The organism is Luteibacter sp. GL_149 (assembly GCF_057834065.1).
In genome coordinates this window covers 3,894,882-3,952,552 of the sequence record NZ_CM174395.1, presented here as the reverse complement: position 1 = coordinate 3,952,552, position 57,671 = coordinate 3,894,882, and the positions used below count along the sequence as shown (strand labels likewise).

Here is a 57,671-nt window from a genome sequence, read left to right as displayed (position 1 = left end):
AGCAACTTCAGCTACGGCGCGGGCGGTGCGATCGGGGTCAGCGAAGACTTCGCCTACGACGCCAATGCCAACGTCAACCGGATCACCGATCTGACCAATGGCGGTCAGCGCACGAAGGTGATGGGCTACGACGGCCTTAACCGTCTGACCAGTGCGACCGCGAGCAATCTGTGGGGCACGGAAAGCTACACCTACGACACGCTCAACAACATTCGCACGCTGAGCAACAGCGGCGGCACCAATGTCTACAACTACGACGGCAATAACCTGCTGGCGTCGGTGACCAACGGGGCAGCCACGGTCCACAGCTTCCAGTACGACTCGCGCGGCAACACGGTCAACAAGAACAACGTCGCGCTGACCTTTGATCAGGCCAACCGGCTGACGGCGATTCAAGGCAAGGGCGCGTATCTGTACGACGCGGCCGGGCGGCGGGTGAAGAAGCAGTCGACGGTGGATGGCACCACGACGTATTACGCGTACAACAGTGCCGGGCAGTTGATGTTCGAGTACGACCCGGTCGGCGTCATGGGGAAGGACTACATCTACCTCGGCAAGAAGTTGGTCGCGTCGGCGAAGATCGATATGGCGATACTGAAGCCGTCCCAGGTCAACGTCACGTTGACGTTGGTGGGTGTTCCCACGTTGTCCGCCGACGGCAGCACGGTCAGTGTGACGGTGGACATCGCCAACAACGGGACGGTCAAGTTGTCGTCGGCCGGTCGCATCCCCGTGCATCTTGGGGCAAGGATGTTCAATCTTGCGGGGGCTGACATGGACCTGGGTCTTCCCCGGGCGAATATTCCCGACATTGTGCCGGGAAGCCACGCCACAGCGACCATTGTTCTTCCTGCAAGCAAGGTGATCGGCTCGGGTTATTTGCTCCACGTCGAGCCGGTCCAGGAAGGCGTGTCCTGGTTCGATAATTGGGGGACGCGTCCGATAGTCGTCGGCCCCTTCTCGCCGTGCGCCTTTACGACCATCTATCTGTGCAACACGGAGTACTCGCTCCAACCCAATGAGTACGCATCGACATTGACGTTGTTGTCCGGCCCCACGCTTTCGGCGGACGGGCAAAATCTCACGGCTGTCATCGACGTGGCCAACAGAGGCACGGTCATACTCACGGCCCGCGGGTCGAAGCCGGTCAATCTGGGGACCCACTTTGCCGATGCCGCTGGCAACGTTACCGCGCAGGATGTGACCCGCGCGGGACTGCCGGATGTGTTGCCCGGAACGCATGTGGCGATGACGATCTCGGTGCCTGCCGCGGGCGGCATGGGAGCCAACCGGACGATACAGTACGAGCTTGTGCAGGAGGGCATCGCCTGGTTCCAGAGTGCGGGCTATCCGCCTCTTAGAACGACGCCGATTGGCGTACTGACGGCGCCTGCGCAATCGAGCAGTTCAAGCTATACGGTGCAGTGGACGGCGGTACCCGGTGCCAATAACTACGTATTGCAGGAGCAGGTCAACGGCGGTGCCTGGGCGGCGGTCCAAACGAGCGCTGCGACCTCATGGGGTGCCAGCGGGCGCGGTACCGGTACCTATGGCTATCGCGTTCAAGCGTGCAACGGTACAAATTGTTCGCCGCCGGGTCAGGCCGTAACGACCGCCGTACTTCTGCCGCCACCGGCGCCGGGATCCATCAGCGTGCCCGGCACCGCTTCCACCAATGTGTCCATCTCCTGGTCCGCTGCGCCGACCGCTACCTCCTATGTGGTCGAACGCACGACCGATGGCAACTGGGCTCAGGTGTATGCGGGTAACGCAACATCGGCGACCATCGGGTATGGTGGCAATGGCGTGGACTACACGTACAACTTCTACTATCGGGTAAAGGCGTGCAACACGGGTGGCTGCAGTGGATACACCCAGTCGAGTCTTGTCTTCACCACTATCCCGCCAGTTGCTGCGCCGGGCATCTCCGGTGGCGGTATCAGCAATAACGGTGCGTACACCATAGGTTGGAATGGGGTGCCGGGTGGTGCGTACTACACGTTACTTGAAAGTGCCAACGGTGGCGGTTGGACCACTGTGCAGCAGAATGGTGCGGGCAATTGGTCGGCCAGCGGTCGCAGCAACGGTAGCTATGTTTATCAGGTGCAGGCATGTAACGCCGGCGGATGTGGGCCGTGGAGTGGGCAGGTCGGCGTAACGGTGGCGCTTATTCCCATCCCCCCTCCGAACGCGATCATTCACGACGTCATCGTCAATCCGAAGCGCGAGAACCGCACCCTGACCTGGGACCCATCACCGGGTACGACGCACTACCAGGTAATGAACTTGACGACCCAGCGCATGATCTCCGACAACACGACGCTACAACGATCCATCAATCTCGAGTCCGGCGCGCCGGGCACGCTTCCCTATCACAGCTTCCAGGTCCGCGCGTGCAACGACGTGGGCTGCTCGGCATGGGTGATTCCTTTCGATGACTAATGATTCGATGGAAAAGGGGATGCACTTGGCGCGTTTGGGGCAGGGTGTGATCGAGAGCGTATGCGGTGGCGTGCTTGGAAGGAATGTGCGATGAAGGCGTTGAATTTCGTAGTTGGTTTGCTTGCCTTTGTCTCGTTAGCATCAGCAGCGCGTGGCGAAGAGGTCACGTACTACCTGACTAATCCGCAAGGCACTCCGTTGGCAACAACGGACGCGCAGAACAACATCACGCGTCGGTTGGATCAAAAGCCCTATGGGCAGGGCGTGATCGATGAGGAAGCGGGGATAGGATATACGGGCCATGTGATCGACGGCGAAACAGAGTTGGTCTACATGCAACAGCGGTACTACGATCCGACCGTGGGGATTTTCCTTTCGATTGATCCCGTTGGTGTGGACGTTGCCTCCGGTGCGCACTTTAATCGCTACAACTATGCATACAACAATCCATATAGATATACCGATCCAGACGGGCGATGCCCGATGTGCATCGGCTTCCTGATCGGTGCGGGCATAGAGGTGGCCATGCAGCTGGTGACGCAAGGTAAGGTTGATAACTGGACGGCCGTAGGCGTATCGGGTGCTGTGGGCGCGATTACGGGCGGGGTCGGCAGCTTCGCCGGCAAGGCCGCAATCAGTGGAACTATCACCGCTACGCGGGCCGTGACAACGACCGCATTGGCGGGCGGCGCCGCTGCTGCTACAGGTAAGATTGTCGAAGGTGAGTTGACTGGAAAGCCCGCTAGTTCAAAAGAAGTTGCTGTGGCGGCCGCAGCGGGTGCTGTAGGCAGTGGGGCTGGTGCTAAAGCCAGTCTGGCTGGTGTGGCAAGACTTGAGACAATGGCTGCGCGTAGTGATATCGCGGGGCAGATCGGTAGGACTACTCAAGCCGCTGTCCAGCAGGGTGGGAAGATCGTAGAGCAAACGAGCGGTGCTGAAAAAGCTGCACAGACCACCGTAGACGCGGTAGCAAACTACGCGGAAAAGAAAGCGAATCAATAGGTATCATCGAGGAGTGAACTTATGAGGCCATGGCTTGCTGCCTACTTGCACGTCGCGTTGCGCATGGGGTTGTTTAGCATCCCTCCGGCACTTGCATATTGGTTGATATCCGATCTGAAAACCGCATTGAAAGTATTTCTGATTTTCTTTGTGGCTAGTCAGCTCCCTCTCGCGTGGACTTATCGAAAAGAACTACTAGCTATCTACAGACAAAGAAGATAGGCAGGAGCGAGGTACTTGCTCGCCATGAGTATCAAGATATAAATCCAGGTTTGATGAGAGTAACGATAGTACTGGTCAGCCGTCTGTCGATAGCGGCGTGCGGCGATGACTATGAGCGCGTTACGGCGGAAGAGATGGCTGGAGCGCTATGTGTTCCCAACGCCAATGTGGTCACGGCACCACTCTGGGTAACGACCAGGGTCGCACCAGATGCCGGAGGAGTTGTATTCCGGGGATGCGAGTCAACTGATCCTGATAATTGTTCCATTCCGGACGAGGTGTCTTCGGGCGTGGTCATGTCTAAGACGAAGTTCACCTGTTGGGCATGAAAGGACTTTGGAGAGAAGGCCTTCTACAAGGCGGCTTCGAATGCCGAGCTGGAAGCAGGTTCGTACCGAGTCGTTACCGGCAGTGCGGAAAAGGGTGGGAGCATTCTGGCGATTACCATAGCCCCGTCGGGTCAGAAGTTGCTGTACTGGAAAACCAACGTTCGTCATCCGAGAAGGCCTCACTTTCGGACGGCGACCTTCTGCTGGCTAGCTGTGAGTGGAGCGTGTTAGAAACCAGTCCCGCTGTTGTCGAGACGGGGTACATGTGCCGTCGAATGATGAATGCTCCGGATTACGCGTTGAGCTATTCGTTTTCGCGAACACAAATCAGCAGCGAAGGAATCGCCGATCTGGATCGCCGGCTCGTAGTAGCCATCGGCGCATGGCGCTGTAAGGGCGGTCGATAGGCCTGTATTTGCCTTCAGCCAATTTGGATTTTTCAGTGGACGAAGGGAAGTACTGCGCCCAGGTTTTTCCGTATTCTCTGTCGGTACAAGCATAAAAGAGGACCAATGATGCACATTGTTCTAATGATCATCGCGTGGTTGTTTTTTTTCAGTCTCGTAGCTTATCTATTTTCTCTGAGTCGACTATCGATCCGATTTCGGTTGGATCCAAATGTTATGACTGACGCGCAAAAGCAACCGGGCATGTTGAGCGCGCCTGCTCAAATTCGTTTGTTGAAAATGATTTTCTGGCCTGGGGCTTTGCCAGAAATTTCTTTTCACGTACATAGGGTTCTGATCGTTTCTGTGCGAGTATCTGGAGCCGTTTCCTTTATTCTCTTTTTCACGATTATTTCCGCGATATTTCTTGGGGCATACGAGTAGCGGAATGAGATGCGGGTGGACCTTGAAACCGCCTAGCCATATGGAGATTGATCGTGAAGATTTTTCTTATGCTTCTTATTTCGCTCTCGATCACATTTTCTGAAACTGTGTTTGCGGCAGACCTTAGTCTTCAAATCATAGTCGAGCCACATACGGGAAAGTTGCATGTTCTTCTTGTGAATTCATCTGGCGATACTATTAGGGTAAATCGCGGGTTCTCGATTGCTCCCCTTATCGGAACGCTTGAATTCGATATAACGCACCAGGGGAAAGCCATGGCACTTCAGGCGTTGGTGAATCCTCGAACTGTCGATCAGTCGTTCTATGTCGATCTGTCCCCAGGGGAGATTTCGGGTCATGTATTCGGTATCAACCATGTTTCGCAGCTATATGGCTTGCGTGCGGGGTATTACGAGCTTTCCGTTAAGTATGAAGACAATAGTGCTTCGAAATACCGAGCCATTGCTGGTGTTTTTTTGTCGAAGCCCATCCGGCTATGTGTTGACGATAAGGGTGAGGTTGGCGGCGATCCGTCAGGCATCTCTGACGGAAAGCAGGCCCCGGATCAGAGTAATTAATGCTTCGTTGACCGACTGCGCGAAAGAAGAAAGAAGAGAAGGTGAATGATGTATCAGCGAATCATTTTGTCCGTGGTTTTTGCGTCCATATTTACGACGCAGCTGGCTGTGGCTGCCACTGACGAGATTCGGACAACATGCTGGGTCCGCGACCATGCAGATAGTCTGCGTGGCAAGGTTGTGACCGTATATGGTGATTTGGTGGGCGGTGGGGTCCATGGAACTGTAATAATTTCACCACGCTGTGAAGGCAAGGGTGTTTCCTTGGTCATAAGTAACACCAAAGGAGATATGGGGTTGGCAATGCTGGATGATTCGCTGATGCGACTTGGCGCAGTGGGTACGGCGTTCAAAGACATTAACGTTAATATTTCCGGACATATAGGGCTGTCTAAAGGCGAAAATCCTCACTTTTTGTTTTATGTTGATACTGTGAATTCCATGACAATCAAATATCCATCGAAGGATATCGAGGTAGCCCATTAGCCTGGTAAAGTGAATTTCCAGCCATTCATATCGCCGACCTTGGCGGTTGTGATGACGACGGATACTCCGCTGATGAGGCGCCTGGACGTGAGGATGGGCAATGAAATGCATAGGCTGGTATTCTTTCTGTCGCTTTTAGTTGCAGTGTTGCGGCGGATGCCGTGGCTAGTGAATATTTTCATCGTAACGGCGTTGGTCATTATCTATGTTTGCTTATGGTGGGCGCGGTTTCTGCGGGCATTTTTCAAAAATGGTGCATTAATGGGCATCGTTTGTGGTTGCGTCGGACATTAGTATTTATAATTGCGGAAGTGATTGTGGCCACGCTGCTGCTATGGCGAGATTGATGCGGCTTTCGCAAGATTCGAAAGCCTCGGGATCAGAGTAATTAATTCATCATTGACCGACTGAGCAACGGAAGGCTAGGGGCGAGCTCGTGCTTCATGCCAATCGTAACCTGAAAGATGGCTTGATCTAGGTGGTTATTACTGGCTGGCTATGGCGGAAAATTACTTCGTTTTTGAGCTGGCTACTCCGGGGCATAAGGCATTGACACATCATGCCTTGTATCCGTAAATTCTTTCGATGCCGGCGTGGGCCGGTACTTCCGGGGGAAGGGGAATGTTCTGCCGCCTCATGGTCACGAGGGCGCATTCATAGTGCGGACTTCGCCGGTTACGTGCGCCGTGCTTTCGGCGTTGACGATCTGTCTTGTCTCCTGCGCCACGGTGAAAGCTCCGGTGGCGGCTGCGTCCGTGCCGGTAGCGAGTGCTCCCGTCGAATGTAATGTTTACCTGCGGAATGCGTGTTTCCGGTTTGAGGAGGGACAGTCTGTCGTCGCCTCGTCGCCCGTGGATTTCTATCTTTACAGGGTTCAGCTTGCCGACAATGTTCGGGCGACGATCTACTATGGCCGGCATCCGAACACTAAGCTGACTGATCGGAGTATCGAGAGCAATTGCAGCAAAGTGAGCGCCGCCAGATGCATTATCCAGGTGGATGCTCAGCGCATCGAAGCTCTCTATCAGGTTGCATCGCAGGATGAGTCCATGCATCTGACGATACTCGTTGCTGATGGCTCCGATGAAAAACTAGCTAAAGATTTCATCAGCACGTTCAGGGCATGCGAAACGAATGATCGCGGCGTCGAGTGCTCTCCTGGGGAACTGTTCGATACGACGAAATATCATCCGGCCATCCCGCGTCGGTTGCGATAGCGAACACAAAGGCAAGCTGCTCGTATGCCGTTTTACAACATCCTCATGGTGGCGGATGGTCTATCCGTACCATCGCCTTCCGGCGGAGATCCCATCATCGGTTTCTTTGCTACGCGCCGAGTCTTTGGCCGCGACGAACGCAGTGTGCGCGAGAAGGCATTGATACTTATCGCTGCAGAGTGGTTCGGCGGCTCTTATGCTGGTCAGGGGAATTCCGACAATGCGTCATTTCAGATCGAACGGTGCAGCAAGTTGCCTCTCCACCGTGCACCGTTCTTCAATCCAAAAGGGTACACCTTTTTTTCGCAGGACTAAATGTTCCGGTTCTTTCTCTGTTGTATTCATTGCCGACGATCGAGATTGTTCCAAAGTCGTGTTCAGGCGTCGGTGAATCCGGGAGCGATCGACCGGTCGTTCTTTGTGGATCTGGCACCGGGCCTGATTTTGGGCAGATATGAAGATATTTATGCCTCAACGTACGGATCCATACCGATGCGTTTTCGTCATCTCCTATCCATTTGCGTGTTGATGGTGAAGGAGGAATGAAGCGGTAAGGGTTTGCCTTGTGGAGGGCCTCATGTTTTGGAAAAGAATCGGACGATATGAAGCGGGACTACACTCTTCTGTATGCGTGCATGTCCTCTCTTTGCGGACTCGCGGTCGTGACGTCGTGTCCGCAGTTCTGGCAGCCGATGCTGGTTCTTATGGTGACGACTGTTCTTTCCTGCCGGCTGTTTCTTCAGCCGAAAAACCGAAGAAGGTACGTCTATGTTGCCGCGAGTCTGGGAGCGGGCGGTTTACTAGTGGGTCTTTGCTTTAGAACAGGAACGCATCTGACGGCAATGGGATCTTTCATATCGTTCTTCCTGGGTGTTACTGCCCTTATCGTCAGTTGGCAGCTTTTCAAGGCGGAAGAACCGTCCCCGGAGGGTGGTGAAAGCTCTGGCAATGAAGGCTGACGTGACTGTGGCTGCTTGCCATGCCCGCGATGAAGGTGTCGTGGTCGGTGCGTCGAGCGCCGATTCAATTCTTTGGGGAATGACGGTGCTCCCGCTTCTCGGGGTCATCGCGCTACTGGACCTTGCATGGATGATCGCATTGGTCTGCACGGCGAGAGGACGCATTTTCTGGCAAGGATGGTTGATGGTGGTTTTGTCGCTATCGATCTTGATCGTAGCGGTCGCATACGACAATCACAGGTATCGATCGGTGACTCATCTGTCGAGCGACGCCAGATGACCGGAACGATATTGCGTGGACGCGGTCGACGGGGTTGACGCCAGCTGTCAAAGCTATGCCTTCCGGAGAACATGCCCTGTGAGATTGTTTTTCTTCGTATGGGTGATGCTCGCCTTCCTTTGGGCGGGATTGGCGTATGTGTTTTTCCGCAGAACTGCCACGATCCTGGGCGACAAGGAGCCACGCGATTTTTTTGGTTTCAACGACTCGTCTTACTTCATGAAGTTTTTCCTTGGCCTTCGTTCCGTCCCATCCGGTGGATATCTAAGTACGTTCATCGCGTTGCTTCGGGTGGGCTATGTACTAAGTATTTTCGCACTATGTGTCTTCATGTATTCAGGGTTCACCTTTACCTTCCAGATGCATGGATGCGACGAGTGTATTGTGGCGCCTGCTGACCAACCAGTTATGTTCTGGTTGGTCTATCCAACCGTACTGATGGCTCTCGTGTACTGCCACCTGGCGTACGCTTTTGTTGAAACGATGGATTTCATTTGCGACGACATCGATGATCAGCAGGTATCCGGTCTGGCGGGAACGTTGTATACCCTGCGTTTTGTCGTGGGCAATCGGACGCTTCCGGAAGGCGGTCCTCGCGCTATGCTTCTCGGGCTGCGTATCGTCCTTGGGCTCACGGTCGCGGGAGTCATAGCAGCAATCTGGTACGCGAACTTGCCGAGATGATCTTCAGGTGTCCTGGAGGCTGGAAAGCTCGTATACAGAAAGTCTACGTTGTGCACCACGAGCACGAAACGCAAAGCCTCGAAGATGAGTCGAAGCTCATCGGCATCTATGCAAGCTGCGACGATGCCGAGTGCGCGTTCGATCGCGCAAAGTTACCTCCGGTTGCGGTTATCCCAAGGTCTTCGTCGTCAGTGAATACGTTCCTGGTGAAGACCACTGGGTCGAAGGCTACTTCACCTGGACTCCTGAAGCCCCCTGAACGGGCTTTCAAAAATGCAGCTCGTTCTCACTCGGGCCGTGGACCCATGACCCTGATCCTTGGGACGCGGCCTGGCATCCATGTTGCGATGCAAGATAAGCATCCGCAATTTGCTACACATGACTTCCGGCAATGTCGCCCCGACGCCCGGTCGGCTCACTATCGGCCATTCACCATCGTTCAGGGGATGTCATGCGTACTGTTCTCGTTTCGGCCATCGCGCTCGCGCTGTCCGGTGTATCGATGGCCGGTTTTGCCGCCGATCTTGCCACCACGCAGCTGCCGCGCGAAGTGCGGCCCAGTCATTACGACGTTTCCATCGTGCCGCATGCCGAAAAGCTCGGTTTCGACGGCAAGGTCAGCGTCGCGGTTGAGGTGCTGAAGCCCACCACGAGCATTACGTTGAATGCGATGGACATGACGTTCTCGTCCGTGTCGCTGACCCCGGCGGGCAAGATGGCGCTCGCCGCGCCGAAGGTGGCCGTGGACAAGGACGCCCAGACGGCGACCTTCACGTTCGCCAAGCCCCTGCCGGCTGGTACCTATACGCTGGCGATGGTTTATACCGGCAAGATCGGCACGCAGGCCAATGGTCTGTTCGCCATCGACTACGACACGAAGGACGGCAAGAAGCGCGCCCTTTACACGCAGTTCGAGAATTCCGATGCCCGCCGCTTCATTCCTTCGTGGGATGAGCCGGCATATAAGGCGACCTTCACGCTCGACGTGACGATTCCGACCGGCGAGATGGCGGTGAGCAACATGCCTGCCGCGACGACGGACAAGCTGGGCAACGGCACGACGCATGTCGTGTTCGTGCCGTCGCCGAAGATGTCGACCTACCTGCTGTTCTTCGGTACGGGCGAGTTCGATCGTGCGACCACCAGCGTCGACGGCACCGAAATCGGCGTCATCGCGCAGAAGGGCAAGGCGTCGCAGGCGAATTTCGCGCTGGAATCGTCCAAGGCCGTGCTGCAGGAATACAACAGCTATTTCGGCGTGAAGTATCCGCTGCCGAAGCTGGACAATATCGCTTCGCCCGGTAGCAGCCAGTTCTTCAGTGCCATGGAAAACTGGGGCGCGATCTTCACGTTCGAGTATGCATTGCTGCTCGATCCGACGATCTCCACCGCCGCCGACAAGCAAGGTGTCTTCAGCATCGCCGCGCATGAAATGGCGCACCAGTGGTTCGGCGATCTGGTCACGATGCGCTGGTGGGACGACCTGTGGTTGAACGAAGGTTTCGCTTCGTGGATGGCCGCACGCACCACCGAAAAGCTGCATCCGGAATGGAATGCGCAGCTGTCTGCCGTGGATGTGCGCGAAGGTGCGATGTCGCGCGACGCTATCGTCACCACGCATCCCATCGTGCAGCGCATCGATACGGTGGAGCAGGCGAGCCAGGCATTCGACACCATTACCTATTCGAAGGGCGAGGCGGTTATCCGCATGCTCGAAGGCTATGTCGGCGCGGACAAGTGGCGCGAAGGCGTGCAGCGTTATATCAAGGCGCACGCGTACGGCAACACGGTATCGGACGACCTGTGGAAGGAAATGGATGCCGTCGCCGGTCCGGGCGTCACGACGATCGCGCATGACTTCACGTTGCAGGCAGGCGTGCCGTTGATCAGCGTGGAAGCGGGTAAGTGCGAAGGCGGCAACACGGCTGTCACGCTGACCCAGGGTGAGTTCACCAAGGATCGTCCGGGCAAGGCCGCGCTGCGCTGGCACGTGCCGGTCATCGCGCAGACGATCGGTGGCAAGCCTGTTACGACGCTGGTCGATGGGAAGGCATCCGTTTCACTGCCGGGTTGCGGCCCGGTGCTGGTCAACGCGGGTCAGTCGGGTTACTACCGCACGCAGTACACGCAGCCGCAGTTCACCGCGTTGCGCGACGCTTACGCCAAGCTGCCCGCCATCGACCAGATGGGTCTGATCGGCGACGCGTGGGCGCTGGGCATGGCCGGACTCGAACCGACGACCAACTTCCTCGATCTGGCCAAGCAGGTCCCCGTCGATGCCGCACCGGAAATGTGGGGCACCGTCGCGGGCGATCTGCGCAGTCTGGATATGTATTACCTCGGCGACACCGCGCGTCAGGCCACCTTCCGCAAGTACGCCATTTCCCGCCTGCATCCGGTGTTCGAGCGGATCGGCTGGAAGGCGAAGGCCAGCGAGACGGCATCGGTGGCGATCCTGCGTTCGGAACTGATCGGCACGCTTGCCCAGTTCGGCGACAAGAGCGTTATCGACGAAGCGCGTCGCCGCTTCGCCGCGCAGGGGACCGATCCGTCGGCCGTACCGGCCGAGCTGCGCAAGATCATCACTGGCGTAGTCGCCAGTCGTGCGGATGCGGCCGCTTGGGACAAGCTGCATGCCGATGCGAAGGCCGAGAAGACACCGCTGATCAAGGATCAGTTGTACACGATGCTATCGATCGCCGAAGACGACGCACTGGCGAAGAAGGCGCTGGATCTTGCGCTGACCGACGAGCCGGGCGCGACGAACAGTGCGGGCATGATCCGCTCGGTGTCGCGCAATCATCCCGATATGGCGTTCGACTTCGCCGTGGCGCATAAGGCTCAGGTCGACAAGCTGGTCGATTCCACGTCCAGCAGCCGTTATTACCCGGGGCTTGGCGGTTCGTCGCTGGATCCGGCGATGATCGGCAAGATCGAAGCATTCGCCAAGGCGAATATCGCCGAAGGTTCGCGTCGCGATGCCGAGACGTCGATCGCGAACATCAAGTACCGGACCATGGTGGTGCGCGAGCGTCTGCCGTCCGTGGATGCATGGCTTAAAACGCAGAAGTAATCGAAGCGTGGCGCGTCCGGCAACGGACGCGCCACCGGTTGCAGGCAATCAGCGGGTAAGGCGAATCTCGAACAGGCGCGGCCAGCGCTTGCCGGTCACGAATAGCCGGTCGTGTGCCTCGTCGTAAGCGATGCCATTGAGGACATCGTTTACCGGATCGTTCACCTGTGTTGTACCCAGTAGTCCCTTGAGGTCGATCCAGCCCAGGACATGGCCGGTCTTCGGGTCGATCCGCGCAATGCGGTCTGTCTGCCAGATGTTGGCGTAGATTTCGCCCTTCACCCATTCCAGTTCGTTGACCTTCCAGACGGGCACGCCATTGGCGGTCACGTCGATGGTGCCTACGGCTTTGAGCGTCTCCGGATCGAGGATGCGTATCCTGGGCGTGCCGTCGCTCATATAGATATGAGTGGCATCGCGGGTCATGGCCCAGCCTTCGCCCGGATAGCTGAATCGCCCTGTCGGCGCGAATGTCGTCTTGTCCATGATGAATCCGACTCCCTCCCGCCACGACAGCTGGATCAGCTTCGGTCCCCACGCGATGATGCCTTCGCCGAAGTAACCCTTCGGGGTGGCGACACGCTGAAGGACTTCGCCCGATTCTAGGTCCACCTTGCGGACGGAGGACATGTTGGGTTCGCCGGTGCTCTCGTACAGATAGCCGTTGTCGTAGAACAGCCCTTCGGTAAACGCCTTTGGGTCATGCGGGTAGCTGTGGACCACCTTGTAGCCGTATACGGGCAGCCCGGAGCCAAGCGCAACGTCGGACTGCACGGTCAGCGCCGTGCCAAGGGCGACGGCTAGCCATTGAAACGCGGAAGTACGGTGCATCCGGACACCTGAGGTTTGGTTGCAGGAAAACACGACGTCGTCGGTTGGCAGAACCTACTGAGACGCTGGCGTCAATGCAAGCAGCCCAGGCGCTACGGTTTGCGCAAGCGTATCTCGTAAACGTTCGGCCAGTTTTTCCCCGTGACCAGTAGTGTGTCGTGTCCCTTGTCATAGGCAATGCCGTTCGGCACGCTGTCAGCGTCACTGGCGCCGACCAGGGACGTGAGCTGCGAGATGTCCACCCAGCCCTTCACCTTGCCGCTTTGGCCGTCGATCCACGCGATGCGATTGGTGGGCCACACATTGGCGAACAGGTCGCCATGCACCCATTCCAGCTCGTTCAGCCATTCGACCGGATGTTCGCCATCGGTCACGATCATCGCGTCTGTTTCGCGCATGCGCTCGTCGAAAAAACGGAGGCGTGGGCTGCCGTCGCTCATAATCAGGCGTGTGCCGTCGGACGTCATGCCCCAGCCGCCGCCGGGTAGCGACAGGGTCTCTATTTTCGCGAGCGATCCCGCGTCGTAGACGAAGACCGGCGAATCCTTGTAACTGACCTGATACAGCCGGCGATGGAGCAGGGCCATGCCTTCGCCGAAGGCGTCGGCGGGAATGGCGACAGACGAAATGGGCATGCCACTCGCCGGATCGATTTTCTTTACGGCCGACCGGCCGAGCAATCCGGTGGATTCGTAGAACACGCCATCGGCCAGAAAGAAGCCTTCGGTGAACGAACTGACGTCGTGGCGATAGCTGGCGACTACGTCGTAGTCGAGCAGAGGGGTCTGATATGGCGCGCGCTCGACCGTTGACTGGCATCCGGCAACGAAGGCAGCAAGTCCTATCGATAACCTGCGCACGCTATTAGTCTCCAGCAATGGCATGAGCTGCTACCGCTTTACCGTCGTTGACATACGTGACACTGGGATGCGTGCCAGGTCCGGCAACGACCGAATCAGCCACGCGCAGGCAGCTGCGTCCTTCCAGTGATGTATAGAATGCTGCCAGCGATGGAAAGACGCGATGGGCATCGGTAGTGATTTGACGACAGACCAGTAGGGAACACATAGCAGCCAGCAGGTGCATGCTGGGGCAGTCTTCTTCGAGGAACAGGAAGGAGCCGGCGGGATTGAGTTCGAGGAATCGCCAGCGGCCTTCGGTATCGATGACGAAATCCGACGCGCAGTAACCCAGCTTCAGTTCGCCCATCATGCGTAGCAGCGACGATGCGACATGGGCGGGCGGCTGGATCGGTTCCATACGAAGCTTGTCGCGATGGATCTGCCGGAAATCGATATCGCCCGGTTCGCGGTGGTGCATGGCCAGCGCATGGACGGTGTCGCCGATGACGACGACACGTACGTCGGCCACGATGGGAACGTACGGCTGATAGATGGCGGGAGACATCGCCAGTTCGGCGTCGCTGGCTTCCATTAGCCGGCGCGCGTCGACAGCCCGCGCGTATGCGGTCCATAGCTTGCCCTCGCTATTGTCCCGCCATGTATGCGGTTGGAAGGGTTTCACCACGACCTGCGGGTGCAGACGGAGGAAGTTTCGTATGCGTTCGGGAGAAGCGCTCATCAGCGTGGGTGGAACATCGAGACCGCAGCGCCGGGCGGCGTACAACTGCCACGATTTGTTCTCGGCTTCCAGCAGGCGCGAGTAAGGATTGATCGAATAGACGTTCTCGCTGCGATCCAGCCACCAGTGCAGGTTTTTCTCGTACTCCAGCGCTTCGACTTGCGCGTATCCGCGGTACATGTCGGGCACGTCGTCCATGCACTTCTGTCGACGGAAACGCCGGTTGAGCACACTGATGCGCCGGCTACCCCGTGTCACGTCGCGACGGAATGGCTCATTGTCGGGATCGTCGGGAAACAGAGCGATGTTCCCGAGCTGCGCATGTACCGGCAGGGCGGTATCGATCAGTTCGCAGGGAAAGCCGCCGGCGCGGATCGCCCAGCGGATCGCCTGTGCATGCAGGTCGTCCTGCGTGGAGAAAATCAGTGAATTCATTGTGCCTTCCATGGATGGATCGCGAGTGGGGACCGCGGCTTGCGCCGCGATCCCGGGGCATGGCCAGTGCCGCTTAGTCCATCGCGGTTTCGTACTGGGAGCCGGTTTCGCCGTGGTTCGTGCGGGCGATGGTCTGCATCCGCATGCCGCCGGCGACCTGTGCGGCCTCGTCGATCGTGATCTCGCGAGCCAGCGTGCGGATGATCGGGGCGACGTCGGTGTTCGGGTTCTTGTCGTTCATGTACATACTCCATTGATGGGATTGGCGAGGCGGACGCTCTCCCTTGCGCCGCGTTCGTCGTCGTGACCGCCGTCTATCGGCGGCCACGTATCCGCGCCTCCCTGCGCGGGTTGTTCGGTGTTTTCGCCAGTGCGAAGATCGATGATGCGATCGGCGCTTCGAAGCGTTTCGGGGCGGTGCGCGATGACGATGCGTGTCATCGCGGCGGAGCGGATGTGGGCGTTGACGCGTTGCTCGGTGGTCACGTCGAGGTGGCTGGTGGCTTCGTCGAGAAGAAGGATCGATGGCTGGCGATAAAGCGCTCGCGCAATCACCACGCGCTGCTTCTGTCCGCCGGAAAGCGACGAGCCCATATCGCCGGCCAGCGATTCGTAGCCCATCGGCATGGCGACGATGTCGTCGTGGATGGCGGCGGCGCGTGCGGCGGATTCGATGCGCTGCATCATCGCGTCGCCGCCTTCGTCGAAGAACGAGATGTTGTCGGCGATCGATCCGGCGAAGAGTTCGTCGTCCTGCAGGACGGCACCCAGGAGGCGCCGGTAGTTGTCCAGTCCGTAGTCGCGTATGTCCACGCCGCCGATCAGTACGGCACCTTCGGTCGGTTCGACGAGGCCGAGCAGCAGGCGTGCCAGCGTGCTCTTACCGCAGCCGGACGGTCCGGCGATGGCGACGGACTCGCCCGCCGCGACCGTGAAATTGAGATGGCGAAGTACCCAGGGTTCGTGCATGCCGTAGCGATAGCCAAGATCGCGTACGGTGATGTCGGTCGACGGCAGGGCCATGCCGCGCCGACCTTCGGTATGGGCTTCGGGTTCCGTGTGCGCGATGTCGGCGACGCGGCGCAGGTGGACGCCAAGCAATCGCAGTTCCACCAGTTTGTCGATCAGGCTGCCGGTTTTCGTCACCAGTTGGTCCGCGTAACCGGCGAAGGCCACCAGCATGCCGGCCGAAAGACGTCCGTTCATGACGAACCACGCACCAAACGCGAACAGGGCAAGGCGCTGCGCGCCGAACAGGCCCTGGGCCAGAGCACCGAAGGCGAGGTTAAGCCGCTGGATGCGCATGTCGCGCTCGCCGGCATCGTGCGTGACGTTCTCGAAACGGACACGTCGCCGGGTCGCCTGGTTCGCGAGTCGTATCGTCTGTGCGCCGCGGATCGATTCCATCAGCTCGGTCTGCTGACGGGCGGCATATACCAGCTGTTCTTCGCTGGCATGCCATAGCCTCCGCGAAAACAACCAGCGCAGTAGTCCGTAACCGCTGAGGACGGCAATCACAAGGCCGGTCATTGGCAGGCTGTAGAAACAGAGGACCGCCAGTGCGGTGACGCCGACCAGTCCATCGAGCAGCGCTTCGACGAACGCGCCGGTCAGTGTCGACTGCATCATGCGTAGCGACGTGAATCGGGAGAGGATGTCCGCTGTATGACGTCGTCCGAAATAGTCCAGTGGCAGCCGCAACAGATGCGAAAAGAGATTGACCGACCACTGGGCATTCAGCGTCGCACCCAGCCAGCTGAGCAGCCAGCCGCGAGCCACGGTGAGTGTGGATTGTGCAAGTAGCACGGCCAGGAATCCGGCGGTTATCGCCAGCAGGAAGCGCCGGTCGCCGGTGACCAGTGCGCGGTCGAGAACGATCTGTGTGAAGTATGGGAGTACCAAAGCAAGCGCTTCGATGGCGAAAGCGAGCCCCAGTACCTGGGTGACGCTGCCTGCCATACCGCGCAATCGACCGGTCACGGATCGCAGCGAGAGCCGCGGTTGTTCGTCCGCCGCGCGGAAATCGGGCGTCGGCGTTACTTCCAGAAGAATGCCGGTGAAGTGGGTACCGACGTCCTTCATGGTCATCCATCCGGCGCCGCGGGCGGGATCGTGGATGTGCATGCCACGTCTGCCGCGCGCGGTGAGTACGACGAAATGATTCAGGTCCCAGTGCAGCATGCACGGCAGCGGCGCATCCCTCAGATGCGCCAGTTCGGCTCGTAGCGGCCGGGCACGCAGCGCAAGGGTCGACAGCATGTCGATCAGCGCGGGCAGGGCGGCACCTTTCAGCGATGTGGGGAACCGGCGGCGCAAGGTGGCCAGATCGATACGGTGCCCATGCCATGCGGCAAGCATCGCGACGCATGCAAGGCCGCATTCGGCTGCTTCGGCCTGCATCACCAGCGGGACGCGCCGCGTGCCGGAGAATCGCATTACGGTCGCGCTCCGAACAGTACGTCGGCGAGGCGAACCCGCGACACCGCGATATCGGCAGTCACCGCCATGCCGAGCTTGAGCTCCGCATCGCCCGGCTCGAAGTCGATCAGCGTGCGGTAACCTGAAACATCCGACTGCATCGAAGGGAGTGCGGCGACATCGACGACGCGACCGCGTATGGCGATGCGGGCACGGGTCAGAGTGCTTTCGTAGCGTATGAGTGCGGACTGTCCGGCGCGTACCGCATCGGCGGCGCGTGTCGGTAGCCACACTTCGGCGGCGAGCCGGGTGCCTTCGGGAAGTACGGTGGCGAGCCGTTCGTCCACCGTGACCCGCTGGCCTGTGCGGGTCACGATATCGACGAGGGTGCCGTCGACGGGAGATCGCAACGTTTCGTCGCGATGCAGCTCCGCCTGCGCCAGTTCCTGCGTCGTCGCGGCAATCTTCTGGCCCAGTTCCGTGCCGAGCGTGCGTTCGCCGGCGCGGTTTTCGTCAATGGCGGCATTCAGTGCTTTTGCTTCGCGCGCAAGTTCGAGTTCGTGCTGGCGTAACTGTTTCGACCGTGTGGCATGTTCCAGTGCGACGTCCTTCTGCCGCAGCAGGTCGACATCGCTGACGAGGCCCTTGCGCGAAAGCGTAGACCATCGGCTATGCAGCCCATCGGCGAGTTGCGCCCGCTGACGGGTTAACGCGGTTTCTTCGCGAACTTCGGCGAGTTCGGCGTGGAGCAGGGCGAGTCGCCTGTCGATGCCATCGCGTTGTCGTTGCGCTTCGGTCGTCAGTGCGGCTTTCTGATTTCGCAGTACGTCGATGCGTTCGCGAAGACTGCGCGCGAGAGCGGCGAAGGTATCGCCGAATGCGGTGCTGGCGTGTTCGGCGGAGATGTCCACCAGCGCGTCGTTCTTCTGTACATGCGCTCCATTCGGGAAGCGAATGCGTGAAATAACGCCGCTGGCTGGCGCGGTAACGGCGACGACGCCACCCGACGCGACGAGTTTTCCTGTCGCATGCGCATGATTCGTATACATGCCGGTGAAGAGCAGGACGGCGAGTGCGGCGGGCAACAGGAACGCGACGGCGAGCAGATACCAGCCGAGGGCGGGCGGTCGCATGCGGACCGTTCCCATCCATTCCTTCGCGCGGGCAGTCCGCGCCTCCGTTCTAAACAGCGACATCCTTCGCTTCCATGTCCTTGGGCGGCGCGATTGATAGTTGGGGCGGAATTTTCGGTCAATAGGAAAATTTCTGTAACGATGTACTGATTGCGTTCTTGCGAGACAAATTCTATTGATTGGTAGTGGGTTATGTATTCGTAATTTATTTGGATGTCCAATTGGAAGGATGTTCGTTTCTTGTTGTATGTGTCGTGTTGTCTTGAGAGTCTTCGTAGAGTTCGTGCCGCTTTGGGGCGACGACCGATGGGTTCGCCGTGGGCCCCTGCCTGCGCAGGGGCGACGGTGAGGGTTAGGGAAACGTTTCTATAACCCTCACCGTCGTTCCTGCGCAGGTGTATGGACCGGAGAGATGGTTAACAGATGTGCCAGGACATGGTTTACACCTCGACCGCCAAGTTGTGGCGACTCGAGGCCCAGCCCATGCCCTGGAAGGAAACCTCATCCATGTCACTTCGTACTGAGCTTGTCGCGGTGGCCAAGCAGCCCGGTCAGTCGATCACTGAGCTGGCCCGCCGGTTCGGCGTCAGCCGAACCACCGCGTACAAATGGCTAGGCCGCGATCAGGCGCACGAGCCCCTGGCCGACCGCTCGCGGCGTCCCCATCGCACCCCAACGCGCACGGCTCAGTCGCTCGAAGAGCGCGTGGTCGCCCTGCGCCGACAGTTCCCCCACTGGGGTGGCCGCAAGCTGTTTGTGTTGCTTCAGCGCGAGGGCCTGGCGCCTCCGGCACCGAGCACGATCACCCACATCCTTCGGCGCCATGGCCTGCTGTGGTCGCCCACCGAGCCGGCCGTGCATCCCTGGCAGCGCTTCGAGCATGCCGAGCCGAACGACCTGTGGCAGATGGACTTCAAAGGCCCCCTCCGTGTCGGCCGCGGTCGGTGCGATCCGTTGACCGTGCTCGACGATCATTCCCGCTTTAACCTGATCCTGGGCCATAACGCCGACATGACCGGCGCCACCGTGCAGCACTGGCTCACCGAGGCCTTCCGCCGCTACGGCCTGCCGCGGCGCATGAACATGGATAACGGCACCCCGTGGGGCATGGGCAACGGCCTCTCCCGGCACTTGTCCACGCTCGGCGTATGGTTGGTCCGCCTTGGCATCCACCTGAGCTTCAGCCGTCCGTTTCATCCGCAAACCAACGGCAAGGACGAACGCTTCCATCGAAGCTTGGACATCGAGCTGCTGCGTGGCCGCCACTTCCTGAATCTGACCGAGGTGGAGCGGGCCTTCGCGCACTGGCGCGAGATTTACAACCACGTGCGCCCGCATCAGGCCATCGGCATGGTACCGCCGGTGACACGCTATCGCCTCAGCCCACGCCCCTTCCCCGAACGGCTCGATCAGATTACCGAGTACGGCCCCGACGACATCGTCATCGGGGTCGATCAACGCGGCCGGATCAAACTACTCACGCGGCCGCTCGTGGTCTCGACAGCGCTCAAAGGTCAGCTCATCGCCGCCCGGCCCCGGCCCGATCAGGACGGTGTGTATGACCTCTATTTTGCTCACCACTGGCTCGATGTCGTCGACCTGCGACGACCGCGATAAAGTGTCCACCATGTCCTGGCACATCTGTTAACCATGTCTCCGGTCCATACACGCAGGCAGGAATCCAGCGCGTGGTGCCGGATTTTCGCGGTGAGGCGATTCGGTCTTTCCCCCGCCCGAAGTCGGGAGCAATAGCCCCCTGGCCATCCGTTCTATTTACTCGCCACCCCATCCCGTCTTACCGTCCCCAAGGACAATCCGGAGGAGCGACGCTATGCGCTTTGGACCATGGTTCGTGCTGGCGACAGCCGCAGTAATGGCCGCTCCCGGGATGGCGCCCGATACCCCCCTATCTCCGCCCCGCGACGGGCGCCCGTCCGTCGGCCAGCGGTTGGCGCCGGCGTCGAAGGACATGGCTTTCTACGATACGGATCCCTGCCGCCATCACCGGCGTACCGGCGTCTGCCGGCTACTGCTGCCGGTTCGTGGTTAGGCCTCCCTTTTCCGACCGGCCAAGTGATGTAGGCTTACCTCCGAACTCGGGGGATACTCATGTGCTGGCGCCAAATTATCGGGACGGGGCTGCCTGCTCCGGCTTTCGCGGTGCGCGTCGCCATCATGGCCGTGAATACGGAAGGGCGGCCGGTACAACGCGTTTTACGCTGTCGCTGCTGCCCGATCCTCGCGGCATGAGCGACCGCGAGCACACCGGTTACTGATCCCCGATGAGACCCCTCGGTTTTCGCGCGCGCCTCGGCCTGTTCTTCGTCGCCACGCTGTTGATCGTGCAACTGCTGACGGCCGGGCTTGCGTCGGGTATTGCGCGGGCGCAACTGATAGCCGAGGGTGGGCGGCAGCTTACCGCCAACGCGGATGCCTTCGTTGCGCAGATGGACGACCTTTCGGCCAGCGTCGCCAACAGCGTGCAGGTCATGTCGCTGGACGATGGCCTGCGTTCCGCGATCGGCGCGCATGATCGCGAAACTATCCTTTCCGTGTTGCGCAATCACGGTCGCCGGGTGGATGCGTCGCGCATGCAATTGATCGGTATGGATGGCATCGTGCGGCAGGACACTGTCGGCGATGTCGCCCCGCAACCCTTTCTCTTTCCGGATTTGCTGAAAGACACCGATGACGGCCACGCCGCAGCCGTGGCTGTGGTGGATGGCAAGGCGTACTGGGTCGTGACGGTACCCATTCGTGCGCCGCGGCCCCTGGGGCGGGTAGCGGCCAGTATTCCCGTCGACGATGCGTTGCTCGATCACATGCAGCGATTATCCGCATTGCCACGCGACGTGGAACTGGTCACACGCGAAGATGGCGGCGAATGGACTGTGGTTGCGAGCGGGAGCAGCAGTGCGGGGATGGCTTCGCACTATCGCGGCAATATGCCGCTTCCCACGCAGCCCGCGCGCGTAACGATCGGCGACCATCAGTATCTCGAGCTTGCGCAGCCATTGCACACACCAAAGGGCAGCCCGGCGGTTTACGTGCTGATGGCGTATTCGCTGGACCATGCGTTGCGTCCTTATCGCGCCGTGTGGGGTGCATGGGCTGGCCTGCTTGCCCTGGCTCTGGGCGCCGGCCTGGTCGTGGCGTGGCTGGTGGCGCGTAGTGTCTCTCGCCCGGTCGAAGCGCTGGCCGAAGCTGCGCGGCGTATCGAAGAGGGCGATTATCGGCCGCCACCTCAGCTCAATCGTCGGGACGAGATCGGCCAGCTTGCGACGGCCTTCAGCACCATGAGCGACGCGGTGCGCGAGCGCGAGAAACACATTCGCTATCAGGCGCTGCACGATACGGTTACCGACCTGCCGAACCGCGCGGCGGCGGAAGACGAGATCGACGAAGAACTGAACCGGCATCCGGAAGTCGAGGGCGCGCTGCTGATGGTTGGCCTGACGCGGTTGCCCGATATCGTGAAAACGGTGGGCCACGCACTGGCGGATCGGCTGATGCGCGACGCGGGCAAGCGGATTCGCCAGGCGGCGGGGAATCATCTCGTGGGGCGGGCGACGGATACCCAGTTCGTTCTCTGGATGGGCCGGGCCGACCGCGCCACCGCCATCGGCCTTGCATTTCGCATTCTCGACGCACTGGGACACCCCTATACGGAGGCCGACGTCAGCATCGATATGGGACCGGCCATCGGGATCGCGCTATCGCCGGAACATGGCGTGCTGGCGGCATCGTTGCTGCGCCGGGCCGAGGTGGCCCAGTTCGCGGCCGTGGGTTCCACGCGCGGCGTGGATGTTTACGACCCGCATATCGATCCCCATCGACCCGAGCGGCTGTCCCTGATGAGCGAGCTGCGCGCCGCTATCGACACCGGTGGCCTGGAACTGCACTACCAGCCGAAGTTACGACTGGCCGACGGCCGCATCGATGCCGCCGAGGCGCTGATCCGCTGGCGGCATCCCACGCGCGGCGAGATTCCGCCGGAAGATTTCATCGGTGCAGCGGAGGAAACCGGCAATATCGGACGTCTTACGCGCTGGGTGCTGGCCACCGCTATCGCCCATGTGCACGCACTGGGCGAGCGCGGCCACGTGCTGAAAATATCGATCAATCTGTCGGCGCGCGACCTCGACGACACCGAGTTACCCGATCGCGTGGGCCAGCTTCTGCGCATGCATGGCGTGCCGGGCAGCGTCATCGCTCTGGAAGTAACCGAGAGTGCCGTTATCGGCGAGCCCGCCGCCGCGCTTCAAGTCCTGCGCCGGCTAGCCGATATGGGTATCGACATCGCCATCGACGATTTCGGCATTGGCCAGTCGTCGTTCGGTTATCTGCGTCACCTCCCCGTTCATGAGCTGAAGATCGACAAGATGTTCGTCCAGCAACTCGCCACCGACGAGACCGACCGCACCATCGTGCGTTCGTTGGTTGAGCTTGGCCATGGACTGGGCTACGAGGTGACGGCCGAAGGCGTGGAGGACGCGGATGCGCTCGACTTCCTCCGCGACATCGGCTGCGATCATGCCCAGGGCTTTTTCGTCGCGCGCGCCATGGATTTCGATGCACTGACCGAACTGTGCGACACCGAGGGGTCGCGTCTCGCGTGAACTATCCGTGGCGGCGATACCCAGGTGCGGCCGATGGCGTGTCTTATCTACTGAACCCCATCGCGGCAAGATGGCCGTGCTCAATCACTGTGTCCCGGCTGGCGTAAGATCGCATCACGGGACGCCAGTTCAGGAAGATCGACTCGGGAGATCGCGTGGAGCAGGAACACTGGGAGCGTAAGTACCATCTCGCGCTGGAGCGCATGGAACGCGACGAGCGCGATTTCCGCGTGCTGGAGGAAGGTCTGCGCCGGCTGGTGCTGCGGTTGGCGGCGCTTGCGCGAGGCCAGGGCGACGAAGCCGACCGCCTGCTCGACCGGCTTGGCGACGGCCTGCGTCAGGCGTCTTCGCCCGAGGCACTCGATCCGCTGCTGGACGAACTGGCCGATGCGGTAGCGCATCTGGACCGCTCCACCCGGTCTGTTCCCGACGATGCCCTCGACCATCCCGACCCACCGGGTGTGGAAGCACTGCGTCTGCTTTTGCAGCGCGTCGTATTGCTTCCTGCGCTTACCGAACGTGGCGACCGGTTGCGCGCCGCGCTCGCGGAGGTTCGCGATGCGCAGGGTACCGCGGTACTGGCGGGCCAGCTGGCGGACCTGGTCAATCATCAGCGCGAAGCGTTACGCACGGATATCGTCAAATTGCAGGACCTGCTCGGTGAGGTCAGCGGGCGGCTGGGCGAAATGACACGTTATCTGGATGGCGAGCTGGAAGGCCGGAACACGGGTGCCGTCGAGGGCAGGGGGCTGGATTCGAGCGTGCGCGAGGAAATCCGCCTGCTGGGCGAGCATACGCGCGACGCGGTCGACCTGGGTACCTTGCAGCGGCAGGTGGAGTCGAGGCTGGAAATGATCGACCGGCACTTCAAGGCCTATCGCAGTCGCGAGGATGCCCGTCTGGCGGCGTATCGCGACCGGGCCGAACGGATGCGAGACCGTGTCGAGGAACTGGAAACCCAGGCCACGACGCTGCAGGATTCGTTGCGCCGCGAGCACGAACTGGCGCTTACCGATCCCCTGACCGGCTTGCCCAATCGCCTTGCCTACGAACGCCATATTGCGCAAAGCGAGCAGGCATTGCGCGATGTGGGCACGCCGTTCTGCGTCGGTGCATTCGATATCGATCACTTCAAGACGATCAACGACAGCTTCGGTCATGCGGCGGGCGATGCGGTGCTGCGCATCGTGGGACAGGCGCTGACCGGTCGCGCGACGCCGCGCGATGTTTTCGTCGCGCGTTATGGCGGCGAGGAATTCGTGGCGATCTTCGACGCGGTCGATCAGGACGACGCCATGCGCATCGCGGAAGATCTGTGCCGGATTGTCGAAGGACTGGCGTTCCATGCCAAGTCGCGGCCGGTGAAGGTCACGATGTCCGGCGGCGTGGCTCGCTTCGACGCGACCGATACCGTGGAGTCGGTTTTCGAACGGGCGGATCGCGCGCTGTATACGGCGAAGCGAGCGGGAAGGAATCGCTGCGTGGCATTGTGAGAATGCCCACGGCTGCCCGGAATCATCGAACACGCAGGTCGGACGTAAGAAGGAGAGGTCTGGCCTCCCTCACTGTCGCTCCTGCGCAGGCAGGAACCCAGTGCGGTGCATGGGGTTGTCGCGATCACGCACGATCAGCTCTTCGCGATGACGCACATCGGAACGCACGGCACAGAGCCTGCCGCCACCCTCGTCGCGCAATCACTGCCTCGCCCTTCGGATGTCACACACGCTCCTACCGGTCGCGACGAGGGCAGCGGCAGGCTCTTCCGGATAGTGGCGCGTTTTGGGGGGAAGAGCGGCCGTCTTGCGCACTCAATAATTCGCACGCGTTTTCCGATTAAGTCGAAAGCATCCATGCTCCCTCATCGTCGTTCCGGCGCACGCCGGAACCCGCGGCGAGGCGGTCGGTGATGGCGAGGTTTTCAAGCGGAAACCTCAGCGCCCGGGCTTGCCCTGCGTGGTCGCTGCGGACCCCGGCGTACGCCGGGGTGACGGTGAGGGGGATGACGCCCAGAGGCGACGGTGAGATCTTCGACTCTTTATCGCCCGGGTCAGGCGGCTTGGGCCTGAGTGTCGGCGACATGACCTTTCTCGCGCCAGATAGCCACGACAAACTCCGCCGCCTCGTCGACCAACCGACGCACCGACGATAACGCCTGCGACATCGCCATCGCATCGAAATCGTCATGGGCCGAAAGCGCGAGCAGGCTCAGCATTGATGTTGACGCGGTCAATCGCATCTGCGCGGCTTCGTGCAACTCATCCACGGAAAGGGCGAGATCGCCGCGGCAAACCGGGCACGAAGAAATAAGGGAAGGGCGGGCTGGGGACATACACGGCTCCATGTGACCGATGAGCCGCCACCCGCGCATGGCGTGGGGTGGCGGACGTGTCGGGGTCGAAAACCGGTTAACGTAATCAAACCCGGCCAGACCAAGGTCTGCCCGACACGCCCGCCATAAAAGCTAAGGGTGAGCGCAGGGGCATATGCCTCCTGCGCGATTACGTTAAAGCGGGTTTCGACACCCGGCCATCGAAAGAGTCGACAGCCCGGCAAGCATCGCAATCCCTCACCCACGCATCCATCCGATTATTCCGAAAAATGCGTGCGATTTATTGAGAGCGAAAAACTGCCGCTCTTCGCCACAACGCCCCCCAACCGTCCGGAAGAGCCTGCCGCCACCCTCGTCGCGACCGGTAGGAGCGCGCGTGAATCTGGAAGGACGAGGCAGTGATTGCGCGACGTGGGCGCGACGAGGGTGGCGGCAGGCTCTGTGCCGGGCGTTCCGATGTATGTCACCGAGAAGAGCTGATCGTGCGTCATCGCGACAACCCCATGCACCGCACTGGGTCCGAAGCCTGCGCAGGGACGACTGAGGTGCGCACCGGGCGCGGGCGTGCCGTGTCGGCAAAGGAACGCTGTCGTCGCCGGTCGAGCGTGCGGCGTACTCACCGCCAAAGTCGCCCGCAGGATGCGCGCTCGGTCGGTTAGTGAAATAATGTCCTAGGAAGCTATCTTGGGGTCGGTCGTGTGGACTACACATAGCTAAGTGTCGGGTCGATCGGGTAACGGAGCCGTCTATGCCATTCACCATTCTTGCCCTGTCGGGCGGTGGGTACCTGGGTCTGCACGAAGCGGTGTTGTTACGGGAGCTCGAACGGACCCTGCATCGTCCGATCGGCGAGGCATTCGATCTGATCTGCGGTTCGTCCATCGGGGCTGTAGCGGCGATGGCGTTGGCTGCCGGTGCGCCGGCACGCGATATCGAAGCGGCCTTTCTGACGCATGGAGCGCAAATATTCCCGGGTCACCGTTGGCGTTCCGTTCGCCCGCTGGCCTATCTTTCCAGCATTCGTTACATGTTCCATTCGCGCTATCGCGGCGACGCGATAGGGGCGACCGTCGACGCGATACTTGGCGAGAGGCGCACGCTTAAGGACGCCAGGACGCGTCTGGTGATTCCCGTCATCAACGCGTCCGTCGGCCGGCTGGAAATGATCAAGACGCCGCATACCACGCGGAACTGGTATTACTCGGATCTGTCCATGTCCGACATCGCGACGGCGGCAACGGCGGCGCCCACGTATTTCCCCCTGGCCAATCTGCGTGACCAGCTCTACGTGGACGCAGGTATCTTCGCCAACTCGCCAGGTATGTTCGGCATGCACGAGGCGTCGCACTACTGCAAAGTGCCGACGGCGGATATCCATATGCTCAGCCTGGGAACGAATGTCGCCAGTCCACGCCATCTGACGCGCGAGCGTCGCAATCTCGGTGCACTGGGCTGGCTTAAGAACGGGCGCCTGTATACGACGATGTCGTCCGCCCAGCGCGAACTGACCGACAGCATTCTTCGCCATATCCTCGACGAACGTTATCACCGGATCGAGGGCACGCCGGACACCACCGGCGATTCGTTGCTGCAGTTCGACAACGCATCCATTGCCGCGTCGAAGCGGCTCACGGAACTTGCCGAGCATGCATGGAAGGAGGCTTATGCGCGTCCTTCCACTCATGCATTTATCGACATGTTGCGCACCCATGAAGTCGACAGCAGCTGGCGCGCCGTCACGCCCATGGCGGAATCGGTGGATACGCCGGTCATCGATCCGGGCTGATGTCGCGGATCGGACGGTTTTCGCGCCGTGCCGCCGGCTAGAGGTCGTCGGCTAGTGCCGCCAGGATGTCGCCATGCGAGCCTGGGTCGATAATTTCGGCTTTCATCTATAGCCCGAATAGCGCTGCCATGACCGTCGTGTTGCTAGACTTCACCCTTCGCTATCGCCGGAAAGACAACGGATGCGTCGGATGCTTGCGTGCCTTCTGCTCCTGATCAGCCCATTCGCTATCGCCGACCCGGGCTACGAGTTCACGGTCACGCTGGGACCTCATCCTGTAGGTTTCAAGGTCGTACACCAATACGACATGGCGCGAAGCTATCGGCGCGGTAACGACGCGGTGACTGGCGAGAAGGTGGGAAGCGAAACGGCTCGTCCATTGCAAACGCTGATCTGGTATCCGGCAACGGTAGCGGGTGCCGCGATGACCTACGGGGACTATCTCGACCTTGCGGGAAGCGAGGACCGTTTCGACCTGGACGAGGCGGACAGTAAGCGCATGGCGCGTTCCGCCTTGCGGGTATACGCCGTGCTAGGCACCAGTGACACGGATATGATGCGTATCCGCAACCAGCCGGTACGTGCCTCGCGAAATGCACTAGCGGCCGCCGGTAAGTTTCCGGTCGTCGTCTATGCGCCGAGCGACAGTGCTTCGGCGTTCGAGAACGACAGTCTTTGTGAGTATCTGGCCAGTTACGGATATATCGTGATTGCCAGCCCTTCACTGGGAGCGCACGCGCGATATATGACCGACGGGCGCGTTGCCGATGACCTGGAAAGCACACGTGCCCAGGCAGCGGATATCGGTTTTCTGATCGGCTACGCACACAGGCTGCCCGAGGCCGATACGGCACGGGTCGCCGTGGTGGCTTACAGTTGGGGCGGTATGGCCAGCACGTTCGCCGCAGCAAGCGACAGCCGGATACGCGCCCTGGTCGATCTCGACGGATCGGTACGCTACTTCCCGAAGTTGCTGGATGCGGCACCGGACGTTACTCCGGATCGCATCGATGTGCCGCTGCTCTATTTTGCCGATCGCGAAGATCCTATCGAGACGAGACGGAACTCGGCACCCCGAAGTTTCATTGCCCGCATCCACCATGCGGATGTCACCGAGATAGGGCTGCTCAAGCTTTTTCATCAGGACCTGGCAAGCGAGAATCTTCGTCTGGGCAGCATGGCCGAACATGCGGGTGTATCGGACAACGAACGAAATCGGAGTTATGAGTGGATCGCGCGTTATGTTCGTGCATTCCTCGACGAGAAACTTAAGGGCGATCCCGATGCGCAGGTTTTCATGGCTGCATCACCCGCCATCAATCATGTGCCGGCCGGATTGATGATTATTCAGCACCGGTTCGCGTCGGGCCCACCCGCATCCGTTGCGTCGTTCGCGGCTGCCTTGGCCGTCGATGGTTACGGCAATGCCGTGAAAACATACGATGCTTATCGCGCGATCCATCCGCAATTCAATCTTTCCGAAGGCATTCTGGACGCATGGCTGTCGCCGCTTATGGATGCCGGAAAACCACAAGCCGGGCTCGCGCTCGCTCGTCTTTGGGTTCACCTTTATCCACGTAGTAGCGATGCCTGGACGCAACTGGCTTCGGTCTATGAAATTATCGGGTCACCTTCGCTTGCACTTGACGGTTACCGGCATGCGTTGAGGCTCGATCCGCACGACAAGATGGCTGCGCGAAGGGCCAAGGTACTGACGGTCCAGCGCGGACGCGGGACGTCGGAAATCCTCAAGCCTGGAGCGAGCACGTGAATTCGAGCCGATTGGCAAATCTGGCGTTGTTCCTCGTGACGATCGGGTGGCTATTCGCCATCTATGGAGTCCTGTCCCAGGTCGGCGATCCCGCCCCGGATACCCCTATTGCCCAGATCGTGGCCACCCGTCATCGATCTGTTGCGGTCCTGGTCGTTGGCGCTATATGCCTACTGAGCTCCCTGTGGCTTTCCGGACGTGTTTTCCCGGAGGCGAAAGTGCGTTCCATCGTGTCGACCGTAGCCGTCGTAGGGCCGATCGTCGCATTCATGGTTGTCCTGTATTAAGGCTTTTGACGCTTAAGACCGTGGAAGAAAAGCCCTGGGCCAGAATGTTGCCTACGTTCGCAATCTGAATGGTTGTCTCGTGGAGCTGTGCCCGCCCATAGGTGCACGGTCGCTTTGACGTTATAAATGACGCCTTACGTCAAGGAGAAACCATGTGGCCGTTTAAAGGTAAGGCTCCAGAAGAAGAGCCGCTGCTTCGTGTACTGATACGTGAAAACGAAGTCTGTGCGATCCGGGCCCACGAAGTGCCGGGAGAGAAGTTGCCCCTGGTCGAACTCCGGAACCGGAATGACATGCTTCGGTTCGTCGACAGCCAGGGGAATGTCCGTGCGTTCGATATGTCGTCCGCCTTCGACGAGGGGGCTCGCTTCTTCCATATGTCGGTTCGGGTTGGACCGTCCTTCGGTGTCCAGCCAGACGGCATCCTTACGCGGCAACGAAACGACGATCCGCAGGAGGCCTTCAGGAACGGCGCCAAAGGTCTTCGGTTCCAGCCGTTTCTTCTCCCGGAATCTTCAGGCTTTCCCGGCGATGCGGGGGGGCGTGGCCTGTTTTATCGTGGGCTGCATTTCTCCGGCAACGTGACTCCCGGGAATGTTTCGTCGATGTGTGTCTGCGACGGTTGCAGGCAGAGCTTTCGCCTGCAATCGTTCCACGCGGGATTCGGCAACCTCGTTTACTTTTATTGCTCCGGTGGTCCGCATACGTTGACCGCCAGCAGCAACGAAGAAGGTGCGCCGCCAGTGCTTGGTCACGCCGACCCGGATTCGGTCGCTCGTTTCGAGAGTCATCTGCCGGACTGTTCCGAGTGCGGCGGTGTCTTCCGATATATGAATCCGCTGGTTTGCCCTCACTGCGCGCAGCCGTTCATCGATTTTCCCGCGCACCCCGACGATCGGGGGCGCGAGTACTACGGCAACTATATTTATGGCGAGTCGGTTCAGCGCTATGCCTCACCCGAGAAAGGTGAGGCAGTTACGCAAACGGATGCCTGAGTAACGGATACGTTCTACCCGAAGGAGAGGCCGGCGATCTTTCCGTCGTCATCCATTCCTATGCCGAACTTGAGCATGCTGCCCGGCCCGAACTGGATGACGTAGTCGAACCACTGGCGGCCGGGCGTGGTACGCCGGCCCTTGAAGGTGAAAGCGGTCGGCTTGCCATAGGGCGCATAGGTTTCGGCCAGACGCTTCGCAAGACCCTCTTTCATTTTAGCGTCGAGCTTCGCGCCGAGCGACGCGGTGTCTTCGGTTCCCGACTGAAGTTGCGCGTAGAACGCCTTTGCGCGTGCCGTCACGGCGGCATCTTCGCCGGCGGCCGGCCGAAGCGCCTCGGCCGCGATGTCGGGAAACAGGTCGTTGAAGATCGCCGTGGTGAGCATCTCGCCGGGCTCGGGATTTTCCCGGTGATTGGTGAGCGCGACGATGCGCACCTGCTGTTTCGGAAAGTACTCGTTCGCTGTCGTGAATCCGGCCGATCCGCCGGTGTGTCCGATGCGCGGCTGGTCTTCCACGGAATCGACGAACAGGCCGAAGCCGTATTCGGCATCGCCATGCTGGGAGGTCATCACCGAGGTGCTCATCAGTGCGTAGCTTTTCGGTGAAACGACTTTGCCGCTGGTCAATGCTTCGTTCCACTTTTCCAGGTCGCCAATGGTGGAGACGATGCATCCGGCCGACGATGCATACGATTCGCTCCATGGCGTCGCAGGCTCGACCTTGTCGCCGACAGTGCGATATCCCCGCGCCATCTCCGGCAGGCGACTTTCGTCGGCCACCGTAAAGGTCTGTTTCATGCCGATGGGGCCGAACATATGCGTCTGGATGTAGCGGCGGTACGGCTCGTGCGACGTGACCTCGATGACGCGTCCCAGCAGGATGTAACCGGTGTTGTTGTAAGACCACTGGCTGCCGGGCGTGAAAACGAGCGGCTTGCCCGCGATGCGCGCCATGAGCTGCGCGAACGTAGCGGGCTTTGTCGCTTCCTCGTCGATGTCCGGTCCGTCCAGATACTCGGGAAGGCCGCTGGTATGCGACAACATTTGCCGCAGCGTGACCTCGGCGGCATGCGGCGCGTCCGGTAAGTACCTGGACAAGTGGTCGTCGATGTCGAGCTTGCCCGCTTCCTGTAATTGAAGAATCGCCGCGGCGGTGAACTGTTTGGTGATCGAGCCGATTTCGAATGGCGTGTCCATGCGTGCCGCAAGATGTCGATCGCGATCGCGCAGGCCAAACGCTTTTCCATAAACGGCGGACCCGTTCGCCACGATCAGGATGGTCGCCCCCGGGGTGTGGGTGCGATCGAGCACGGTTTGGACATCCGCGTCGATGCGACGGGCGAGCTGCGGGTCCATGGGGCGATCGGCTGCCATGGCCAGCGAAACGGAGAGCAGGGGCAGGACGAGGGCGCTACGCAACGGATGGTATCCCCGAAGGGCCGATCGGCTTGCGGACATTGACATTGTGGTCTTCCTGTTGAATTAGCGGGAGCCGTCAAGCAAGGATCGATCCATGGCGTGGCGAGCCTTCCGACGCGACTCCGGCGGCTACGGCTATCGAGGCGAGTGTCCGCGGACAGTATTCATCGGACAATGTCGGACAGGTCGATCCTTTCGGGCACACAACCAGATACGGCTAAGCGGTCTGCCGATTGTTCCGATCTAGGCAGGGTTGATCTTTCCGCCCGACCCGATCGACCGGTATGTGTGCTCCATGGCTGCGAGAGCCGACCGGAGTTCGGCGACCAGCAAAGCGGGAAGGTGCAGTTCGCCATCTTCCTGCTCCTGCATCGAGAATTCGAATTCCCGCCACCGGTCTATCAATGCGCCATCGAACACGAAACTCATGCCGCCAAGTACGTGATGCACCCATGCGGCGAGATCGTCCGTGGGCACCTTCGTCGGTATCGCATCGAGCTCATCGAAGGATTTTTTCGTCTCCACAATGCAACTGAGCAACAGGCGTCCTATCGATTCGTTGGTACCGAATTGCTCCCTGAGATAGTCCAGGTCGACGACGACGGCCGGGCCGTCGTCCGGCAATGGCCGGGTTACCCAGCGCGAAACCATGGCTTCCAGCGCGTCGGCGTGTACCGGCTTGGAAAGGACGTCGTTCATTCCCGCCGCCATGCACAGGGAAGCCTGTTCGGATCGCACATCGGCCGTGACGGCAATGACGGGTACCGCGTGGTTCGGCGATCCAAACGTGGAACGAAGGTCACGCGTCATGGCGTACCCGTCCATCAGCGGCATGTGACAGTCGGACAGGACGATGTCGTAGCTGCGATCGGCGAGCAACGCGAGCGCTTCCTCGCCGTTCTCCGCCGTGTCGCTGTGCATGCCGATGCCATCGAGCAGCAGGACGAGGACGTCGCGGTTCGTTCTGTGGTCGTCGACGATCAGCGCCCGTCGTCCCCGAAGCGCATCCGGTACAGGTTGGCCGGGCTTCCCGATCGGATGCCCGGCCGGGGGCGATGCGACGGGACGGCGCGAGGGGGAGGCGACCGGCAGGGAGACGGTTACCTGAATCAGCGTACCGACACCCGGCGTGCTTTCCAGAGTCATCGTTCCGTCCATCAGTTCCACCAGCCGTCGGGAAATGGCGAGGCCGAGGCCCGTACCGCCGAATCGCCGTGTCGTCGAAGGGTCGGCCTGTACGAAAGGCTGGAACACATCCTCGTGGACGCCCTGCCAGATACCGATACCCGTGTCGCGAACAGACAGGACGATGGTCTGGTTCTGTGTATCGCCGTCGATAGCTTCCAGTGTTACCGACACCGTTCCCACGGACGTGAACTTGATGGCATTGCTTATCAGATTGAGCATCAACTGACGAAGACGTCCTTCGTCGGCCATGACGCTTTTGCCGACGTTGGGAGAAACATGCACATGAAAATGCAGATCCTTTTCATGTGCTGCGTGGGACATCACCGAGGTCACCGAATCGACGAGCTGGCGAAGATCGACTTCGGCCGGGTCCAGCAGCATCTGGCCCGATTCGACCTTCGAATAGTCGAGGATGTCGTTCAGGATATGCAGAAGGGCACCGGACGAATCGGAAATCGTTTTCAGCAGATGCTTTTGTTTGCGATCCAGGGCGGTCTTCGCCAGTACGCCGAGTATGCCGATAACACCATTCATCGGCGTGCGTATTTCGTGGCTCATGGTCGCCAGGAAATCCGATTTGGCCCGCGTGGCGTGTTCGGCGGCATCCCGGGCCAGCGACAGTGCTACCGCCTGGTTATGTTCGTGCGTTACGTCGCTCCAGAAGCCGCTCCAGTAGGTCAGTCCGTCGCTGCCGCGCCGGGGCTTCGCCTGCGACGCGATATAGCGGGTATTCCCGTCGACGGTTGCACGCAATGTGATGCGCAGCAGGGACAGGTCCCGGGCCGAGCGATCGAGTTCGTCCCGTAGCTTGACGCGGTCGTCCGCGTGAACCGTGTGCAGCACGGGCGACTTGTCGTCCAGGATTTCCTGCGCGCTCATGCCGATGACTGGTCTTGGGTCCCCGCCGAGGTAGGTAAATCGACGTTGCCCATCGGGGCGCCGGACCAGCTTGTAGACAACGGCCGGCAGGTTGTCGGCCACGTCGTCCAGCTGCGTTTCCAGCAGTTTCCTCCGGCGCACTTCGCCCCGGAGCTTGATGTAGGCAATGGTAACCGTGCAAAGAATCAGGAAACCCGCGATAAGAAAAGGGAGAAGCCGTAGCACCACTTCGCGAAGCGACGACCGGTAGTGGTAATCCGCCGCGAACCACGTGTTCTTCATCGTTTGCCGTTCGCGCGACGTAAGCCTGCCTAGCGAACGGTTGATCAGGGGAATCAGCGGTTCGAGGCCTTTGCGCACGCCGATCGCCAGACTCTCCGAACTACCCGTCGGTGCCGCGATCTTGAGTATGCCCTGATATTTCTTGCTTATCAGATAGTCGGCCGATGCAAGATTGCCGATGAACGCATCGGCCTCGCCGGCGGCGAGTCTTCGGAGACCTTCATCCGCACTGGCAACCGGTACCAGTGTTGCGTCGCCCAGACCGGTGACGATGGCGGCATCGGCGGCTCGATCGGGATTGACGAGAATGGTTTTGCCGTGGAGGTCGGCCAGCTCGGTTACCAGTTGCACCCGTTCCCTCACGACGATCATGAGTGGGAACGTTACATAGCTACCGGAAGGCAGCATATACGGCGCGGCGCGGCCTTCGGGATTCATCGCACTCAGTATGTCTACGTTGCCTTGTCTGATCCGGTCGAGGGTATGCGTCCAGCTATCGGAAGGAATGGCTTCGAGCCGGATGTCCAGGTCCTTCGCGACGATCTTCAGATAGTCGGCCGAAAGCCCTTCGATCTGTCCGCGGGTGGATGCAAAGCTGAAGGGAGCGAAGCTGGGATCGAATCCGACCTTCAGCGTTGGCAACGATGCAAGCCACGCCCGCTCGTCGTGCGTAAGAGGCGTGCCTTCATGGTCGCGTTGCGAGGAAAGCCGGTGTCCGAGCCAGTCGAGACGGATGCGCGCATGCTCGTCCGGATCGAGACGCGCCAGGCCGCGGTCCATGATGCGGCCGAGCATCGCGTCTTTCACAGGCACGCCGAAACTCAGCGTGTTTTGCGACCACGGGAAATCCTTGCCTGTCGTGACGACGTCGCCGAGTCCTTCCCGGGAGATGCCATCGTGCACGACATTGCGATCCTCCACGAACGCGTCGGCGCGACCGTCGACGACCATCGCCAGGGCATCGCGCATGGATTGGGCATGCAGCACGGTCGCATGCGGGAAGGCTCGCCTGAGCGCATGGACATCGACATACGCGGCGTGAACGACAATGCGCCCCCGATCGAGTGCGGCCGGCTGCAGGGCTTCGATCCGGTCGCGGCGGACGACGGCGACGGACGACGATTCGTAATAGGGGCTACTTACGATGAGGCCGCCTATATTGTCCTCGAGAGGCGAGACATTCATCACGACGTCGACTTCGCCGCGTTGCGCGCCGGCAAGCAGCGCATTCCATGACGGGTAGCTTCTTACCGTCCAGGAAATGCCCATGGGTTTGAGGATCGCGGCGAGATAGTCGGGTGCCATGCCGACCAGGGTGCCTTCGCGTGTTTCCTCGAACGGCGGATACCCTTCATCGTACGTGCCGACGACGATGCCCGGATGCGCCCTTGCCCAGGTCAGTTCTTCAGCCGATGACGGAACCGGTTCTTTCGCGGCGATCGCGCAGGCGGCGAAGACAGCCAAAAGAACTAGAAATCGTCTGAAAATCATAATATTGTCAAACCGTTCGGCGTTGGGCCATGGTCGTTGTAGTACGTTTGCGAATCAACTGCCAGCAAGGTGCCGAAGGGGGCACGGGCGATGAATAGCCAGGTACTTGTCGCCGACGATCACGCCGCGGTACGGGCAGGACTTGCCGGTACTCTCGAAGACGCGGGTTATCGGATTGCGGCCGAAGCCAGGACCGCCGATGAGGTCATGGCAATCCTGTCCTCGACGCCGGTCGATCTCGTCGTGACCGATTTCATGATGCCGAGCGAATTGTTCGGGGACGGTCTGCAGTACCTCGCCGCGTTGTTGGCCGCCCACCCGGATACCCCCATCGTGGTGCTTACGATGCTCAGGCGCCCGGACCTGTTGCAGGCCATTCATCGACTCGGCATTGCGGGACTGGTGGACAAGGCGTCGTCTCTGAAGCAGGTCGTTCAAGCCCTTCGTCTGGCGCTGATGGGCAAAACCTATACGTCCGAATCCCTGCTTTCCCTGATGGGCAAGACCGGCGTGCGTCGCTTGACGGGACGCGTGTCGCTCAGCCCTCGCGAAGAACAGGTGTTACGCCTGGTCGGCGAGGGCCGGTCGATTGCCCAGATAGCCAAGGACCTGGGAACCGCGGCGAATACGGTAAGCGCGCAGAAGCACAACATGATGCGTAAGCTCGGTTTGCGCAGCAATGTCGATTTGTCCGATTACATCGCAAGCACGCGTGCATCCGGGGCGTCCGGGTGACCATTCGCGTTATCGCTGTCGACGATCACGCCGCCGTGCTTATAGGTATCGGCAGATTCCTTGAGCGAGAACCGGATATCGCCGTGGTCGGTACGGCCACGGGGCCGAGCGAGCTTTTGGATCTGCTGGGCAGGATGGAGTGCGACGTCCTCGTCACCGATTTTTCCATGCCCGACGACACGCGAAGCGACGGCATCCAGTTGCTCGACCGTGTCGTTCGCCAGTATCCCGCCATGGCGGTCGTCGTCCTGACCATGATTGCCAATGCGAGCGTACTCCGTACGATCCTCGACCATGGCGCCATCGGCGTTTGCGACAAGGGCGCGGACAACGAAGATATCGTTGCGGCGGTGCGCGGCGCGGTCCGCCGCCAGGTATTCGTCAGCGAATCGTTCCGGAACATTCTCGATGCAGAGCATCGCGCTCCCGCCACGGGTATAAAACTTTCGCCTCGCGAGGTGGAGGTCGTGCGCCTTTTTGGCGAAGGTCATTCTATTTCGACAATAGCCGCGCGGCTTAACCGTAGCCAGAAAACGGTAAGCCGGCAAAAGCGCGACGCCATGGTGAAGCTTGCCCTCGAAAACGACGACCAACTGGTCGACTACGCCCGGTCGAAGGGTTTCGTATCGTCGGTATGAGGCAAGCGTCAGCGCGATATTTCTACGAATGGGAGCGGGTTTGCCCTGACTTTCAGAAGACCTCTATGGATGGCTTGCCTCAACCTGCCTAGGATTCCCAGTGCTGCCAAAGTCTTTGGCACATCGGTAATTCCATTGCCGGTCTTTCACTGAAAGACGCACTTACTCCAAGGATGCCATTCGGCACTGCCACCCAGGAGGTGGCCGGGAGACAAACGTAAGGAAACCCATCATCGCCCGCGGCGCTTCCAGAGCAGCCGCACGGGAAAGTGCACCTTCGACGGAAGCCCGGCCTGATCAGGTACTGAAAGGCCATCATGAACCACATTAATCGCGTCGTCTGGAATGCCGCTACCGGCAAGTGGGGTGTAGCGTCGGAATTCACCATGGGTCGCAAGAGGAAAGTGTCCGCCGGTAGGGCTGCTGTTATGGCATTGGCTCTTGCCGGTGCCGGCGCGGGGATGCCGCCGGCTTTCGCTGCGGATGTAACGGAAGACGTCGAAACCTCGTGCCGCACTGACGATGGCGAGACGAAAACCGATTGTGCCGACGACACATCGACCGCCTCTTCGCATGTCGCCTCGATCGGTCCGCGTTATGCGGCGGGCGGCGGTAACGATGGCGATAGCGGTAATAGCCCCACGCGCGTCGCGATCGGTACCGGTGCCACCGTCACGGCTGACAATGCCGTGGGCGTCGGAACGGACCTGACCGTCGATGGCGCGAACTCCGTCGCTTTTGGCGGCAACTATTTGCATAACGGTAATACGACCGTCGCCGTCGACGTCGCATCGACCAACTCCTTTGTTGTCAATGGCCATGCGGCAAGATCGCCCAACTCGGTGGCTCTGTTGGGGCACACCGTTGTTTCCGCCGGTGGCGTGGCCATCGGCAATAATTCCTGGGTCTGGTATGGCAACGGTGTAGCCATCGGAGAGAATTCAACGGTGTATACCGCCGGCTCCATTGCCATCGGTAACGGGTCGCTGGTCATGGGTGCGAACAGTGTTGCGCTGGGTTCCAACTCCGCCACCGGTTATCGCAACAATGTGGTTGCCGTGGGCAGTACCTCGGCACAGCGTCAGATCATCAACGTCGCGGCTGGCACCGAGCTTACCGATGCGGTGAACGTGGGGCAGCTGAAGAGCAGCGGCCTTATCGACAGCGGCGGCAACGCGCGAGCCGCGGTCACCTATGACCTGAACCCCGATGGCACGTCGAACTACGGCAGCGTCACGATGGGCGGCGGTAGCGCCAATGGGCCGGTCACGGTGCATAACGTAGCCGAAGGCAAGGAAGATACCGATGCGGTGAACGTGGGCCAGCTGAAAAGCGCGGGCCTGATCGGCGACGATGGCAGCACGCTGGATGCGGTCGCATACGATGCCGGATCGAACCACGGCGCGATCACGTTCGGTGGTCTGGGCGGCACGCTCCTGAGCAATGTCATGCCGGGCGCCGTGGCCCCGGGCAGCATGGATGCCGTCAACGGCAGCCAGCTTTGGGACATGCAGGAGCAGGTGAATCAGCTGGGCGATCGCGTGTCCAACGTCGAGAACGGTACCTCGCCACCGGTCGATCCGGGCAATGGCGGCAATGCGGGTCCGCACTTCGCGTCCAGCGGCGATGCGGAAAACGGCGCGGTCGCTTCGGGTTCCAGCAGCGTAGCGGCGGGCGAGGGTGCCCAGGCGAGCGGATCGAACAGCTCGGCGATCGGTGCCGGCAGCGTCGCTTCCGGCAACAACAGCAGCGCCATCGGATCGGGCTCGCAAGCGACGGGCGATAACTCTGTCGCACTGGGAAACAACTCGGTGGCGGATCGCCCGAATTCGGTGTCGGTGGGCAGCGAAGGCAACGAACGCCAGATCACCAATGTCGCTGCCGGCACGCAGCGTACCGACGCGGCGAACTGGGGCCAGGTGCAGGATGCCGTTGGCGACGTGAAAGACTGGGCCAGCGATCAGTTCGACGGTTTGTCGCGCCGGGTCGGCGACGTTCAGCGTCAGGCCAATCGTGGTATCGCCGCTTCGGCCGCTCTGGTGAACAACATGCCTTATCTGCCCGGTAAGGTCACGATGAATGCGGGCGTGGCTTCCTATCGCGGAGAAAGTGCGCTGGGCGTGGGTGTGTCCCGCTGGAGCGACGATGGTCGCATCAATCTGAACGCGGGCGTTTCCGCGGCAGCCGGCGATGCGCCGATCTTTCGCATGGGCGTGGGTGTGGTGCTGGGCGACTGATAGCGGGAAAGATGAAGTTCGCGAAAAGCCCGGATGCGAGAGCATCCGGGCTTTTCGCATCGAGGAATGTATGGGAGATGTGATGGCTCGTGCTCCGGCGTCTGTCGAGGAGTAGGCTCGAAAGGCATTAATCGGCCAGCAACGAGCGAGTATTCCGCGATGACGGCATCTGTCTTTATCGGCGTCAGCGTCGACGGCTTCATTGCGCGGCCGGATGGTGGGCTCGACTGGCTGCCGGAAGGTGGTGGCGAGCCGCATGGCTATAACGAATTCATCGCCAGCGTCGATGCGATCGTCATCGGACGCAAGACCTTCGAGATTGTGTTGACCTTTGGCGCGTGGCCTTACGGCGACAAGCGCGTAGTGGTCCTCGGTAACCAACCCATCGACTTTTCAGCCGTCGTGGGTGGTGTCGTCGAACAGATGGCGGGCACGCCAGTCGACATCGTTTCGCAGCTCGCCGCCAGCGGTGCCCACCACTTGTACATCGACGGCGGCGTCACGATCCAGGGATTCCTGCGCGCGGGGCTTATTCGCCGCATGATCATTACGCGCGTACCCGTACTGATCGGTAGCGGCATCCCGCTCTTTGGCGCATTGCCGGAGGACATCCGCCTCCAGCATGTCGCGACACGCCACTATCCCAGCGGCCTTGTCCAGAGCGAATACCTGCTATAGGTGCGCGCTCCTGTGTGCGAAGGCCGACGAAGCACGGAAGCCGCGAAACCGGACTAGCGCTGCGCGGGTCCGGCAGGTACACCCGACATATCGACGATCAGCTTACCGAACTCGATAGCGGCCGGCGTTTTGCCCCCGGTGCTCCAGATCAGGGTGAAATCCACATCCGGCAACGATGGCAGTCCATAGCATCCGTCGACGACACGCATGCCCGGTTCCAGGTCGTCCCGGGTCAGCACCGAGATGGCAAGACCCGCGAGTACGGCGGCGCGAATGCCTTGCTGACTCGGCGACGTGAAGACGACATGCCATTCGACGGGGGTGCCTTCCAGAGCGCTGAGTCCCACCTGACGGTTGATGCACGGCGCAGGGAAGAAGGCGAATGGTAGCGATACGCCGGGGGGCGAATCGAACGAGTCCGCCGCCACCCATACAAATTGCGTTCGTCTCAGCGGCGTCCCTTCTCCACCCACGGCTGCGGACATCACGACGGCAAGGTCGAGTTCGCCAGCCTTGATCATGGGGATCAGGTCCAGATTCATTCCGACGCTTACATCGAGTCGCACGGAGGGAAACGCGCGACCGAACTGACACAGCAGCGTCGGCAACCGGTCGCCCATGAAGTTTTCGATGACGCCGAGGCGAACGGCGCCCGAGATAGGCGACGGCCGGAAACGCTGGCCCATGCTGTCGAGCGCCTGCAGGATTTTCTCGGCGTACTGGAGGAGGTCCTCGCCGTCTTCCGTCAGGGTCAGTGCGCGCGTGGTGCGGTATAGCAACTGCCGCCCCACTTGCTCCTCTAGCCGCCTGATCTGGTGGCTTATCGCGGATTGGGTCAGGTGCAGGCGCTGGGCGGCACGGGTGAATCCACCCGCTTCTTTCACGGCAACAAAGGCGCGGAGCAGGGTTGGATCGAGGTCCATGGTCAGAGACTAATGAAGATCGCTAATGACTGCCACAAAATTAAATCATTTCCATCATGAGTTCGCCGCGTCCACACTCGCCCTCCACCCTCCCCATGGGAACGCGTCGTGCCTCTTTCCCCTTCACGAAAAAATTCAGTCGCGCTGCTGGCCATCTGCCTGGCGGCGCTGATGTTCGGCCTGGAGATTTCCAGTGTGCCGGCCATACTTCCCAATGTCGAAAAGGTGTTGCACGCCGGTTTCAGCAGCGTGCAGTGGATCATGAATGCCTACACCATCGCCTGCACCACGGTGTTGATGGCGGCGGGCACGTTGGCCGATCGCTACGGGCGCAAGCGCGTCCTGCTTATCAGCGTGATTTCATTCGGTATCACGTCCCTGATTTGCGGCCTGGCGCGGGATGCCTCCGTGCTGATCGTCAGCCGTTTTCTTCAGGGTATGAGTGGCGGCTTCATGGTGATCTGCCAGATCGCCGCGCTTTCGCATCAGTTCCAGGAAGGTCCGCGGCGTAGCAAAGCCTTTGCCCTATGGGGCATTATTTTCGGCGTGGGCCTGGGCTTCGGGCCCATCATCGGCAGTGCGATCGTGGCGCTGTCGAACTGGACGTGGGTGTTCCTTATCCAGGTACCGTTGGCGGTCGTCACGATGGTCCTGATTGCCGGCAGCGTGGACGAGTCTCGCGATCCCCATGCGAAGGCACTGGATCTGCCGGGTATCGTTACGTTGTCGCTGGCGGTGTTCGGCCTTACGTACTTCATCACGCAAGGGCCCGACCTGGGTTTTACGAGTCCCACGGCGATCGCGAGCATCGTCGTCGCGGCGATAAGCTTTCTCGTTTTCCTTTATGCGGAAAAGCACAGCGCCTATCCCCTGTTCGATTTTTCCGTGTTCCGCATCCGTCGGTTTTCGGGTGCCCTGTATGGCTCCATCGGCATGAACTTCAGCTTCTGGCCGCTGATGATCTATCTGCCGATCTATTTCCAGAGCGGTCTGGGCTACGACGTCGTGGCATCGGGCCTGTCGCTGTTGGCGTATACGTTGCCGACCCTGGTGATCCCGCCCTTCGCGGAGCGCCTTTCCCTTCGATACCAGGCACGCATCGTCATTCCCGCCGGCCTTTTCGCCATCGGACTGGGATTCGTACTGATGAAGCTTGGCAGCGGCGTCGAGCACGCCAGCTGGCTGACCATGCTCCCCGGATGTCTGCTGGCGGGCATCGGTCTTGGCATGACCAATACGCCGGTTACGAACACGACGACTGGCTCGGTGCCTAGCGCTCGTGCAGGCATGGCATCGGGCATCGACCTGAGCGCGCGACTGATCACGCTGGCCATAAATATTGCGCTGATGGGATTCCTCCTGCTTGAAGGCATTCTTTTCTATCTGGAGCGTGCCACGCAGGGCGCAGTCGATGCATCGCAGTTACGCATCGCCGCCGCGAAGATTGCCGCCGGCGCGTTGCCGGGGTCTGCTGCCGACATTTCCGGCGCGATCGCGCATGCCGCGCTGGTGCATGGATTCGGCTGGGTGATGCTTTACGGAGGCATTGGCGCCTGGATACTGGCTCTGGCGAGTTTCATTACGTTCGGCCCGGCCGAAGAGCGGTCGCGGACGAAAGGCATCTGCGCGACGGATCCGGTCTGAGGCAAAGCACCCACGTTTTCGCCTGCTTCCTGTTGGGGCGCTCGAGAGCGCTCCTGCAGAAGGGGGTACTGGGCTTCGATATTTGATTTCAGAAGTGCTATCGGATAAGAAATGACCGATCACTTTCCGGGGAGCGTATCGTGCAACGACGCCAATTCCTGCGCCAGGCTGGCACAACGCTTGCGGTGGCTTCGACGGCCGGCCTCGCTGCCTGTGCACAGCAGCCCTCCGTGACATCCGCTAGTACGCCACCGACTGTCGTGCCACCAGCCGCGCGTCTGTTACCGGAAGTGGCGGAGCTGGCGCAGATCAAAGCGAAGGTCGACCGGATCACCGGCGTGTATGTCTGCACACGGCCATTCCGCGCGGCCGGCCCGCGCATCGAGATGGAGCGACTGGGTCGCAAGACCATCGTGCACAACTACGGACATGGTGGCAGTGGCTGGTCGCTGTCATGGGGTTCGAGCACGCTGGCGCTGCGAATGGCGCAGAGCACCGGCGTACGCGACATCGGTGTGATCGGTTGTGGCGCGCTGGGTCTTACCTCGGCGTTGCTGGCGCAGCGAGCCGGACTGTCGGTACGTATTTATGCGAAGGACTTGCCGCCGAATGTATATTCGATGCGGGCATCCGGACTATGGACACCCGACTCGCGCATATGCGATGCCGGACATGCGCCGGCGCTGGCCGCGCGCTGGGAAGAAATGACGCGCACTTCGTACGTCATGTACCAGAGCATGCTGGGCTTGCCGGGTAAGCCCATCGAATGGATCGAAGGCTATTCGTTGTCCGATACGCCATTCGGTCAACCCCATGCCCCGGTTTCCGACGAACCCGAGTACGGCGAATTCAACGACAGCGTGCGCGATCTCACGCCACGTTCCGTCGAGCTGCCTCCCGGCAGTCATCCGTTTCCGCAGCCTTACGTGCGTCGCTACACGACCTTGATGTTCAACATCAGCACCTACGCTCGCATGCTGATGTCCGATTTCCTGGCGGCTGGCGGCAAGATCGAGGTGCGCGAATTCGCGCATCCCGACGATCTGCTGAAATTGCCCGAACGCACATTGATCAACGCCACGGGCTACGGCGCGAGGGCGCTGTTCGACGACGACTCGCTCATTCCCGTTCGCGGCCAGACCGCGCGACTGATCCCGCAGCCCGAAGTCGCCTACGGGCTGAACACCCGGCACCTGAGCATGGTGCCGCGCAGCGATGGCTTGCTCGTCCAGGTCCTGGGCGACGCAGGCAACTTCAATAACAGCGATACCACACCCGATCGCGCCGCATCCGAGGCAGCGGTCAGAGAGCTGGCAGAGCTATGCGCGAACATGCGCCGCACCTGACGGCAAAGAGGCGCATCCCGGATGCCGGAATGCGCCTCGATGGTCAGCTGACTTCGCTTAGCGGTAGCCGCCGCCCGCCAGCAACTGCTCGCCGGTCAGCCAGGCCGAATCGTCCGAGGCCAGGAACACGGCAATCGATGCGATGTCGTTCGGCTGGCCGATACGGCCCAAGGGTGTTTGCCCGACGATCTGGGTCTGGAACTCGGAGCCGATGAAGCCTGCAGAAATCGCACCCTCCGTTTCGATCATGCCCGGATTCAGTGCGTTGACGCGAATCTTGCGCGGACCCAGTTCACGCGACAGCACGCCGGTGATGGCGTCCACGGCACCCTTGGTACCCGAGTACACCGAGCTTCCCGGCGGCGTGATACGAGAAACGACCGAACCGATATTGATGACGCTGGAGCCTTCGCCAAGGTGCTTGGCGGCGGCCTGGGTCGTCAGCAACAGTCCGAGGACATTGATATTGAACTGCCGGTGGAAGTGTTCTTCGGTGATGTCGTCGATGGCGCCGAACTCGTAGACACCCGAGTTGTTGACGAGAATGTCCAGCTTGCCGAAGTTCTCGATCGCCGCGGCGACGATGGCCTTGGCATCGGCAGCTTTAGAAACGTCGCCGTGTGCCGCGACGGCCTTGCCGCCAGCGGCGGCGATCTCGGCGACGACGGTGTCGGCACCGGCCTTGCTGGACGCGTAATTGACGACGACCGACGCGCCTTCGGCGGCCAGAGCCTTGGCGATGGCGGCGCCGATGCCTTTGGAGGCACCGGTGACGAGGGCGACTTTACCTGTGAGCTTGCTCATGACGTGTCCTGGTGGGGTGATTTGTTGCTAAGTTCGGCACTACTATAGTTCGCAACATATGAACTATGGAACTAAGAGTCAAGGGCTGGTAAAGTAAATGTCATGAGACCCCTGGTTCACCCGTCGATCGAAGACATCACCGTGGAGGGCATCCTCCATGCGCTGTCCGATCCCGTGCGTGCCGCGATCTACGTGGCATTGGCGCTAGGGGGCTCGGATTGCGCCTTCAATTGCTCCAACTTGCAGCAGGTCTTCGACCGTCCGATCCCCAAGTCCACGCTTTCACAGCATTTCCGTGCACTTCGGGAAGCCGGATTGATCCGTAGCGAGCGGCACGGCGTGGAAATGCGCAATACCAGCCGCTGCCCGGAAATCGAGCAGCGCTTCCCGGGATTGCTTGCCGGCATATTGAACGCGCACAAGGTCCAGTCCATGGAACGTGCCCGTGTGGCTAAGCGGAAGCCGGCTGCGCGAAAGAGCGTGGCTGGCTGAGAGCGGTTTCGCTACGCGTGGTATTTCAATCCAGCTATGGCTGGAAACCATCAAATCCCTCACCGTTGTTTACCTCTCACCGTCGTCCCTGCGCAGGCAGGGACCCAGTGCGGTGCAATGGGTGTTCGCGACAACGTCGGTTCGGCACTTCCTGTGACGTCGAGGACATCGCGCTTGAGAGCGCTCCTACACAAGACCTGCGATGCGCTTGAGGCGTTACTCTCATCGATGTTTCTCCACCAATCGGAAGGAGCCCGGCGGCAGTGGGTGCCGCCGGGCTCCTTTGCCTCACCGCTGCACGCGCGCCTCCATCCACTCGTAAACGACAGGCAACAACAGCAACGTCAACAGCGTCGATGTCACCAGTCCACCAACCACGACAGTTGCAAGCGGTCTTTGCGTTTCTGCACCAACACCGCTGGAAAACAGCATCGGGACCAGCCCAAGAATCGCGACAGTCGCGGTCATCAACACCGGACGCATGCGCAGCACAGCACCCTGTACAACCGATTCGCGCAGATCGAGACCGGACAGACGTTGCCTGTCGAGGAAGCTGACCAGCACGATGCCGTTGAGCATCGCCACACCGAAAACAGCGATAAAACCAATCGCCGACGGTACCGACAGATACTGACCTGTAACCGCGAGCGCGACGATGCCGCCGATGGTGGCGAAAGGAACGTTGGCCAGGATCAACACGGCGCGTCGCAGCGAATTGAACGCCGTATACAGCAACACGAAGATGAAGAAGATCGTCGCTGGAACGATGATCGCGAGTCGCTTCATCGCGCGTTGCTGATTGGCGAACGCACCACCCCATTCCGTGTAGTACCCGGTCGGAAGTTCTACTTCGCGTTCGATAGCCGCACTGGCATCGCGAACGAAACTATCGATGTCGCGTCCACGCACGTCCATCTGGATAACGGCATAACGTTGCAACTGCTCGCGGCGGATGAACGAATAACCTTCCGCTGCGTCGATGGTCGCCAGTTGGTTAAGTTGTACGATGGCTCCTGCCGGCGTACGCAGGGGAATGCGGCCAATCGCGGTCAGCGATGCCGTTTCGCTGGCATCGAGACGCACGGCGATATCGAAGCGCTTCACGCCGTCCAGAAGCACGGTGACGCCTTCGCCGCCGATACCGTTGCGAACCACCGTGAGTACGTCCTCGGCGCTGAGCCCGTAACGGGCGAGCGCGGCACGGTCGACGTCGATCCGTAGCTGCGGCTTGCCGACGTTGGCTTCGATGGCCAGATCGGCGACGCCCGGAACGTTGGCAAGCACATTCTTGATGCGTTCGCCGAAGCGGTCGAGCTGACCCAGGTCGTCGCCATAAAGTTTCAGGGCAAGCGTGGCGCGTACACCGGAAATCAATTCCTCGATACGCATCTGGATGGGCTGCGTATAGCCCACCACGGCGGTGGGCAACGCGGCGCCGAGCGCTGCCTGCATATCGCGTTCGAGGGTTTCCAGCGTCTGTCCGCGACGCCATTCGCTCTTCGGTTTCAGTGGGGTATACACCTCCATATAGTTCACGTCCGCCGTTTCGCCTTTCTCGGCGCGACCGATCATGGCCAGCGTCGTTTCCACTTCAGGGAAATCGCGTGCGATGGTTTCCGACACGGTGCGCGATACCGCGATCGATTCGTCGAGCGATGCCGAGGGGATCGACGTGACCCGCCACATCAGGGCGCCTTCTTTCAGATTCGGCATGAACTCCCGGCCTAGGAAAGGGAAGAGCGCGAGACTGCCGACCAGTGCGGCGACGGCGCCGACGATCACGGCGCGCCGATGCGACAACGCCCAGAGCAGCAAGCGTTCGTAACGACGTTTGAGAAACGCGACCCAGCGCAGTTCATTCTCGGCCTTTGCCCGCAGCAACAGGGTCGAAAGCACCGGTACCAGCGTCAGCGCCAGCACCAGCGAACCGGCCATGGCGAAGGCGATGTTGAATGCCATGGGCCGGAACATCTTGCCTTCCAGTCCTTCGAGACTGAACAGCGGAAGGAAAACGACGATGATGATGGCGATGGCGAACGAGATCGGTCCCGCGACCTCGCGCGCGGCTTCCAGTACCGCCGCGGGGCGATTGTCCGGCAGGCCGGCGGCGTGGCGTTCGGCCATGATGCGGAACGTGTTTTCCACCATGACTACCGCACCGTCGACCATCATGCCGATACCGATAGCCAGACCCGCCAGCGACATCAGGTTCGCGGACAATCCCGCCTGCTCCATGCCGATGAAGGCGATCAGCATCGCCAGTGGCAGGGTAACGACCACCACCAGTGCACTGCGCAGTTCGCCCAGGAACAGGAACAGCAGGACGGCGACCAGCAGCGATCCTTCCACCAGCGCGCGTACCGCCGTACCGACGGCGGCATCGACGAGATCGGTGCGCTGGTAAACCGGCTTGACCACGACGCCGGGCGGTAACGTCCGGCTGATCGCGTCGAGCTTCGTGCGTACCGCTTCGACCACGCTTCCCGCGTTTTCGCCGATGCGTGCCAGCGCCTGTCCGAGCACCACTTCCTTGCCGTCGCGCGTGACCGCACCGGTACGCGGCGCGCCTCCCTCGACCACGACAGCGACGTCGCGTATGCGTACGGGCGTTCCGTCCTCGGACTTCAGTACGACGTTGCCGATATCCTTGGCATCGCGCAGCAACGCCTGCCCACGTACGAGATATTGCTCGCGACCGACATCGATAGCGTTGCCGCCCGCCTGCGCGTTATTCGTTTCCAGCGCTGTAATCAGGTCGCGAAAGCCGAGTCCGTGCGCGATCAGTTTCGTCGGGTCGACGCGCACCTGGTACTGCTTCTCGCGCCCACCCCATGACGCGACATCGTCGACACCCGGAACGGTGCGGAGCAGGACGCGAAGATTCCAGTCCTGCAGCGAGCGCAGTTCCATATCGTCCGGCGCGGTGGCGTCGGGTGTTGCGCGTTCCACGGTGTACCAGAACACCTGCCCGAGACCGGATGTATTCGGTCCCAGCTCGGGTTTGCCGTAACCCGCGGGCAGACGATCGCCCGCCTGTTGCAGCCGTTCGTTGACCAGCTGGCGCGCGAACCAGACGTCCATGCTGTCCTCGAAATACACCGAGACATAGGACAGCCCGAACAGGCTGACCGAGCGCACCTCCTGCACGTTCGGCAATCCAGCCAGGGCCGATTCCACCGGCGTGGTGAGCAGGCGTTCCACATCTTCGGCCGCGAGGCCCGACGCTTCCGTATAGACGTTCACCTGTACCGGCGTGACATCCGGAAAGGCGTCGATGGGCAGGTTGCGTACGGCACGGTAGCCAAAGAGTGCGACGACCGCGAAGCCGATCAGCACGAGGAACCGGTAACGCAGGGAGATTTCAACGATCCGGGTAAGCATCAGTCGTCTCCCAGCTCGGAGCGGAGCAGGCGTGCCTTGAGCGCGAATGCACCCTTGCGCACATAAGCATCGCCGGCCGCGATGCCCTGCGTGACGACCGTCCAGCCGTCGCGCGTTTCGCCGGTGGTGACCGGCACGGGTTCGAAACGGCCTTCGCTGCGAACGACGAAGACGGTTGGCTGGTTGCGCAGGAGCACGATGGATTCCGCGGGAACGGCCAGACTTGGCCTGGCGTCGCCCGCATCGATGCGCACGTCGACCAGTTCGCCGGGATGCAGCTGATCGTCGCGGTTGTCGACCTGGAGGCGGACAGCCACCGTTCGCGTGCGCTCGTCGGTCTGGTGCCCACGCCGGAGGACGACGGCGGGCAAGGTCACGCCGTGCGCGACGACGTCGGCAGCGGCATCCGTGGTGACGCGCGCGGCATCGGCGGGAGGCATGCGGGCTTCGACCCAGATGTGGGTTTCCTGCACGACGGTGAATAGCGTGCGGCCAGCGGCGACGCGTTCGCCCACGAGGAAGTCGTCGGTGGTAACCCGGCCGCCGACTGGAGAGAGCAGGGCGTAGCTGCCGTCCGCACGGGCGGAGCCGCCGCGGATAACCTGCGTGACCTGGGCTTCGGACAGGCCATAAGCACGCAGTCTGGCAACGGCCTGATCCCGCGCGACGCGCGCTTCGTTATAGCGTCGTGCCGATACCGCTTGTTCGCCCAGCGCGGCGACGCGACGCCAGTCGGCATCGGCGACGATAAGCGCGCCTTGCGTCTGGGCGACCTCAACGCTTGAAAGCGTAACGAGCGGCTGTCCGGCTTTCACGATGTCGCCGAGGCGAACGTTGCGCGCGACGACATGCGAGTCGATACGCGGCGATACGAGTACGGTGGAATAGGCGTCGGCGCGCACTTCGCCCGGCGCGGCGAGCCGTTCGCTGAGCGTGCGTGTGCCGGCTTTGTCGACGACGATGCCGGCGGCGGCGATTGCGGCCTTGTCCATCGCAAGTGGCGACGATGCCGGTTCGGTGGCTTGCAGCGACGTCGCGATGGCGAGGGCCATCGCCGCGACCAGAAGACGTGGGTTCGAGGTTTTCATGGAGTGTCCTTGCCGGATCCGTCGATCCATTCGTTGAGACGGCCGGCGGCCGCGAGATAGTCGAACCAGGCTTGCCACAGACGGCTTTCGAGCTCGATGCCCGCCAGCGCGGTGTCGAGGCTCTGTTTCAGCTGGACGAGATAGTCGGAGGTGCCGATTTCGCCGGCGCTCCAGAGTTTTTCGAGCAGCGCGGCACGCTCGTCGTAAGCGCCGGCGCGACCGCGCCGGAAGGCTTCGGCCGCCGTGCGCAGCGCGGCGTAGCGTGCCCGCGTTTCCCGTTGCCGTGCGCCCAGCTGCATGGCGCTGGCACGTGTGTTCGCCGACGCGGCCGCGCTATCCGCGCGACTGGCGTCGACATCGGCGCGACCAGTGTTCAGTACCGGCAAGGGGATCGAGAGGCTGAGTCCGATGACGCGATCGTTGATCGCGCCGGCTCGTACGCGCCCGCCCGTGAACCCGATGGTCGGATCGGGAATGCGCGCGCGCCGGGCGACGTCGACCGCCGCGTCGGCTTCGGCTTCGCGGCCGCGTGCGAGAAGGGATTCCGGTAGCGCGTCGATGGCTGTGTCCATCACGCTGTCGGAAGCTGGGGGCAGTGCGGCGGGAATCGCCGGGATGTTGCTAGTGGCGGCGATGGCGCTGAGCGAGGCCTGTGCCGCGGCTTCGTCCGCGGTAAGCGTGGCCTGCTGGATTTCGGCTTCGCCGAGCGCGAGGCCGGCCAGGTCGCGCTCGGGACTGGCGATGTCGCCGACCGCCAGGCGCTTGATCGCCAGCGCGTCGAACCGGCGCATCAGGTCGACGCGATGCCGGCCCATCTCGCTTCGCCGGGACGCGAGCGCGGTCGTGGTCCATGCGCTGAGCCAGCGGGTGGCGAGATCCCGCTGGGTCAGCGCGTAGGACAGGTCGCTGCTGGCGAACGCGGCCTGGCCCACGCGCATTCGCGCGGCGCGTTTGCCGGATACATCCAGGGCAAGACTCAGTCCCGCCGTGCGCCGGTTGACGTCGGCGTTTTCGGCATCTAGCGACAGGGTGGGGTTGTACAGCGGTTGCGCGGCGGCGTCGGCGCGCGCACGAGCGGCGTCACGGCTGGCGCGGGCGACATCGAGTTCCGGGCTGGCGGCCCAGACGCGACGCACCGCGTCGCGCAGTTCCGCCGGGGCGGCGGGGGGCGTCGCGTTCGCCAGGGCGGCGAACAGCAGACAGACGGCGCCGATGGGCACCGTACGTTTGGCGTACATGGGTATTTCTCCTGAAGACAGTCACGAGCGACGCGATGGCGTCGCAATGGCGGTTGTCGTCAGGCGATGGGAGGGCGAAAGAGCGAGCCGGTGGCGCGCTGCCGTGTGTCGGGATGCGAGACCGTTTCGACGAAGCTGGTGTCGATGGGCGTCAGTCTGGCGATAGCGGTCGCGGGCATGGGCGAGGCGTGGGCGCAGGCACAGTGACAGCCACCCTGTTCGCCCAGCAGGCAGTCGCCAGCCGGCAGGTCGCTGGGTGCGCTGACGGTCACGCCGCCATCGAAACCCGTACGCCCGCCCGGACCGTCCTCGATGCACACCGTCGCGGCGGCAAGCCGGACGAAGAACACCATCAGCGCCAACACCATGAGGCCGCGATGGCGGCGCAGGTACTGGAGCAGGGAGGGCGAGGGGCGATGCATCCGCGACATGCTAGGTGAACCAGCCGGTCACGGCAATGCATGTTTCGGGCCGAACGCTCGCCTGGCCTTGTAGGAGCCCGCTTCCGGGCTTCTACAAGGGTACTAATGCAGTTGTAAACGTTTACGTGCCTAGGAGGGTATCGGCCGCGGAGCCAGTTCGCTCTAGACTGGCCCCCTGAAAGAGCACAGGGGCAGTTGGGATGGGGATCGATCGGGGAAGCGCGGGCGAGGTGGCGGAATCCGCCCTGCTCGTGGATGTGGCGACGCGCCTCCGGCATCCGCGTATCGACCGCATCGTTGCCTCGTTCCGCGAACACCACGTGTCCGTGATGCGCGCGGTGCTGCTCGGCCTGACCACGATCTGGACGGCCTACTGGCTCAACGGCAGCCAGTTGCCCATGAGGGCCGACGCGCGCTCGGCATTCCCCCTTGCCATGGCGCTGTTCGTGCTGAGCGTCGTCTGGATGCTCTGCATCCGTGCGGCCTGGCTGCGCGACAGCACCCGGGTGGACGCCGTGGGCGTTATCGCCAACTTCGTCATGACCGGCGCGCTGCTGAAGGCCGGCTTCATGCTGGTCATTACGCTGAGCGCCGTGCTGCCGTTCCTGTCGGTGGCCGTGGGGGCCCGGTACGGGCGACGCCCCTTCATCGCCAGCATCGGGGCATCCCTGATCATCCTGGGCGTGAGCGCTCCGGCCGGTTACTGGATCAGCCGGCCGGCTTACGCGCTGTATGCGCTGGCGCTGGTCATCATCCTGCCTATCACGATCTTCCGCATGATGGATGCGTTGCGTGTGGTATCGGTGGAAGCCATCGCATCGCGCGAGGCCCAGCACCGGTTCATTTCGATGATGAGCCACGAGATGCGCACGCCGCTCAATACCGTCATCCATTCCGCGGCGCTGATCGATACCGGCGCGATGGCCGACGACCAGCGCCGGCTGGTGGCGTTGCTGGCCTCGAACGCGAACGCGCTACTCCATCGGGTCAATGCGGTACTCGACGTCGCGTCGTTCAACGGAGGCCGTCTGACGTTGCGGCACCAGTCGTTTACTTTCGACGAGGTGCTGGCCACGGTGCGCGACGTCTGTCGTTCCCATGCCGTGGAAAAGAACATTTCCCTTTCGCTGGTTTGCGCACCGGTCGCGAGCGGCGTGTTCAAGGGCGATCCGGGTCGCATCGAGCAGGTGCTGAGTAACCTGGTATCCAATGCGGTGAAATTCACGCCGGCGGGCGGTCGCGTCGAAGTGGTCGTCACCCTGTCCGCGTCGTCGGCGAGCATGGGCGACTCAATTCTGTGCACCGTTGCCGATACGGGTGTCGGCATCGCCGACGAGGACAAGGCGCGTATCTTCCGCCCCTTCCATCAGGTCAGCGGGGGAGCGGCAAGAACCAACGACGGCGTCGGCCTCGGGCTTTATATCGTGCGCAGCGTGTCCGATCAGATGAACGGCGCGCTCGACGTTGCCGACCGGCCCGGCGGTGGCAGCATTTTCTCGTGGCGTTTTCCGCTGGTGCGGGCGCCGGTCGGTACGAAAGCGTCCTCGGAATTGTCCGTGGCCGATCGTCTCGACGAGCATCGCGCGCGCGTGCCGGCACTCGAGTGCCTGGTAGTGGACGACAATGCCTCCAATTGCGAAATCATCGGCCGCATCCTTCATCGTGCGGGGCACATCGCCACGTTCAGTACGAACGGGAACCAGGCGGTCGAATGCATTGCGGCGCATAGCTTCGATGTGGTCTTCATGGATTTGCATATGCCCGGCGGCTCGGGCTGGGACGTGATTCGGCGCATCGAGCATGCGGCTAGTGCCAGCCGCATGCCGCCCATCGTGATGCTCAGTGCCGACTCCAGCCAGGATGCGATCCGCATGGCATTCAAAGGCGGTGCCCGCGCTTATCTGACCAAGCCGATTCCGACGGCGCGTCTGCTCGACGTACTCGAATCCATTGCCGAGGAACGTCGTCTCGAACGTTTCTCGCGGACATGGCAGCCAGCAATCGATCCGCCGGTGGGCAGGCGGGGCGATGCCGTCCCCCTGGAGGACATGCGCGAACTGGTCTCGCCACGGGAGCTTCGCCAGTTCGTGGACCTTTGCGACGATGCGATGCGCACGCATGGCAAGTCTCTGCGCGATGCACTGACGCGCGGCGAATATCCGGATGCGTCCGAAGCACTGCATTCGCTGAAGAATGTCGTCGGTAACCTGGGGGTGCCCGGTGCGACCCGTGTCTGCGACGACCTGGGTGTGCTGATCGACGCCGGCACCGGCATGGCCGGTGCGATCTTCGAACTCGACAGCCTGCTGCGTTCGGCGCACCGCTTCGTCGACGAACAGCGTCTGCGTTTGAATGAGGCGATCCGGGCCGACGCGCAGCTCCCGCCTGTTGGTGCGTAGGAGCCCGCTTGCGGGCGGCATCGTAACCCTTCCCCGTTGGGGTATCGTTGCGACATGGGGCGTGGACAGGAGGTTTGCGCGATTTCACTGTTTCCCCATTTTTTCGCGGTCATAATCGATCACTCTATCGTTACCAGGGGGCGCCCATGCCAAGCCCACGGGACTGCGCCATCGCGCACGAAGGCGCGACAGTCGTACGCGGGAATGTTCGCTTCACGGTGCTGACGCCGCGGGTTATCCGTCTGGAATGGAATGCTATCGGCGTGTTCGACGACGAGCGGACGCAGTTCGCCGTGTATCGGGCGCTGCCGGTGCCACCGTTTCGCCTGGACGAGGACGAGCGGACGTTGACGATCGACACGGGCTCGCTGGTGCTGCGTTATACGAAGGGCGAGGGTCCCTTCGATGCCGCCAACCTGGCCATTGACGTGATCGATGACGACCGCAGGACGACCTGGGTGCCGGGGACGGTTCAGCGGGAGAACCTTGGCGGCACATATCGCACGCTGGATCGCTACGACGGCGATACCTGGCAGGATGGCAGCAGGCTGCCTCTGGAGGACGGTCTGCTCGCCCGCGACGGCTGGCATGTGATCGACGATTCGGCGAGCTTCCGTATCGACGACGACGGCTGGGTGTTGCCGCGCAAGGGCGAGGGCGACCAGGACTTCTATTTCTTCGGTTACGGCCGCGCGTTCCGTACGGCGATTGCGGACTTCGCCGCCATTTCCGGTCCGCAGCCCATGCCGCCGCGCTTCGTGTTCGGTTACTGGTGGTCGCGTTACTGGAACTATTCCGACGAGGAACTGCGCATTCTCGTCGCGCGTTTCGACAAGGAACGTATCCCGCTGGACGTGCTGGTGCTGGACATGGACTGGCATACGACGCCGGGACTTTCGTTGCGCGAAGGGCACGAGCACACCGATGTCTTCGGCGAAAAATCGGGCTGGACCGGCTATACGTTCAACCGCAGCCTTTTTCCCGATCCGATGGCCTTCATGCGCTGGGTGCATGGCGAGAAGCTCCACGTTACCCTCAACCTGCATCCGGCTTCCGGTGTGATGCCGCATGAGGAAAAGTACGAGGCGATGGCCCGGCAGTTGTCGTGGAATACGTCGACGAAGGCACCGATTCCCTACGAGGGCACATCCCGGCCGTATATGCGCGCGTTGTTCGACACGATCCTGCATCCGCTCGAAAGGCAGGGCGTGGATTTCTGGTGGCTCGACTGGCAGCAGTGGGCCGATTCGAAAGCGATGCCCGGCCTTAGCAACACGTGGTGGCTTAACCATGTGTTCTTTACCGAAATGCAGCGCCACGACGACGCACGCGGCCTGATTTATCATCGCTGGGGCGGGCTGGGCAATCATCGCTATCCGATCGGTTTCTCGGGCGACAGCGTGATCACGTGGACATCGCTGGCGTATCAGCCGCACTTCACCGCCATGGCGTCCAACGTGCTGTATGGCTACTGGAGCCACGATATCGGTGGCCATACCTTCGATAAGAGCATCCCGCGCGAGGATCGGCACCTCGACCCGGAACTCTATGCGCGCTGGATGCAGTACGGCGTATTCAGTCCCGTGTTCCGTACGCATTCGGCGAAGGAAGCCAGTCTGCACAAGGAGCCCTGGCATTTCGGTCCGCCGTATGGCGACGCCATTTTCGACGCGATCCGTTTGCGCTATCGCCTGGCGCCATATATCTATGGCGCGTCGCGCGAGGCCTACGACACCGGCGTATCGATCGTCCGACCGATGTACTACGACTGGCCCGAACACGACATGGCTTACAACGTCCCCGGGCAATACATGTTCGGAGACGACTTGCTGGTGGCGCCCGTTACCGTGCCGATGAAGGATGGCGCGGCGCCGTTTCCGGTCTGGCTGCCGCCGGGCCTCTGGTACAGCCGTGGCGGCGCGGAATCGTTCGAGGGCGGCCAGGTGTTCGAGCGCAGTTACGGGCTCCACGAAATTCCGATTTTCGTACGGCCGGGCAGCGTGATTCCGCTCTATCCGGAGGGATTGCGGCATCTTTCGACGGTTCCTTCCACGCTTACGCTGCAGGTGTTTCCGGGAGCGGAAGGCGATGCGTCGCTATACGACGACGATGGCGCGACGCAGGGATACCAGCGCGGCGAATATGCGCGGACAAAGGTACGAAGCAGGCACGGAACAAAGACGCATCGCGTGCATATCGATGCGATGGAGGGTTCGTATCGGGGCAAGCCGGCGACGCGCGCATATACCGTGGAACTGCTCGACTCCGACGTACCCGAGGCTGTCGAGGTCAACGGCCGCGAACTGCCGTATTGCGCGACGCCGGCGCCGGGCACCTGGCTGTTCGATACGATGTGGCTGTGCATACGCGTGGAGCTGGAACCGGCATCCGTCGACGAGGCGCATGACATCGTCGCACGGTTCGATCCCGTGTATGCGAAGCCTCCTGGCTTACTGCACCGGATGCGGCGCGCGCGGGATGCGGTGGGGTATCTGAAGCAGGTATGGAACGATATTTCGGCACTCCCCGACGACATCGATCTGGCGGGACAGGCGGCGCGCGTGCTTGCCTATACGGTCGACGAAGGAGATGACGCGAGTCGCGCCGCGCGCTTTGCCGAGGCGGTGCGAGAGTTCGAGCGGCGGTTCGCGGCGTTGCCGGACAGTGTGGCGGCAACGCCGATCGACGATGAGTTGAAGCGTGGGTTTGTGGAGCGGTTGGGGTGGTAAGCAAGGAGATTACGATTCCCTCGACGCCCAGCCGTCGTTCCTGCGCAGGCAGGAACCCAGTGCGGTGCGATGGGTTTTGGCGACATGGCCTGTTCACGCTCTTGAAAAGGGAACGTGCGCACTTCGTGTTGACCGGGCATGGTCGCCCTGGGTCCCTGCCTGCGCAGGGACGACGGTGAGGATTTCTAACATGTTGCGGTGGGTGTTGTTACTTGCCCTGTTCCCGGCCTTCGGCATCGCCCAGGCCCAGACCGCCGTGCGCGTCGGCTCCAAAGCCGACAACGAAGGAGCGCTGCTCGGGCAGATCGTGCTGCAGGTATTGCGCCACGAAGGCATTCCCGTCGAAGACCGCACGCAGCTGGGCCCCACGTCGATCGTGCGACGCGCTTTGCTACACGGCGATCTGGATATCTATCCCGAATACACCGGCAACGCGGCTTTCTTCTTCCACCGCGAAGGCGATCCCGCTTTCCGCGATTCAAAACAGGCGCACGCCCTCGCAGCCTCGCTCGACGAGAAGGCGAACCGGCTGGTCTGGCTCGATCCCGCGCCCGCCGACAATCACTGGGCCATCGGTATACGTCGCGATGTGGCTGTCCCGGCGCATCTGGCGACGCTGGACGACTTCGCCCACTGGGTGAATGCCGGTGGCTATGTGCTATTGGCCGGTTCCGCCGAATTCGTCGAAAGCGACGCGGCATTGCCCGCGTTTCAGCAGGCGTATGGTTTCCGGCTGCGTGGCTCGCAGTTGCTGGTGCTGGCGGGCGGCGACACGTCGGCCACCATCAAGGCCGCCGCCGAGGGTACATCGGGAGTGAATGCGAGCATGGTGTACATGACCGACGGTGCGCTGGCGGTCACGGGTCTTGTCGTGCTTGAAGACACGCGTCGTGTGGAACCTGTTTACCAGCCCGCGCCGGTGGTGCGGGCCGACGTGCTGGCCCGGTATCCGCGAATGCGGGCCGCGCTCGCGGCGGCATTCGCGCCATTGACGGTGGACACCTTGCGTCGCCTGAACGCGCGTACGCAGATCGACGGAGAGGATGCGGCGCGCGTTGCCGCGGACTATCTTCGCTCCCGGCATCTTTCGGACTGACGCGTGAGTACACGTACCGACCTTCCTCTTGCGCTGCTATCCGCAGTCGGCCTGCTTGCCGCGACGACGGGTACGTTTCTGGAGGTCGCACCGAACCGGCTGCTGTCGGGCAGCGCGCTCACGCTCTGGCATGTGCCGCCGGCGATGGGCGGATGGATCGTGCTGGCGTTGTGGTGCGTGGGATTGGCGTGCTCGTTGCTGACGATGAAGCGGGGACTGTCGATAGCGTGCGCGCTCCTCGTCGGACTTCCGCTTCTGGCGGGCGCAGGCGCG

At 61.4% G+C, this 57,671-nt stretch carries 42 protein-coding genes (2 of these 42 cut by a window edge); 27 read left to right on the top strand and 15 right to left on the bottom strand.

Annotated features, from left to right (window positions below):
• The 9 genes from AC3IR3_RS17450 to AC3IR3_RS17410 form a co-directional block, all read left to right on the top strand.
• Positions 1-2,442: the final stretch of a hypothetical protein gene (locus tag AC3IR3_RS17450; RefSeq protein ID WP_489193996.1), read on the top strand. The gene continues 3,300 nt to the left of window position 1, outside the view; the window shows 2,442 of its 5,742 coding nt (coding positions 3,301-5,742); its start codon lies off the left edge, out of view; it ends in the stop codon at positions 2,440-2,442.
• 90 nt (positions 2,443-2,532) lie between these two features.
• On the top strand, positions 2,533-3,444 hold the full coding sequence (locus AC3IR3_RS17445; protein ID WP_489193994.1) for an RHS repeat-associated core domain-containing protein: 912 nt from the start codon (positions 2,533-2,535) through the stop codon (positions 3,442-3,444).
• A gap of 1,434 nt (positions 3,445-4,878) precedes the next feature.
• The gene (locus tag AC3IR3_RS17440; RefSeq protein WP_489193993.1) at positions 4,879-5,403 is read left to right on the top strand and encodes a hypothetical protein; all 525 of its coding nucleotides are present in this window, start codon (positions 4,879-4,881) and stop codon (positions 5,401-5,403) included.
• A gap of 45 nt (positions 5,404-5,448) precedes the next feature.
• Positions 5,449-5,889 (top strand): hypothetical protein, encoded by a 441-nt coding sequence (locus AC3IR3_RS17435; protein ID WP_489193992.1) that lies wholly within the window; start codon positions 5,449-5,451, stop codon positions 5,887-5,889.
• 686 nt (positions 5,890-6,575) lie between these two features.
• Positions 6,576-7,106, top strand: coding sequence for a hypothetical protein (locus AC3IR3_RS17430; RefSeq protein WP_489193989.1), 531 nt, complete (start codon positions 6,576-6,578; stop codon positions 7,104-7,106).
• Positions 7,107-7,130: 24 nt separating this feature from the next.
• Positions 7,131-7,421, top strand: a complete 291-nt coding sequence (locus AC3IR3_RS17425) for a hypothetical protein (RefSeq protein WP_489193987.1) — start codon at positions 7,131-7,133, stop codon at positions 7,419-7,421.
• A gap of 618 nt (positions 7,422-8,039) precedes the next feature.
• Complete coding sequence (locus AC3IR3_RS17420) at positions 8,040-8,345, top strand: hypothetical protein (RefSeq protein WP_489193985.1); 306 nt, start codon at positions 8,040-8,042, stop codon at positions 8,343-8,345.
• A gap of 78 nt (positions 8,346-8,423) precedes the next feature.
• Positions 8,424-9,029, top strand: coding sequence for a hypothetical protein (locus AC3IR3_RS17415; RefSeq protein WP_489193983.1), 606 nt, complete (start codon positions 8,424-8,426; stop codon positions 9,027-9,029).
• Positions 9,030-9,480: 451 nt separating this feature from the next.
• Positions 9,481-12,102 carry a M1 family metallopeptidase gene (locus AC3IR3_RS17410; protein WP_489193981.1) on the top strand — a complete coding sequence of 874 codons (2,622 nt, stop codon included), beginning with the start codon at positions 9,481-9,483 and terminating at the stop codon, positions 12,100-12,102.
• 48 nt (positions 12,103-12,150) lie between these two features.
• Here the strand turns inward: AC3IR3_RS17410 and AC3IR3_RS17405 are convergent, their stop codons facing one another.
• From AC3IR3_RS17405 to AC3IR3_RS17380, 6 genes are all read right to left on the bottom strand, one after another.
• A complete protein-coding gene (locus AC3IR3_RS17405; protein WP_489193980.1) occupies positions 12,151-12,933 on the bottom strand; it encodes a glutaminyl-peptide cyclotransferase in 783 nt (260 codons plus the stop codon).
• Between the two features lie 92 nt (positions 12,934-13,025).
• Positions 13,026-13,793 carry a glutaminyl-peptide cyclotransferase gene (locus tag AC3IR3_RS17400; RefSeq protein WP_489193978.1) on the bottom strand — a complete coding sequence of 256 codons (768 nt, stop codon included), beginning with the start codon at positions 13,791-13,793 and terminating at the stop codon, positions 13,026-13,028.
• Positions 13,794-13,797: 4 nt separating this feature from the next.
• A complete protein-coding gene (locus tag AC3IR3_RS17395) occupies positions 13,798-14,949 on the bottom strand; it encodes an MvdC/MvdD family ATP grasp protein (RefSeq protein WP_489193977.1) in 1,152 nt (383 codons plus the stop codon).
• Positions 14,950-15,022: 73 nt separating this feature from the next.
• Positions 15,023-15,190, bottom strand: coding sequence for a hypothetical protein (locus AC3IR3_RS17390; RefSeq protein ID WP_489193975.1), 168 nt, complete (start codon positions 15,188-15,190; stop codon positions 15,023-15,025).
• Entirely contained in the window at positions 15,187-17,385 is a 2,199-nt protein-coding gene (locus AC3IR3_RS17385; RefSeq protein ID WP_489193974.1) for a peptidase domain-containing ABC transporter, read from the bottom strand. The genes AC3IR3_RS17390 and AC3IR3_RS17385 overlap by 4 nt, the downstream gene beginning before the upstream one ends.
• Entirely contained in the window at positions 17,385-18,500 is a 1,116-nt protein-coding gene (locus AC3IR3_RS17380; protein WP_489193973.1) for an HlyD family secretion protein, read from the bottom strand. The genes AC3IR3_RS17385 and AC3IR3_RS17380 overlap by 1 nt, the downstream gene beginning before the upstream one ends.
• Positions 18,501-18,983: 483 nt before the next feature.
• Here AC3IR3_RS17380 and AC3IR3_RS17375 point away from each other — a divergent pair, with 483 nt between their 5' ends.
• The 3 genes from AC3IR3_RS17375 to AC3IR3_RS17365 all read left to right on the top strand — a co-directional run bounded on the left by AC3IR3_RS17375 (position 18,984) and on the right by AC3IR3_RS17365 (position 24,612).
• The gene (locus AC3IR3_RS17375; RefSeq protein WP_489193971.1) at positions 18,984-20,117 is read left to right on the top strand and encodes an IS481 family transposase; all 1,134 of its coding nucleotides are present in this window, start codon (positions 18,984-18,986) and stop codon (positions 20,115-20,117) included.
• A 665-nt stretch (positions 20,118-20,782) separates the two neighbouring features.
• Positions 20,783-23,119, top strand: a complete 2,337-nt coding sequence (locus tag AC3IR3_RS17370) for a putative bifunctional diguanylate cyclase/phosphodiesterase (protein WP_489193970.1) — start codon at positions 20,783-20,785, stop codon at positions 23,117-23,119.
• A 155-nt stretch (positions 23,120-23,274) separates the two neighbouring features.
• Positions 23,275-24,612, top strand: coding sequence for a GGDEF domain-containing protein (locus AC3IR3_RS17365; protein ID WP_489193968.1), 1,338 nt, complete (start codon positions 23,275-23,277; stop codon positions 24,610-24,612).
• Between the two features lie 554 nt (positions 24,613-25,166).
• Here AC3IR3_RS17365 and AC3IR3_RS17360 read toward each other — a convergent pair.
• Positions 25,167-25,448: a hypothetical protein gene (locus AC3IR3_RS17360; protein ID WP_489193967.1), complete on the bottom strand. Its 282-nt coding sequence runs from the start codon at positions 25,446-25,448 to the stop codon at positions 25,167-25,169.
• Between the two features lie 748 nt (positions 25,449-26,196).
• Between AC3IR3_RS17360 and AC3IR3_RS17355 the strand changes: the two genes are divergently transcribed.
• From AC3IR3_RS17355 to AC3IR3_RS17340, 4 genes are all read left to right on the top strand, one after another.
• Positions 26,197-27,234: a CBASS cGAMP-activated phospholipase gene (locus AC3IR3_RS17355; RefSeq protein WP_489193965.1), complete on the top strand. Its 1,038-nt coding sequence runs from the start codon at positions 26,197-26,199 to the stop codon at positions 27,232-27,234.
• A gap of 190 nt (positions 27,235-27,424) precedes the next feature.
• Positions 27,425-29,005 carry a dienelactone hydrolase family protein gene (locus tag AC3IR3_RS17350; protein ID WP_489193963.1) on the top strand — a complete coding sequence of 527 codons (1,581 nt, stop codon included), beginning with the start codon at positions 27,425-27,427 and terminating at the stop codon, positions 29,003-29,005.
• Positions 29,002-29,292 (top strand): hypothetical protein, encoded by a 291-nt coding sequence (locus AC3IR3_RS17345; protein WP_489193961.1) that lies wholly within the window; start codon positions 29,002-29,004, stop codon positions 29,290-29,292. Before AC3IR3_RS17350 ends, AC3IR3_RS17345 begins: the two co-directional genes overlap by 4 nt.
• Positions 29,293-29,393: 101 nt before the next feature.
• Entirely contained in the window at positions 29,394-30,287 is an 894-nt protein-coding gene (locus AC3IR3_RS17340) for a hypothetical protein (protein ID WP_489193959.1), read from the top strand.
• A gap of 14 nt (positions 30,288-30,301) precedes the next feature.
• Here AC3IR3_RS17340 and AC3IR3_RS17335 read toward each other — a convergent pair whose 3' ends face one another.
• Together AC3IR3_RS17335 and AC3IR3_RS17330 are read right to left on the bottom strand one after the other, a co-directional pair.
• Complete coding sequence (locus AC3IR3_RS17335) at positions 30,302-31,753, bottom strand: serine hydrolase domain-containing protein (protein WP_489193957.1); 1,452 nt, start codon at positions 31,751-31,753, stop codon at positions 30,302-30,304.
• 198 nt (positions 31,754-31,951) lie between these two features.
• The gene (locus AC3IR3_RS17330) at positions 31,952-35,521 is read right to left on the bottom strand and encodes an ATP-binding protein (RefSeq protein ID WP_489193955.1); all 3,570 of its coding nucleotides are present in this window, start codon (positions 35,519-35,521) and stop codon (positions 31,952-31,954) included.
• 117 nt (positions 35,522-35,638) lie between these two features.
• Here AC3IR3_RS17330 and AC3IR3_RS17325 point away from each other — a divergent pair, with 117 nt between their 5' ends.
• The 4 genes from AC3IR3_RS17325 to AC3IR3_RS17310 all read left to right on the top strand — a co-directional run bounded on the left by AC3IR3_RS17325 (position 35,639) and on the right by AC3IR3_RS17310 (position 39,836).
• Complete coding sequence (locus tag AC3IR3_RS17325; protein WP_489193954.1) at positions 35,639-36,283, top strand: response regulator; 645 nt, start codon at positions 35,639-35,641, stop codon at positions 36,281-36,283.
• Entirely contained in the window at positions 36,280-36,921 is a 642-nt protein-coding gene (locus AC3IR3_RS17320) for a response regulator (RefSeq protein WP_489193952.1), read from the top strand. Before AC3IR3_RS17325 ends, AC3IR3_RS17320 begins: the two co-directional genes overlap by 4 nt.
• A 317-nt stretch (positions 36,922-37,238) precedes the next feature.
• Positions 37,239-39,158, top strand: a complete 1,920-nt coding sequence (locus AC3IR3_RS17315) for a YadA-like family protein (protein WP_489193950.1) — start codon at positions 37,239-37,241, stop codon at positions 39,156-39,158.
• 159 nt (positions 39,159-39,317) lie between these two features.
• Positions 39,318-39,836 (top strand): dihydrofolate reductase family protein, encoded by a 519-nt coding sequence (locus AC3IR3_RS17310; protein WP_489193948.1) that lies wholly within the window; start codon positions 39,318-39,320, stop codon positions 39,834-39,836.
• A 53-nt stretch (positions 39,837-39,889) separates the two neighbouring features.
• Here the strand turns inward: AC3IR3_RS17310 and AC3IR3_RS17305 are convergent, their stop codons facing one another.
• A complete protein-coding gene (locus AC3IR3_RS17305) occupies positions 39,890-40,759 on the bottom strand; it encodes a LysR family transcriptional regulator (protein WP_489193946.1) in 870 nt (289 codons plus the stop codon).
• Between the two features lie 108 nt (positions 40,760-40,867).
• Between AC3IR3_RS17305 and AC3IR3_RS17300 the strand changes: the two genes are divergently transcribed.
• On the top strand, positions 40,868-42,403 hold the full coding sequence (locus AC3IR3_RS17300) for an MFS transporter (protein ID WP_489193944.1): 1,536 nt from the start codon (positions 40,868-40,870) through the stop codon (positions 42,401-42,403).
• A gap of 140 nt (positions 42,404-42,543) precedes the next feature.
• The gene (locus tag AC3IR3_RS17295) at positions 42,544-43,749 is read left to right on the top strand and encodes an FAD-dependent oxidoreductase (protein ID WP_489193942.1); all 1,206 of its coding nucleotides are present in this window, start codon (positions 42,544-42,546) and stop codon (positions 43,747-43,749) included.
• Between the two features lie 57 nt (positions 43,750-43,806).
• Here AC3IR3_RS17295 and AC3IR3_RS17290 read toward each other — a convergent pair whose 3' ends face one another.
• Positions 43,807-44,553, bottom strand: coding sequence for a glucose 1-dehydrogenase (locus AC3IR3_RS17290; RefSeq protein ID WP_489193940.1), 747 nt, complete (start codon positions 44,551-44,553; stop codon positions 43,807-43,809).
• Positions 44,554-44,655: 102 nt separating this feature from the next.
• Here AC3IR3_RS17290 and AC3IR3_RS17285 point away from each other — a divergent pair, with 102 nt between their 5' ends.
• Complete coding sequence (locus AC3IR3_RS17285) at positions 44,656-45,045, top strand: ArsR/SmtB family transcription factor (RefSeq protein WP_489193938.1); 390 nt, start codon at positions 44,656-44,658, stop codon at positions 45,043-45,045.
• A gap of 288 nt (positions 45,046-45,333) precedes the next feature.
• Here the strand turns inward: AC3IR3_RS17285 and AC3IR3_RS17280 are convergent, their stop codons facing one another.
• The 4 genes from AC3IR3_RS17280 to AC3IR3_RS17265 are packed head-to-tail and all read right to left on the bottom strand — an operon-like array spanning position 45,334 to position 51,183.
• Complete coding sequence (locus AC3IR3_RS17280; RefSeq protein ID WP_489193936.1) at positions 45,334-48,426, bottom strand: efflux RND transporter permease subunit; 3,093 nt, start codon at positions 48,424-48,426, stop codon at positions 45,334-45,336.
• Positions 48,426-49,514: an efflux RND transporter periplasmic adaptor subunit gene (locus tag AC3IR3_RS17275; RefSeq protein ID WP_489193934.1), complete on the bottom strand. Its 1,089-nt coding sequence runs from the start codon at positions 49,512-49,514 to the stop codon at positions 48,426-48,428. The genes AC3IR3_RS17280 and AC3IR3_RS17275 overlap by 1 nt, the downstream gene beginning before the upstream one ends.
• The gene (locus AC3IR3_RS17270) at positions 49,511-50,752 is read right to left on the bottom strand and encodes a TolC family protein (RefSeq protein WP_489193932.1); all 1,242 of its coding nucleotides are present in this window, start codon (positions 50,750-50,752) and stop codon (positions 49,511-49,513) included. The genes AC3IR3_RS17275 and AC3IR3_RS17270 overlap by 4 nt, the downstream gene beginning before the upstream one ends.
• Before the next feature lie 59 nt (positions 50,753-50,811).
• The gene (locus AC3IR3_RS17265; RefSeq protein WP_489193930.1) at positions 50,812-51,183 is read right to left on the bottom strand and encodes a hypothetical protein; all 372 of its coding nucleotides are present in this window, start codon (positions 51,181-51,183) and stop codon (positions 50,812-50,814) included.
• A 191-nt stretch (positions 51,184-51,374) separates the two neighbouring features.
• Here AC3IR3_RS17265 and AC3IR3_RS17260 point away from each other — a divergent pair, with 191 nt between their 5' ends.
• From AC3IR3_RS17260 to AC3IR3_RS17245, 4 genes are all read left to right on the top strand, one after another.
• Positions 51,375-53,573 carry a hybrid sensor histidine kinase/response regulator gene (locus AC3IR3_RS17260; RefSeq protein WP_489193929.1) on the top strand — a complete coding sequence of 733 codons (2,199 nt, stop codon included), beginning with the start codon at positions 51,375-51,377 and terminating at the stop codon, positions 53,571-53,573.
• A gap of 146 nt (positions 53,574-53,719) precedes the next feature.
• Positions 53,720-56,302 (top strand): glycoside hydrolase family 31 protein, encoded by a 2,583-nt coding sequence (locus tag AC3IR3_RS17255; RefSeq protein WP_489193928.1) that lies wholly within the window; start codon positions 53,720-53,722, stop codon positions 56,300-56,302.
• Positions 56,303-56,492: 190 nt separating this feature from the next.
• Positions 56,493-57,398: a glycine betaine ABC transporter substrate-binding protein gene (locus tag AC3IR3_RS17250; RefSeq protein ID WP_489193926.1), complete on the top strand. Its 906-nt coding sequence runs from the start codon at positions 56,493-56,495 to the stop codon at positions 57,396-57,398.
• Positions 57,399-57,401: 3 nt separating this feature from the next.
• Positions 57,402-57,671, top strand: the 5' end (the start) of a protein-coding gene (locus AC3IR3_RS17245) for an ABC transporter permease (RefSeq protein ID WP_489193924.1). It continues 870 nt past the right edge of the window; 270 of the gene's 1,140 nt are visible here — the first part of the coding sequence; it begins with the start codon at positions 57,402-57,404; its stop codon lies off the right edge, out of view.

Coding starts and splice junctions, on each gene's coding strand:
- AC3IR3_RS17445 (WP_489193994.1), top strand. CDS start 2,533: ATGAAGGCGTTGAATTTCGTAGTTGGTTTGCTTGCCTTTGTCTCGTTA.
- AC3IR3_RS17435 (WP_489193992.1), top strand. CDS start 5,449: ATGATGTATCAGCGAATCATTTTGTCCGTGGTTTTTGCGTCCATATTT.
- AC3IR3_RS17425 (WP_489193987.1), top strand. CDS start 7,131: ATGCCGTTTTACAACATCCTCATGGTGGCGGATGGTCTATCCGTACCA.
- AC3IR3_RS17410 (WP_489193981.1), top strand. CDS start 9,481: ATGCGTACTGTTCTCGTTTCGGCCATCGCGCTCGCGCTGTCCGGTGTA.
- AC3IR3_RS17405 (WP_489193980.1), bottom strand. CDS start 12,933: ATGCACCGTACTTCCGCGTTTCAATGGCTAGCCGTCGCCCTTGGCACG.
- AC3IR3_RS17395 (WP_489193977.1), bottom strand. CDS start 14,949: ATGAATTCACTGATTTTCTCCACGCAGGACGACCTGCATGCACAGGCG.
- AC3IR3_RS17390 (WP_489193975.1), bottom strand. CDS start 15,190: ATGAACGACAAGAACCCGAACACCGACGTCGCCCCGATCATCCGCACG.
- AC3IR3_RS17385 (WP_489193974.1), bottom strand. CDS start 17,385: ATGCGATTCTCCGGCACGCGGCGCGTCCCGCTGGTGATGCAGGCCGAA.
- AC3IR3_RS17380 (WP_489193973.1), bottom strand. CDS start 18,500: ATGCGACCGCCCGCCCTCGGCTGGTATCTGCTCGCCGTCGCGTTCCTG.
- AC3IR3_RS17375 (WP_489193971.1), top strand. CDS start 18,984: ATGCCCTGGAAGGAAACCTCATCCATGTCACTTCGTACTGAGCTTGTC.
- AC3IR3_RS17370 (WP_489193970.1), top strand. CDS start 20,783: ATGAGACCCCTCGGTTTTCGCGCGCGCCTCGGCCTGTTCTTCGTCGCC.
- AC3IR3_RS17360 (WP_489193967.1), bottom strand. CDS start 25,448: ATGTCCCCAGCCCGCCCTTCCCTTATTTCTTCGTGCCCGGTTTGCCGC.
- AC3IR3_RS17355 (WP_489193965.1), top strand. CDS start 26,197: ATGCCATTCACCATTCTTGCCCTGTCGGGCGGTGGGTACCTGGGTCTG.
- AC3IR3_RS17350 (WP_489193963.1), top strand. CDS start 27,425: ATGCTTGCGTGCCTTCTGCTCCTGATCAGCCCATTCGCTATCGCCGAC.
- AC3IR3_RS17335 (WP_489193957.1), bottom strand. CDS start 31,753: ATGTCAATGTCCGCAAGCCGATCGGCCCTTCGGGGATACCATCCGTTG.
- AC3IR3_RS17325 (WP_489193954.1), top strand. CDS start 35,639: ATGAATAGCCAGGTACTTGTCGCCGACGATCACGCCGCGGTACGGGCA.
- AC3IR3_RS17315 (WP_489193950.1), top strand. CDS start 37,239: ATGAACCACATTAATCGCGTCGTCTGGAATGCCGCTACCGGCAAGTGG.
- AC3IR3_RS17310 (WP_489193948.1), top strand. CDS start 39,318: ATGACGGCATCTGTCTTTATCGGCGTCAGCGTCGACGGCTTCATTGCG.
- AC3IR3_RS17305 (WP_489193946.1), bottom strand. CDS start 40,759: ATGGACCTCGATCCAACCCTGCTCCGCGCCTTTGTTGCCGTGAAAGAA.
- AC3IR3_RS17290 (WP_489193940.1), bottom strand. CDS start 44,553: ATGAGCAAGCTCACAGGTAAAGTCGCCCTCGTCACCGGTGCCTCCAAA.
- AC3IR3_RS17285 (WP_489193938.1), top strand. CDS start 44,656: ATGAGACCCCTGGTTCACCCGTCGATCGAAGACATCACCGTGGAGGGC.
- AC3IR3_RS17280 (WP_489193936.1), bottom strand. CDS start 48,426: ATGCTTACCCGGATCGTTGAAATCTCCCTGCGTTACCGGTTCCTCGTG.
- AC3IR3_RS17275 (WP_489193934.1), bottom strand. CDS start 49,514: ATGAAAACCTCGAACCCACGTCTTCTGGTCGCGGCGATGGCCCTCGCC.
- AC3IR3_RS17270 (WP_489193932.1), bottom strand. CDS start 50,752: ATGTACGCCAAACGTACGGTGCCCATCGGCGCCGTCTGTCTGCTGTTC.
- AC3IR3_RS17265 (WP_489193930.1), bottom strand. CDS start 51,183: ATGTCGCGGATGCATCGCCCCTCGCCCTCCCTGCTCCAGTACCTGCGC.
- AC3IR3_RS17260 (WP_489193929.1), top strand. CDS start 51,375: ATGGGGATCGATCGGGGAAGCGCGGGCGAGGTGGCGGAATCCGCCCTG.
- AC3IR3_RS17255 (WP_489193928.1), top strand. CDS start 53,720: ATGCCAAGCCCACGGGACTGCGCCATCGCGCACGAAGGCGCGACAGTC.
- AC3IR3_RS17250 (WP_489193926.1), top strand. CDS start 56,493: ATGTTGCGGTGGGTGTTGTTACTTGCCCTGTTCCCGGCCTTCGGCATC.